Consider the following 54,874-nt stretch of genomic DNA (forward strand, 5'->3'; position numbering starts at 1 on the left):
CAAACATCCGGCAGCTTGCCCTTCTCCCGTCGCAACGCGATGGGAGAAGGTGGCCGAAGGCCGGATGAGGGCCCTGCCGGATTCCCTTGATGGCGTCACCCCGGCGAAGGCCGGGGCCCAGCTTCGGACGCCCATAGCTGGATCCCGGCCTTCGCCGGGATGACGGGTTTATGGGTGCCAGTGCTTCATCTGCCCGCGCCACCAGGTGCTCTGGCGTTTGATGTATTGGCGGGTGGCGGCTTTGGCGCGGGTGATGGCGTCTTCCAGCGTGATTTCGCCTTTCAGATGGGCAATCAGTTCGGGGAGGCCGATGGCTTTCATCACGGGCAGCATGGGATCGAGGTGCATGAGCGCGCGGGCTTCTTCCAGGGCGCCGGCGGCGATCATGGCGTCGAAGCGGGCGCCGGCGCGGGTGTGGAGGTCGGTGCGGGGGATGTCGAGGAAGATGCGCTCAACCTCGGCACCTTCGAGGGCGGCGCCCTCCTGGCCGTCGCGCTGCCAGTCGAGGAGCGAGCGGCCGGTGGCGTCGATGACTTCGAGGGCGCGGGTGATGCGCTGGCGGTCGGCGGGCTGGAGCCTGGCGGCCATGGCGGGGTCTCGGCGGGCGAGTTCGGCGTGGTGATCGCCCGTGAAGCTGCGCCAGTGTGTGCGCAGCTCCTCCGGGATTGGAGGGACTGGAGCGAGGCCCTGTTCGAGGGCGCGGAAATAGAGGCCGGTGCCGCCGGTGACGATGGGGAGAAGCCCCCTGCTCCATGCCGCCTCGATCTCCCGGTGTGCTTCGGCGGCCCAGGTGGCAACGGAATAGGGCTGTTCTGACGCGACATGGCCATAGAGGCGGTGGGGGACGCGGGCTTCATCTTCGGCTGATGGCCTGGCTGACAGGATGCGGAGGCCGCGGTAGACCTGCAGCGCATCGGCATTGATGATGATGCCGCCCTGCTCCGCGCCAATCTTCAGCGCCAGGGCGGACTTGCCGCTGGCGGTGGGGCCTGCAATAAGCAGCGCGCGTTTCTGGGGCTCAGCCATCATATGGATTCCGTTCTCGTCCTCATAGCAGCACCAGGCTCGGGCGCAATCGGCGCCCGTGTGGTGGAGATGCTGCGCGACTTAGGGGGCGAGGCGCCGCACTGGCTGTTTCCGGCTGAGGCCTGCGAGGTGCCGGATTTCGAGCGGCTGGCGGAATTCATGGTCGACATCCGCACGCTTCCCATCGATGCCGTCGTGGTCTCGATCCACAACCGGCGCAAGCGGCTGCTGATTGCCGACATGGATTCCACCATGATCGAGCAGGAATGCATCGACGAGCTAGGCGACATGGCGGGGGTGGGCGAGCGCATCAAGGCCATTACGCTCAGCGCCATGCGGGGCGAGCTCGACTTCGAAGGGGCACTGACCGAGCGGGTGCGGCTGCTGGAGGGGCTCGATGCGTCGATCATCGACCGGATCATCCGTGAGCGGATCACCTATATGGCCGGTGGCCGCACGCTGATTGCCACCATGAAGGCGCATGGGGCCTATGCCGCACTCGTCTCCGGCGGCTTCACGCCCTTCACGGAGCGCGTGGGGCGCTATCTGGGTTTTGATGAGAACCAGGCCAATGAGCTGATCATTGCGGATGGAAAGCTCACCGGCGAGGTGGGCTATCCGATCCTCGGGCAGCAGGCAAAGGTGGAGGCGCTGAAGCGGATCACCCGGCGGCTGGGGCTGGAGCCTGCGGATGCCATAGCGGTGGGCGACGGGGCGAATGACCTCTCGATGCTGTCAGAGGCGGGCCTCGGCGTGGCGCTGCACGCCAAGCCCCATGTGCAGGAAGGCTCGCTGATCCGCATCAACCACGGCGACCTGACGGCCCTGCTCTATCTGCAGGGTTATACGCGGGCGCAGTTCAGCACCTGAGACGCCCAATGCCTGCGCGTTTTGCGCCTTCTGCTAACGCGGGCGGACCGCGATGCGCCGGCGAATGCGTGAGAGACTTTCGGGCGTGAGGCCAAGATAGCTTGCGATCAGGTATTGCGGGACGCGGCGGGCGACTTCGGGGCGGGTTTCGACGAAGATACGATACCGCTCCTCGGGTTGGAGAACCAGCAGGCGGCTGACACGGCGCTGCGACCCGATGAGGGCCTCTTCCAGCATCAGGCGGCCAAATCTTTCGATCGCGTGATCATGATCGTAACCCGCATTCAACACCGCGCGTGGCAGCGCAACGATGGAGCTTGTCTCGAGCGCCTCGAAATTCTGCTGTGCTGGAATGCGCTGCAGATAGCTTTCAGCATCCGTCGCGACGATGCCGTCGTCGAAGAACTGTCCGGTGCGTTCCTGGCCGCCATCGGCGGGGTCATTGATATAATAGCGCAGCAGGCCCTGATGAACGAAGAACACCTCATCGGCGACCGTGCCGGCGCGCAGGATGTGTTCACCCTTTTTCACGATGCGATGGCGCGCCCCGCCCTGCAGCCGCGCCAGGGCTGCGGCTCCCGGAACAAGGGGCGCCACGGCCTTGTGCAAGCGGCGGGAAAAGGCCGCCAACGCAGCCTCCCGGTCTGTCATGCTGCCTCTTGCATCCGCCTGTTCCACCACGCCACGGTTTCCGTCAGGGCCTTGTCCCAGCCCTGACGACCAGCGCCGATCTTTTCATCGAACGCGGAATGGTCAATCACGAAAGGCTGGTCGAACATATATCGCATCTCGACCAGTTCGCCAGCTGCCGGCTGAAACAGGCCTATGGCGCGCAACAGCCAGGACGGCGTTTGCCGGATGCGGGTGGGTGCTGCGCCATCGGGCAATGCCATGTCGCAGATCTCACGCAGCGTGACGGGCGGCAGGGCTGGCATGTGCCAGGCTTTGCCCCAGGCGGACGGTTGCTCTGCCAGTGCGGCATAGGCTGCGGCAAGGTCCGGCAGAAAGGCAAAGCTGTGCGGCGCGTCCGGGTTGCCGGCCCAGTCGACGGTCTTGCCCGACAAAAGCGCGGGCCAGAACCGCTCGCCCAGGGCGCTGACCAATACGCCGGGACCGAAGAAATCAGTGGCCCGTCCGGCCACACATCTGGCCCGGCCCGCTGCGTGGGCTGACAGAAGCTCTTCTGATAGCCGGGCCCTGAGCGCTCCCTTCCGGGTCGTGGCCGCCAGCGGCAGACCCTCGTGAAGGGTGCCGGCGACACCGTAACCATAGAGGTTTTCGACCACGATCAGCACCGCCCCCGTGGCATGCGCAGCAGCAAGGGCCGCCTCCTGCAAGGCCGGGAAGGCGGAAACCCATTGGTGATAGGGCGGAGCCGCGCATTGGTAGATGGCCCCGGCCCCCTGGCACGCCGCAATCGTCTGGTCCGCGTTCGACAGGTCGGCCTTTCGGGTTGCGATGCCCGGCCCGATGCCGCGCCCATCACGGGTGACGACCGTGACGGCCTTGCCCCTGGAAGCGAGAGTGTTGGCGATGGCGCGGCCCATTGGGCCTGCACCGAGAATGACGGAATGTGTCTCTTCGGTCATCATCGCCTCCCTCACGCCTTGCGCCAGATCGTGATGGCCAGGGCTAGCGTCCAGAACTGCCACAGGATGCCGGAGAGCGTGAGCATGACCGGCGACTCGATGCCGACCACCGACAGAAGCGTGGACAGGAGAAGGACTGCAGCGCCAAGCCCGGCATAGCCGATCACGGTCCAGCCCTGCCGCAAGACCGCAACCGAGATCACGATGGTCCAGATTCCGGCGAACAGGCCGACGCCCAGCAGTTCACCAACACCACCGGCATAGGCGTTGAACGCCTCGTAGACGACGGCGATGGCATCCTTCGTGGCGGGTGTGGCGGCAGGGTCGGTATAGGCCGCCGCCAGACCCGGCATCAGGAACAGCCACCGGACAATGCCAAGCGCCTTGGCAAAGCCTGCCAGGACGCCGAGCGTTACGACGGCCCGCCCCATGGCCCCATCCAGGCGCAGCGCATCGCGCAGCAGGATCGCCAGCGGGATCAGCGCCAGTGCGTGGATCAGATAGCTCAAGTAGCCCGCAAAGACGGCCCCGGATTGATCGAGGATCAGCGGCAGGATGACCGCGGGCGGTTCATCAAGCGAGGCAGGCCAGTTGATTGCCGGGGCAAGGATAAAGAAAGCCGCCCACATGGTGACGAACTGAATGAGGAGGAGTGCTGCCGTCCGGCGGCGGGCATGTGAGGGAGAGGCGGCGGGTGCAGTGGTCATTGATCTGGTCCTTTTTGACGAGTGTTTGGATCCAGACGAAAATGCCCCCGGGGCGCATGCCAGTCATTGATCCTGGGTAAGTCCGTGAAGTCTCGCTCTTGCGCCGTGGCCGGTCTTTTGCGAGCATTCCGGCAAACATGACCGGGAGGGCACAATGGCCGCACAACACCGCAAGATCGTTCTGGACGAAGAGCGCATTCCGAAAAGCTGGTACAATATCGCAGCGGACCTTCCCGCCATGCCGCCGCCGCCCTTGCACCCCGGTACGCTGCAGCCGGTGGGGCCGGACGATCTTGCCCCCCTCTTCCCCATGGACCTCATCATGCAGGAGGTGAGCGGCGAGCGTGAGATCGCGATCCCCGAGCCGGTGCGTGACATTTACCGCATGTGGCGGCCGACACCGCTTTACCGCGCCTACGGGCTCGAGAAGGCGCTGGGGACGACGGCGAAGATTTACTACAAGTATGAGGGCGTGAGCCCTGCCGGCTCGCACAAGCCCAATACCGCCGTGCCGCAGGCCTTCTACAACAAGCAGGCAGGCGTGAAGAAGCTGGTGACCGAGACGGGTGCGGGGCAATGGGGTTCGTCGCTGTCGTTTGCGGGCGCGCTCTTCGATATCGACGTCAAGGTCTACATGGTGAGGATCTCCTTTAATCAGAAGCCCTATCGCCGGGCGCTGATGGAGGCCTATGGTGGGACCTGCGTTGCCAGCCCGTCGCTCGAGACCAATGCAGGGCGGCAGATTCTTGCCGCCAATCCGGACTCCAACGGCAGCCTCGGCATTGCGATTTCGGAAGCCGTCGAGGTCGCCGCGACCAATCCCGATACCAAATATGCGCTGGGCAGCGTGCTGAACCACGTGCTGCTGCACCAGACGGTGATCGGCATCGAGGCAATCGAGCAGATGGAAGAGGCGGGCAGCCAGCCCGACATCATCGTCGGCTGCACGGGTGGTGGTTCCAACTTCGCCGGTCTCACCTTCCCCTTCATCGGGCAGCAGCTTCGGGGTGGCAAGAAGGTGAAGGTGATCGCGGCGGAACCCGCGGCCTGCCCGTCGCTGACGCGCGGCAGATATGCCTATGACTTCGGCGACACCTCGCACATGACGCCGCTGGTCAAGATGCACACGCTGGGTTCCACCTTCATGCCGCCGGGCTTCCATGCGGGGGGCCTGCGCTACCATGGCATGGCGCCGATGGTCTCGCACCTCAAGGAACTGGGGCTGATCGAGGCCGAGGCCTATACGCAGAACGCCTGCTTCGAGGCGGGCGTGCTGTTCGCCAGGACGGAAGGCATCCTGCCCGCGCCGGAAGCCAACCACGCGGTGCGCGGCGCCATCAACGCCGCCATCAAGGCGAAGGAAGCGGGCACCTCGCCCGTCATCCTGTTCGGGCTGTGCGGGCATGGCCACTTCGACATGCAGGCTTACATGGACTACCAGTCCGGCAAGCTCGAAGACCGGATGTATGACCAGTCGGCCCTTGACGCATCCCTCGAAGGCCTGCCGAAGATCGCGGCGGAGTGAGCGGCTACGGCACCTGCAGGCTCGCCATCGCGCAGCTGAAACCCACCGAGGAGGTCGATGCTGCGCATGTCCGGGCGGTTGCCGCTGACATGGAGCGGGACGGCGTGCAGCGCTGTCCCATCCTCGTCGAGCGGCAGACGATGGCGATCCTCGACGGACACCACCGCTTCCGGGCGGCGCAGATGCTGGGACTCGCGGCGATCAACGCCGTGCTGATCGGCTATGACGATCCGCGCCTGACGCTCGCCTCATGGCGTGAGGTGTCCTACAGCCGCGATGACGTGCTGCAGGCCGCGGCAAGCGGCGCGCTGCTTCCGGCGAAATCGACACGGCATATCCTGAACCCGGCCGTTCAGGATATGCCTGTGCCGCTTGGCGACTTGTCCCGCGCGCCGGGCGGCGGCCGGCCTATTCCTTGAGTTTCAGCGCGATGAAGCGCATCTCGGCTGCCTTGCCGCCCTTGGCGACCAGCAGCAGGAGCGAGTTGCGGTTGGCCTTGCGCGCCTCCTCGATGCGGGCTGTGATGTCAGCAGCACCTTGAACGTCCTGCTCGCCCGCCTCAGTAATCACGTCACCGGGCTCGAGGCGCTTGTCGGCGGCGGGGCCTTCCTTCGCCACTTCGGTGATGACAGCACCCTTGAGGTCCTTGTCGATGCTGAACTGGGTGCGCAGCTCTTCGCTCATCGAGGAGAGCGTCATGCCGAGTGCACTGACAACGGCAGGAGCGGCCGTGCCCGGCTGGCTTTCCGGCGTGCCGGCAGCCACCAGCTTCTCGCCATCCTCCAGGCGGCCGACCTCGGCGGTGACCATTACCTCCTCGCCCTTGCGCAGCAGCTTCACCGGCACCTTGCTGCCGATGGGCGTTTCGGCCACGATCTTGGGCAGGTCGCGCATGGAGTTCACCGGGCGGCCGTTGAACTCCACCACCACGTCACCCGCCTGGATCCCGGCCTTTTCAGCGGGACCTGTGGCGGTGACGTCTGCGATCAGCGCGCCACGCGCGCCGTCGAGATTGAGCGATTCCGCGATTTCGTCGGTCACCGCCTGGATCTTGACGCCGAGCCATCCGCGCCGCGTCTCGCCGAACTCGACGAGCTGGCTGATCACGTTCTTCGCCGTATTGGAGGGCACCGAGAAGCCGATGCCAACCGATCCGCCCGAGGGCGAGAAGATCGCTGTGTTGATGCCCATCACCTCGCCACGCAGGTTGAACAGCGGGCCGCCGGAATTACCCTTGTTGATGGCGGCGTCCGTCTGGATGAAATCATCATAGGGACCGGCGTTGATGTCGCGGTTGCGGGCCGACACGATGCCGAGGGAGACCGAGCCACCGAGGCCGAAGGGGTTGCCGATGGCCATCACCCACTCACCGATGCGCAGCCTGTCGCTGTCGCCGAAGGAGACCACGGGCAATGGCTTCCCGGGCTTCACCCGGATGACGGCGAGATCCGTCTTGGGGTCGCGGCCCACGAGTTCGGCCTTGAGCACGGTATCGTCGCTGAACCGCACCTCGATGGTGTCCGCGCCCTCGACCACGTGGTTGTTGGTCACGATGACGCCCGACGCATCGATCACGAAACCGGAGCCCATGGACGTCATGCGCTGTTGCGGTTCGGCGCCAGGGCCTCGGCGCAGGAAGTCCTCGAAGAAGTCGCGGAACGGGTTGTTGGGATCATCCGGCGCGGGCTGGCCCTGCCCGCCCTCCGGTGCCTCGGGCGAGGCGCCGGGAGTGGTGGGGCTGCCGTTCCCGGCCTCGATGGTGATCTCGACCACCGCAGGAAGCAGCCGGTCTGCCAGATCGGCGACCGAGGGCAGTTCCTGAAGTAGCGGCTGGGCGGGCGTCTGGTTGATCGCGGGAGAGTCCGCCGCGGTCTGCGCATTGGCCGGCGCAAGGCAGAGAAGGCCAATGCCGGCCGCCGCCATGAACCGCGCACTCATTGTCTTTCCGATCATCATCACCCTCTCCGGCTCGCTGTCTAGACATACCATACGCAGCCTGCAGCTGAATAGTTTCGGCGCCGCCGGCATGATTGTTGTGAGGTGAGCCGGAACCTAGGCATAAAGAAGGCTGCGAGCCGCCGGCAAGCCACTGAACTCGATTGCGGAATCCCCTTCTCCCGACGGTATCGTCTTGGTGTTCGGCTTTCCGCTGACGCAGGCCAGTAGTGCGGATCGGGCTCCTGGTGCGGCGCAAGCCCTGCCCGGCCAATTGCAGGCGATCTCTCACCGCTTGCCCTGTTTTAAACCGCTTCGTTCACGCCAATCTCCCGGGCACAACACTTTCGCTGGGGTGACGGCAATGATGATGAGGTGTCGAGGGTGGCGGCCGGTGGTTTAGGACAGCACCGCGCGCACCAGCCAGACGATTGCTACGCCTGCCGCCATCGCGGCGACGCCGCCGATGCGCAACTGATCGTCGGAGAGTTGCTGCATCATCTGCATCATGGCCCTGAGGCGGGACGGGGCCAGCGCATAAAGAAGGCCCTCGATCACGAAAACGAGACCGAGGGCCGTCAGAAGGCCGGAGATCATTGCGCCGGCTGGGCGGGGGCCGGCTCTGCCTGCGGCGAGGGGTTCTGCGCATTGGGCGGCGCAAAGTCCTGGGTGCCGAGCTTGCCCTGGCCGCCGAAGTACTTGAAGAACTCGGAGTCAGGGTTCAGCACCATGGTCGTTCCCTGGGTGCCGAGGCTCTTCGCATAGGCCTGCATGGAGCGGTAGAAGCTGAAGAACTCCGGATCCTGCTCGAAGGCCTCGGCGAAGACGCGGTTGCGCTCGGCGTCGCCGACACCGCGGACGATTTCCGCTTCCTTCTTGGCAAGCGCCAGCTTTTCGGTGGTGCTGCGATCGGTCTCGGCGTTCATGCGGGTCTTGGTGGCTTCACCCTGCGAGCGGATGTCCTGGGCCAGCGCCTTGCGCTCGGATTCCATCCGGCGGTAGGTCTGCTCCAGCACGTTCTCCGACAGGTCGGTGCGGCGCACGCGCACGTCAACGATCTCGATGCCCAGCGTGTCGGCCTCCTCGCGCAGCGCATCGCGGATCTCGCGCATCATGACGGCGCGGTCAGACGAGAGTGCGGCATCGAAGGAGCGGCGGCCATAGGTCTGGCGCAGCGCCGCATCAAGGCGGGCAGCAACGCGGGCTTCGGCCTGCAGCAGGTCGGCGCCGAGCGTTTCACGGAACAGGCGCGCGTCCTTGATGCGGGCGAGCGTGATCGCGTCCACGATATAGACCTGCGAGGCCACGTCCTGCACCGGGCGGTCGTTGTTCTCCCAGATGATGATGCGGTCTTCGATATTGGTCACCCTGTCGACGAAGGGCAGCTTGAAATAGAGGCCCGGCTCTTCGACCACGCGGTTGATATCGCCGAAGCGCAGGACCAGCGCCTTGTGCTTCTCATCAACCACGAAGTACGAGAGGTAAACCAGCAGAGCGATCGCGCCGGCCAGAAATCCGAGAATGGTCTTCAACATGATGTTCTTCCTTTCCCGGTCAGTTCTGCGCCGCGGGGGCGGGCTGGCGGCCCTGCAATGCAGGCAGCGGCAGGTAGGGCACAACGCCCTGGCCATTCCCGCCTGATTCCATGATGACCTTGTTGGTCTGGCCGAGGATCTGCTCCATCGTCTCGAGGAAGATACGCTCACGCGTCACGCCGCGGGCGTTCTTGTATTCCTCATAGACCGAGAGGAAGCGCGCCGATTCACCTTCGGCCTGCGCCACGACGCTGGCCTTGTAGGCGTTGGCGTCCTCGATCAGCTTGGCGGCTTCACCGTCGGCCAGGCGGAACTGCTGGTTGCGGTACTGCTCGGCCTCGTTGATGAGCTGCTGCTGGTTCTGGCCGGCGCGCACCACTTCGGCGAAGGCATCGGCCACCTCGCGCGGCGGCTGCACGTCACCTAGGTTGATGGATGTGATGGTGACGCCCGCCTTGTATTCGTCGAGCAGGGTCTGGGTGATTTCCATCACCTGCGCCTCGACCGTGTTCTTGCCGGTCGTCAGGATGGCCTGGGCGCGGGTCTGGCCCACCACCTCACGCATCGCGGACTGCGACACGGAGCGGATGGTGCGCTCCTGGTCGGCGACGTTGAACAGGAAGCTCTGCGCGTCATTGATGCGCCAGAACACCGAGAAGGGCACGCTGATGATGTTCTTGTCGGAGGTCAGCATCTGGGCCTCGCCGCCATCGTTGCCGATGTTGATCTGGCGCACCGCGCCGACGCGCGGCTTCTCCATGGTCTCCACCGGCCACAGCGCGAAGTGCAGGCCGGGCTCGGCCACGCGGTCGAAGGTGCCGAAGCGCAGGACGACGCCGCGCTCGTCAGGCTGAACCTGATAGATCGAGTTGTAGATGACGAAGAGCGCGATCAGCGCGACGGGGAGGATCCATGTGAAGCGGCCACCGCCGCCCTGCGGCAGCACCTGCTTCAGCCGGTCCTGGCCCTTGCGGATCAGCTCATCAAGATCCGGCGGATTGGGGCCGCGGCCCCCGCCCTGGTTCGGCCGGCGCGGACCGCCGCCACCACCGCCTTGGCCACCCTGTCCCCAGGGCCCCTGGCCCCACGGACCCTGGTTACCGCCACCGCCTTCGGAATTCCACGGCATTCAAGTCACCCCTGTTGTTCTGGTCTCGGTGATACGTATCTCGCGCCACGATATAGGTACGCTGCGGCGCAATGTCCACGGCATTGGAATGCCTTACATTTTTGTCATGCGGTCGAGCGTGCGCAAGGTGAAGGCGGCGGAATCCCGCTCTCCCCTGGGGTGCACTTCGCGGGCCACCTCGCGCCATTGGCCGGGTGCGAGGTCTGGAAAATGCGTATCGCCGTCAACCTCGAGATCGACCTCGGTGAGGTAGATGCGGTCCACCATGGGCCAGAACAGGCGGTAGATCTCGCCGCCGCCGATCACGGCGACTTCCTTTTCGCCTGCGCAAAGCGCCAGCGCCTGCTCCGGCGTTGCCACCACCTCCGCACCTTCCGCGGTGAACCCCGGTTGCCGGGTGATCACGATGTTGCGGCGGCCGGGCAAGGGTTTCCTCGGCAGGCTGTCCCAGGTCTTGCGGCCCATCACCACCGGCTTTCCCATGGTGATTTCCTTGAAGCGCTTGAGATCGGAGGAAATATGCCAGGGAAGGCCGCCCTCCCGCCCGATCACCCCATTGCGCGAAACGGCGACGACGTAGGAAATCATGATCCGAGCCTTTCCAGTGCTTCCCCCGAAAGCCTGCAATAGCACGTCCCGCCCTCGATTTCGGCCCCTGCCGCCTCGTAGAGCCGCCGCGCACCAGCGTTCCAGTCCATCATAAGCCAGGAGATGGCGGGAAGCCCGCGTGATTGCGCCAGGCGCGCCACCGCCCGGAGCAGTTCATTGCCGATGCCGCGGCGCCGGTGGCCGGGCAGGACCGAGAGATCCTCAAGGTAGAGCGTTTCGCGCCCGCGGAAGGTGGAAAAGCTCCGGTGCCAGATGGCCGAGCCCGCAGGCTCACCCGCCCAGAAGGCGATGAAGGCCCCACCCACGGGGGAAGGATCGGCCAGGAAACGCTCAAAATCCTCCGGAACGGCCGTGAAGTCCTGCCCATGACCATGGTTGGTTGCAAGTTCCAGCGCCATGGCATGAAGTGTCGAGCCATCCCCCACCCCCGCCTGCCGGATCGTGATGCTCACCGCGCCAGCGCCGAAAGTTCGGCGCCTGATACGCGGTAGACGGTCCACTCATCCATGGGCTTTGCGCCCATCGCCTTGTAGGCGGCAATCGAGGGCTCGTTCCAGTCCAGCACCCACCATTGCAGCCGCGGCAGGCCCTCCGCGACACAGCGCTTTGCGAGGTGCTTCAGCAGCGCCTTGCCGATGCCGCGGCCCCTGAGATGCGGCTCGACGTAGAGGTCCTCGAGATAGATCCCGGCCTTTCCGGCAAAGGTCGAGAAATTATAGAACCACAGCGCGAAGCCCGCGGGTTCTCCCGCCCAGAAGGCCAGTTCGCAGTGGCAGCGCGGGCTGGCGCCGAACAGCGCCTCGCGGATGTCGTCCTCGCTGGCCGTCACGTCGTGAAGCAGCTTCTCGTAATCCGCCAGCTTGCGGATGAAGGCCAAGACCTGCGCCTCCTCGCCGGGCTCCGCCTGCCTGATCTCCAGCATCACAGGGCAGCCCCCTGCCCGCCAAAGACGATGAGCGCATAGATGCCGTTCCAGGCGCCGTGGCAGATGACCGGCACCCACAGGCTGCCGAAGCGGTACATCATCCAGCCGAAGGCCAGCCCCATGATGAAGATGAGCCCGATCGAGAGCCACGGCTCTGACGCGTGCAGCAGCGCCCAGCCGGCAGAGGTGACCACGCTGGTGCCGGAGACGCCGAGCCGCGTCTGCGACAGGGCGGCGAACAGCTGCCCGCGGAAGATCAGCTCCTCCACCAGCGGCGCACCGATGGCGATCGAGGGAAAGACCAGCAGGAACAGCAGCGGCTCATTGGCGATATCGAACATCGCCTCCTTGACGAGGCCTGCCGACCCCGTCACGGGCGACTGGCCGTCAGGCCCCGGCGTGTACTGCGAAAGGTCAATTCCGAGCGCCAGCACCAGCAGCGTGATGGTCACATACATCCCCAGCATGAAGCCGCCGATGAGCATGAACCAGCCCATGGGCGTTAGCCTGGGCCGGTGCAGGCTCAGCACCTCCCGCCGGTTGCCGCCGCGCAGCCCGGCCAGCCACCAAGCCGCTGCCGCCACGGCGAGCGCAGAGGGAAAGATCACGATCAGCCCGGCCTTCACCAGACTGCGCGTTCCGGAAGGGTCATCGGTGAAAAAGCCCGCCAGCACGGCCATCGCCAGGACCGACTGCAGGAACATGTAGAGCAGGATGAGGCTCACGCCTGCGGCCAGCGCGAAGGCGAGGCCTGCCGGATTGACGGGCCGGTAGAGCCTGCGGAAAAGCCCGCCGGCAAAATCCTCTCCCCCGGCGCTCATACCGCGACCGGTGCTGCGATGTGGGGGTGCGACTGGTATCCGGCGATCTCGATATCCTCGAAGCGGAAGTCGGTGATCTCCTTCACCTGCCGCCTGAAGATGAGGCGCGGCAGCGGCAGGAGTTCCCGCGCCAGCTGCTCGTCCGCCTGGTCGAGGTGGTTGAGATAGAGGTGCGCATCGCCCAGTGTATGGATGAATTCGCCGGGCTTCAGGCCTGTCACCTCCGCCACCATGTGGGTGAGCAGCGCGTAGGACGCGATGTTGAAAGGCACGCCGAGGAAGATATCCGCCGAGCGCTGGTAGAGCTGGCAGGACAGCCTGCCATCCGCCACGTAGAACTGGAACAGGCAGTGGCAGGGCGGCAGCGCCATGCGGTCCACATCCGCCGGGTTCCAGGCGGTCACGATCAGCCGGCGCGAATCCGGGCTCTTGCGTATTCGCGCGATCACGTCCGAGAGCTGGTCGATGGCCGAACCGTCACGCGCGGGCCAGGAGCGCCACTGCGCGCCATAGACCGGCCCCAGCTCGCCCTTCTCATCCGCCCACTCGTCCCAGATCGTGACCTTGTTGTCGCGCAGGTAACCGATGTTGGTTTCGCCCCGGATGAACCACAAAAGCTCATGGATAATGGAGCGGAGATGCAGCTTCTTGGTCGTCACCAGCGGAAAGCCCTGGGCCAGATCAAAGCGCATCTGCCAGCCGAAGACGGAGAGCGTGCCGGTGCCCGTCCGGTCGTCCTTGCGGTGGCCATGCGCCCGCACATGCCGCATGAGGTGGTGATATTGTTCCATGGCGCACAGGTTAGACGATTCCGGCGCGCGGGACAAAGCCCCGGCGGGAAAGCCCCAAGTTTCCCTTCCCTTCCCCGGCCAGGCTTCCTATATTCCACCCGTCACGCCCACAAGGCATGACTATGGCGATAAACGGTGATCGTAATAAACCTTTCGGACCCGGGGGCAGTACCCGGCGCCTCCACCACCGGCTGCTGCAGGCCGGCAGCCGGTGATGGGGGCGAACCAGGATCGACGAGGGTGTAAAGGGTTGCTTTTTGCCCGTGATGGTACCGACGTTATCGGGCTAAACATATAGTTGCCAACGACAACTATGCTCCGGTCGCAGTGGCTGCTTAACGCAGTCTGAGCACCGAAATCAAAGTCCTTGGGCTTAGCCGCTTAAGGCGGGGTTCGCCGGCACCTGGCAACAGAAGCCGGCACTTCCATTCATTCCGGGCCCTCCACAGGCCGCCACAAAACAGGGGGTGACTTTGCTTCCGGCGGCTCGCTATGGTACGTGGCAGTTCCTCAACTGAGAAACACCCGGATTCGGCATGCCAGAAGACTTGATGCGCTATGATCTGCTCGCCCAGAACGCCCTGAAGGGTGTGGTGCGGGAGGCGCTCCGCATAGCCGAAAGCACTGGGCTGCCCGGCGAACATCACTTCTATATCGCCTTCAACACCCGCCATCCGGGGGTGCTGCTGTCGGAGAAGATCGCCCAGCGCTATCCGCGCGAGATGACGATCGTGCTGCAGCACCAGTACTGGAACCTGAGCGTCCAGGAAGACCGCTTCGAGGTCGAACTCTCCTTCGACAACGTGCCGGAGCACCTCTCCATTCCCTTCGACGCGGTGAAGGGCTTCCTCGATCCGGCCGTGCAGTTCGGGCTGCAGTTCGAGACAGCCAATGCCGAGCGCCGCCCGCGCGAGGTGGAGGCGCCAAAGCCAGCGCCCGCCCAGGCCGAGCCAGAGGCCGCCGTTCCCGCAAAGGCGCCAGAGGAGCAGCCCGCACCGGAAGAGGCCGCCAAGGTCGTCTCGCTCGACCAGTTCCGCAAGAAGTGACCACGATGCCGGACAGCCGCTGGCTCTTCGCTCTCCTGCTCCTGGTGCTCGCCGTGGCGAGCGGGGCGGCATTCGCCCAGTCGACGGCGGATGCGGAGGCGCTCGCCGCCAAGGCTTCCGGATTGAACGACAAGGAGCTCAGGAAGCTTCCTGCCAAGAAGGTGTTCGGCGGCCAGAAGGGGCCGACCACCAGCCTGAAGGCGCGCGCCATCGGATCCTACGCCATGGGCTGCATGGCGGGCGGCAAGGCGCTGGAGGTGGACGGCCCGGCCTGGCAGGTCATGCGCCTGTCACGCAACCGCAACTGGGGCCACCCGGAGCTCATCTCCCTGGTCGAGCGGCTCGCCGCCGAGGCCAAGAACAAGGACGGCTGGAACGGGCTTCTGGTGGGCGATCTCGCCCAGCCGCGCGGCGGACCCATGCTTTCCGGTCATGCCAGCCACCAGATCGGCCTCGACGTGGACATCTGGCTGACGCCGATGCCCGAGCGCACCCTGACCCGCAAGGAGCGCGAGGAGATCAAGGGCAAGCTGGTGGTGAAGGACCGCAAGCGGATCGACCCCGATGTGTGGACGGAGGCGCATGCGCGGCTGTTGAAGCGCGCCGCGTCCTACCCGGAAGTGGCCCGCATCTTCGTGCATCCGCCGATCAAGGCGGAAATGTGCAAGTGGGCCAAGGGCAAGGGCGAATGGCTTGCCAAGATCCGCCCCTACTTCGGGCATAACTGGCACTTCCACATCCGCATCAAATGCCCGGCGGATTCGCCCAACTGCAAGAACCAGCCGGAGGCCCGCCCCAAGGACGGCACCGGCTGCGGCGACGAGCTTGCCCACTGGCTGGGCGAGAAGCCGTGGCCAAAGCCGCCGAAGCAAGAGGCTGCACCGAAGAAACCGGCGAAACCCGCCCCGCCCTTGACTCTCTCGGCGCTTCCTGCTGAATGCCGCGCCATTGTGACGGCTGAGTAGCCGGCGCTGAACAGACAGGGGGAGCGGCGCCATTGGCGCCTTGCCCATGCAACACGAAAACGCCCAGCAGCACGGCCCCAGCAAGACCACGTTGAAGCTGGCATTCGCCTCGATCGGCGTCGTCTTCGGCGACATCGGCACGAGCCCGCTTTATGCGATGCGCGAAGCCCTTGATCCCGTCGTCGCCGCGGGCGGCGACCTGCGCGCCGCCGTGCTTGGCGTCGCGTCGCTGCTGATCTGGGCGCTCATCCTCATCGTGACGCTGAAATACGTGGTCTTCCTGATGCGTGCCGACAACAAGGGCGAAGGCGGCATCCTGTCGCTCGTCGTGCTGGTTGAAACGCTGCTGCGCAAGAAGGGTGGAATCGTGCTGGCGCTCGGCATGATCGGCGCGGCCTTCTTCTTCGGCGATGCGATGATCACGCCCGCCATGTCCGTCCTGTCGGCGGTCGAGGGCCTGAAGGTGGTGAACGAGGGCTTTGCCCCCTACATCGTGCCGCTGACGCTTGGCATTCTGGTGACGCTCTTCCTGTTCCAGTACAAGGGCACGGCGGGCGTGGCGCAGCTTTTCGCGCCCATCACCTTCGTCTGGTTCCTCACGCTGGGCGTGATGGGTGGCGTGCACATCTTCGACGATCTCGAGATCCTCTACGCCTTCAACCCGGCCTATGGGCTTTCCATGCTGATCGATCGCCCGGGGCTGGCGCTCCTCGTGTTCGGCGGCGTGTTCCTGGCGGTGACCGGCGGCGAGGCGCTCTACGCCGACATGGGCCACTTCGGCCCGAAGCCCATGCGGATCGCGTGGCTTTCGGTGGTGTTCCCCGGCCTGATCCTCAACTACCTGGGCCAGGGCGCCTTCATCATCTCGCATCCTCACGCGGTCGAAAATCCGTTCTTCCTGATGGTGAGCGGCTGGCTGGTCGTTCCGCTCGTCATCCTCGCCATGGTGGTCACGGTGATCGCCTCTCAGGCCGTCATCACCGGCGCCTTCTCGATCGCCCAGCAGGCGATGTCGCTCGGCCTGTTTCCGCGCATGAACATCACCCACACCAGCGAGACCGAGCACGGACAGATCTATGTGGCGCAGATCAACTGGATGCTGCTTGTGGGCGTGGTGATCCTGGTTCTGGTGTTCAAGTCGTCGAACAACCTCGCCTCCGCCTATGGCATCGCCGTCAACACCTCGATGGTGGTGGATTCGATTCTCGCCGTCATCTTCTTCTGGAAGTCGCGCACCCTGCCGCGCTGGTTCGTGATCCCGTCAATCATGCTGATCCTGGCGATCGAACTCGTGTTCCTGGCGGCCAACGGCCTCAAACTGGCCAATGGCGGCTATATGCCCGTCCTGCTCGGCGCGACCATCATCATGTTGATGTTCACCTGGATGCGCGGCCGCCAGGCGCTGGCGGCCAAGCTCAGGAAGGAATCGGTTGAGCTCCTGCCGCTGCTGGAGAGCCTCGAGCGCCGCCAGCCCACGCGCGTCGCGGGTGCGGCCGTCTTCCTGCAGACCGACCCCGTCTATGCGCCCAGCGCGCTGATGCACAATCTGAAGCACAACCGCGTGCTGCACGACAGGCTGGTCTTCGTGACCGCCGAAACGACGAGCGAACCGAGGATCGACAACGAGAACCGGGTGCGCGTCAAGCAGCTGCCGCTCGGCGCCTGGCTGGTGGAGGCGCGCTTTGGCTACATGGAGCAGCCAGACGTGCCGAAGGCTTTGCGCGCCTGTGCGCCCTTCGGCCTCGAAATTGACCCGCGCCAGGCGTCATATTTCCTTGGTAGACGGGTGATACGCATGTCAGCACGGTCGTCGCTGCCGTTCTGGCAGCAGCGGCTGTTCATCATGATGGCCAACCATTCGGCACGCGCCATCGAGTTCTTCCGCATCCCGCCCGACCGCGTGGTCGAGCTGGGCATGCAGATGAGCGTCTGAACACCAGCACAGGAAAACGGCATGGCCCTCATCGCTCCCTTCTCCGCCCCGGGACGCTTCTGGCGCGGCAACCTTCACACGCACTCGAACCTCTCCGACGGCGCGCTGGAGCCCCGGGCCGTCATCGACGCCTACAAACACGCGGGCTACGACTTCATGCAGCTCTCGGAACATTTCATCGGCAATTTCGATTTTCCCATCGCCGACACGCGGAGCTTCCGCTCCAACAGCTTCACCACGCTGATCGGCGCCGAACTCCACGCGCCCGAGACCGCCGTGGGCGAGCTCTGGCACATCGTGGCGGCCGGCCTGCCGCTGGACTTTCCGCGAAATCTCGACGGCGAGACGGGAGCCCAGGTGGCGCGCCGCGCGCATGAGGCTGGCGCCTTCATCGGCATTGCGCACCCTGCCTGGTCGCAGCTCACCATGGAAGACGGACGCGCCATCGACTGCGCCCATGCGGTGGAGATCTACAACCACGGCTGCGCCATCGAGAATGACCGCGGCGACGGCTGGTACTTGCTCGACCAGATGCTGACCGAGGGCCACCGCCTTTCAGCCTTCGCCACCGATGACGCGCATTTCAAGACGCCCGACCATTTTGGCGGCTGGGTGCATGTGAAGGCGGAAAGCCTCAATCCCGATGCGCTGCTCGAAAGCCTTAAGCAGGGTCTCTATTATTCGAGCATGGGGCCGCAGATTCATGCGATCGAGATGAACGGCAAGGAGATCTCGATTGCCTGCTCGCCGGTGGACACCATCACCGTGCTGTGCGGCACCTCGCGCACCATGGTGCGCAACGGCCGCGCCATCACCGAGGCGAGCTTCGACCTCGCCAAGCTCGAGAAAGGCTGGCTTCTGAAGAAGCAGAGCGCCTGGTTCCGCGTGGTGGTGATCGACAATGGCGGAAAGCGCGCCTGGAGCAATCCGATCTGGTGGGACGAAATCGGCTGAAACCCATGCCGCTCTGGATCGTCATCTGCGGGCTGGGCGTGACCCAGATCATCGGCTGGGGCACCACCTATTATGCGCTGGGCGCCCTCTCGCAGGATATCGCCGCCAGCACCGGATGGTCCACGGCGCTGATCTTCGGGGCCTTCTCCGGCGCACTGCTGGTGAGCGGCATGATCTCGCCCTGGGCCGGGCGGCTGGTCGACCGCAAGGGCGGGCGGCGCGTGATGGTGGCGGGCTCGCTGCTGTCTGCCGCGGGCCTGGCCATCATCGGCGCCTTTCCCCATCCCGTGACCTATGTTGCAGGCTGGCTGGTGCTGGGGCTTGCCATGCGGCTTGCCACCTATGACGCGGCTTTCGCCAGCCTCACACAGATCACAGGCACGGGCGCACGGCGCGCCATCTCCTATCTCACATTGTTCGGGGGGCTCGCCTCCACCGTGTTCTGGCCGGCGAGCCACTACCTGTCGCAGGGCATCGGCTGGCCGAACACGCTGCTGGCCTATGCGGCGCTGCACCTGGTGCTGTGCCTTCCCATCCACGCCGTGGTGCTCGGCGCGGCGCGGGGCGAAGGCGAAAGCATGGAGGCGCCAACCACCACGGCGGTGGCCACCCTGGCCGATGGTGCGCGGCGCAAGGCGATGGCGCTCTTCGCCGCGGCCGTGGCCCTCAATGGCCTCGTCTTTTCCGCAATCTCCGCGCATGCCGTGCCGCTCTTTGCCGCCCTGGGCTTCCGGGGGGAGGAGGCCGTGTTCATGGCCGCGCTGATAGGCCCCGCACAGGTGGCAAGCCGCGTGGGCGAGATCCTGATGGGCGGAAGGCTCCGCGCCCTCGATCTCGGCCTCATCGCATTCGGGCTGCTGCCCGTGGCGATCGCCATCTTCGCCGGGCTTGGCTTCTCATGGCCAGCGGCCATCGCCTTCGCGCTTCTCTATGGCGCATCGAACGGGCTCGTCACCATCGCCAAGGGTGCGGTGCCGCTTGCACTCTTTGGCCCCCGGGGCTTTGGCGAGGTGCTGGGCGTGATCTCGGCGCCAAATCTCGTGCTCAACGCGGCAGCCCCCCTGCTCTTCGCGCTGCTGCTGACGGCCGCTTCGGCCCAGACGGCAATCATGGTTGCAGGCGCCTCAGCGCTCGCCTCCTGCCTGTTCATGCTGTGGCTCACGCGGCTTCACCGGCATGCGGGGCAAACTTCCGTCTGACTGGCGGGAGGGATTGCAAAATGATAATCAGCCCGCCGAAACCAATCCGCAAGCCATAAGCTTTCGAGGACGGACATGAGCAAGACACGCACCGAGACAGACACCTTCGGCCCCATCGAGGTCGATGCCACGAAATACTGGGGTGCGCAGGCGCAGCGCTCGATCGGCAATTTCAGGATCGGCTGGGAAAAGCAGCCCAAGCCCGTGGTGCGCGCACTCGGCATCGTCAAGCGCGCGGCGGCGGAAAGCAACATGGCGCTGGGCCGCCTAGACAAGACGGTCGGTGAAACCGTAGTCAAGGCCGCGCAGGAAGTGATCGACGGCAAGCTCGATGAGCACTTCCCGCTCGTCGTCTGGCAGACGGGTTCGGGCACGCAGTCCAACATGAATGCCAATGAGGTGATCTCGAACCGCGCCATCGAGATGATGGGCGGCGTCATGGGCTCCAAGAAGCCCGTGCACCCCAATGACCACGTGAACATGAGTCAGTCGTCGAACGACACCTACCCGACGGCCATGCACATCGCCTGCGCCGAGCAGATCCAGCACGAGCTGCTGCCTGCGCTGCGCCACCTGCACAAGGCGCTGGATGGCAAGGCCAAGGCGTGGGCCCACATCATCAAGATCGGCCGCACCCATACGCAGGATGCAACGCCCTTGACGCTCGGCCAGGAATTCTCGGGCTATGCAGCACAGGTGGAAAACGGCATCAGGCGCATCGAGATGACGATGCCGATGCTGATGGAGCTGGCCCAGGGCGGCACGGCCGTCGGCACCGGCCTCAACGCGCCCGTGGGCTTTGCGGAGATGGTGGCGGAGCGCATCGCCGCCATCACCGGCATGGCCTTCACATCGGCTCCCAACAAGTTCGAGGCGCTGGCCGCACATGACGCGATGGTGATGAGCCATGGCGCCATCAACACGGTTGCCGCCTCGCTGTTCAAGATCGCCAACGACATCCGCTTCCTTGGTTCGGGCCCGCGTTCGGGGCTGGGCGAACTCTCGCTGCCGGAGAACGAGCCGGGCTCCTCCATCATGCCGGGCAAGGTGAACCCCACGCAGTGCGAAGCGCTGACCATGGTGTGCGTGCAGGTGTTCGGCAACCACGCGGCCCTCACCTTCGCGGGCAGCCAGGGCCACTTCGAACTCAACGTCTTCAACCCGGTGATGGCCTACAACTTCCTGCAGTCGGTGCGCCTCCTCGCCGATGCGGCGGTGAGCTTCACCGACAACTGCGTAACCGGCATCGAGGCGCGTGAGGACAACATCCGCCAGGCGCTGGACCGCTCGCTGATGCTGGTGACGGCGCTCGCCCCCAAATATGGCTATGACCGCGCGGCCAAGATCGCCAAGACCGCGCACAAGAATGGCACGACCCTGCGCGAGGAAGCGGTGAAGGACGGGATCGACGCCGCCGACTTCGACCTGATCGTCAGGCCGGAAGACATGATCGGGCCGAAGTGATGGGCGATATCGTCAGCCTCAAGCTGCACCGGAAGCGCAAGGCCCGCGCCGAACAGGAGGCCGAGGCCGGGCAGAACCGCATCGCGTTCGGCCGCAGCCGGGAGGAACGGCAGCTGACAGAAGCGCTGAACGGCAAGGCCCGCAAGGATCACGACGCCATGAAGCGTGAGGAGTGACGAGGAAGCGAGACCTCGCCAGTCACCCATGCCAAAGGACCTCAAGCGCTCGCTCTCCATCTCGGGCCACCGCACGTCGCTGTCGCTCGAGCCGGAATTCTGGGAGGCACTGCGCAAGGCCGCCGAGGCGCGCGGCCTGTCTCCGGCCGGATTGGTCTCCGAGATCGACCAGACGCGCGGCAGCCGCAACCTGTCGAGCGCGGTGCGCGTGTGGCTTCTCGCGGACATGGAGCGCCGGTCAGCCAATTGAGGTCACTGGAGGATTGACGTTCCAATCATGCCATGACCCCAGCGCAAGTTGAGGTTCCGCTGTCTGTCAGCATGTGCTGCACCAATAGCGGGATGCCAGCTTTCGCTGGCATGACGCTACGCGCGAGAGAGCTGCTACTGCGAGGGTGATGAGTTTGGCGGTTCTGAGATGATGATCGGCGCCTCGGGCGGTTTGGCCAGGATGACCGGGGCAATGGGGTCTTTCCGCGGCTCCGGCCTTGGCTTGGCGGGCGCTTGCGCTGCAGGCCTGGCCGGGCTTTCAGGGGCCGCCTCCGAAAGCCTGGCCATGCGCCGCCAGACGCGCAGCTCGCGCTGGCGCTGGCGGGTCTCGGCCTTGTTGATGTCGGCATTGGCGGCGCGCTCAGCCTCGATCTGGCGGCGCAACCGGTCGGCGGCGGCGACCTGCATTTCCCCATGCACCCTGAGTTCACGCCGCCTGACGAGCAGCTCGTCGCGCTGGGCGTAGTGGGCCTGAAGCCGCGCCTCGTCCTCCAGCCGTTGCTTCTCCTCGATCGCGGCGAGGCGCAGCTGCTCCTGCTGCAGCCGTTCCAGCTCATCGATGCCCTGCTGCATGATGGTGACGCCGAGCGCGGTGGAGAGCTCGGACTTGTTCTCGCCCCGCGCCAGCATGTCTACGGGGCCGGCATAGGACACGCTCATCGGCGGCAGGCCCTCGCGCTGCTTGAGGCGCAGGCCGATGTCGATGTCGATCTCGCCCAGCGCCAGCTCAGCCAGGGTTTTCACCTCGATGTCGGCCAAAGCATCCTGGCGGAGGATGGGATCAAAGCGCACCTGGCCCTCAGCCACATTGATGCCGCCTGAGACGGCGCCGAAGGTGACACCCTCCCCGCCGCGCAGCCGGTCGAAGGCCTGGGTGATGCCATCGGCGTCCTTGGCCTGTTCCAGTGCTGCCGAAAAGTCCTGGGGCGTGATGGTGAGCAGGCGGAAATCGTCGAACCGGTAGCTGCCCTCGCCCTTCACCGACGCCAGGGCCCCGGCGGGGCTCCGGCCCTCGCTTTCGAAACGCAGGTCGATGACGCCATTGCCCTGTGCCACTGGCGCGCCGCCGATCATCGCCAGCTGCCGGCCCAGATCCACCGGAAGGCTGATGAGGCCGGAAACCCGGCGGCTCTCCTCCGGCCCGGCGGAGGTTATCTCCAGCTTCGCGCTGCGGCTCTCCTTGTCCTTCGCATACATCGACAGATCGATCTTGCCGGGTGCGGCCACGATGCCGATCTCAGCATTTACAGCCATGAGATGCGGATGAACCTCGAGCGCGGACGGCGTGATCCAGACCTCGCCGGTCATGCCGAGAGGCAGGGACGCGGCAAAACCCGTCTCGAAATCCGGCTGCGGCCCTTCCCATTTCAGGAAGGTGGCGGCGATGACATCGGCCAAGCGGAGCGGACCGGTCTCGATCCGCGCCTCAGCCACGAGCGACGGCGTGAGGCTGGCGGTGCCGCCAAAGGACGCGCTGCCGTAGCGGCCTGCGGCATCAGACAGCGTCCACTTGCCGCCGCTCCAGAGCAGCCGCGCCTCGCCCGAAAGGCCACCCGGCGCCAGCGTGGCGGGAAGGCCAGTCACCTTGGCAAGAACCGCTGCCTCGGTGGCCTTCAGCGAGAGCTGCCCGTCAAGCCCGAAACCCTCCGCCCACGGATGAGCCTTGCCACGATAGTCGAAGCGGGCGCCATGCGCCTGGAGGGTGGTAGTCGTCATGAAGCCCTCCACCATGGTTCCCTCAGCCTCGATCCTGAGGGCTCCTGGCTCACTGTCTTTCAGGGCGGATGGCAGCCCGATGAGCGAGAGAATGCGCGCTGAACTCGGCGCCGTCACGGCAAGGTTGCCGGACAAGGCTCCATCGGGCGAGGCGGTGCCCTGGCCCGCGATGTTCAATTCCCCGGCATTGCCCGAGGCCCTGAAGTGGAACTCGCTGCCATTCTCCTGAGGCTTCACCGCCAGCGAAGCGCGCACCTCCGTTGCCCCCAGGCCGGACGCCCAGGGCGGAAGCACGCCGCCACTGTTGCCGGCAAGACCCAGAAGCCTGATCAGCCCGGCCGGGTCATCCGCCTCGATCTCCATACCGACGGTGCCGTCGGCGCCCTTGCCGGCATCGAGGATCAGGCCCGTGGCCACCACCCGCGCGCCACCCACCTCGCCAATCTCGAGGCCGCGCAGGTCAAGTCCATTGGCCCCGGATTCGAGGTCGACCGCCACATCGCGCGCGGTGACGGCGTTGAGCAGCAACTCGCCCGCGTTAAGGCGCAGCTTGAGGTCAGGTGCGTCCGGCCGCGGCATGGCCAGCGCCAGCAGGCTCGCGGCCGCGCCCTCACGCGCCACCGCCAAGGCAGGAATGCCCTGCGGCGCATAGGAATCGAGGTCGAAGCGGTTACCATCGAGCATCAGGTCGATTGCGCCGCGCCCGGCGGTCGTCAACGAAAGGGAGCCATTGCCGCGCTCGCCGTCCAGTTCGAAGCCGGCATTGCTCAGCCTCATCTGTGACTGGGTGAGGGTAAGGTCAGTTTCCAGCTTGAGGCGGCCGCGGCTGCCACTCCACAGGCCGCCGATGCGCTCTGGCCCCTCCGGCCAGAGCCAGAAGGTGAAGTCACGCAGGTCGTTGGTCTCAAGCGCCAGCTTGCCGTTCAGCTCCGGCCCGCTCCGGCCGGGCGCGAAGATGCCGGTGAACAGCGTCCTGGAACGGCCGGGCAGCCCCGCCGCGAAACGGGCGATGCGGAGCTGGCCCTGTTCCGCCGCGAGTTCGGCCTCCACATTATCGAGGTTCTGGCCGCCGGTGCGCAGCGCCGTCACGTCCAGCTTGCCAGACAGGCTCATGTCGGCGGGCAGCAGGGCCAACAGGCTCGAGACCACCCCGAGGCTTCCGCCCTGGCGCAGCACGCCGCGCGACTGGGCGCCGGCGATGGCGTCAAGGTCGAGCATGGAGGCCTTGAGATCGACCGACGCGTCGATGTGCTGGCCCAGGCGCAGCGAGGCCGTGCCCGTGGTGATGGGGCCGTTTTGCCCCGGCTCCAGCCGTGAGACCTCGACGTCGGTGAAATCGATCCGCTCAAAGTCGCCCGTGGCCTTGGCCGTGAACAAGAGCGGCCGGATGCGGCCCTCCTGGTCGGACTTGCCCTCACCAACCGAAGCGGGCTCGATGCGGATCTCGCCTTCCGCCTTTCCGCCGCTCGCCGCGCCGTCAAAGCCGAAGGCATAGCCCGAGCCGTCGGCGGCGGCAGCCGTGACGCTGAACCGGAACGGCTCATTCTCGGCATAGCTTGCCGTATTGATCGCGATGTCGAGCGGGCGGTCGTTGTAGAGCGCCTGCATGCGCAGCCGCCAGGGTCCGGCCACGCCGGGGGACGCGATCTCCGCGTTGACGTCGTCGAGCCGCAGCGTCTCGCCGCGCCGCCGGTCGCTGAAGGAGATGTTGCCACCCGCCAGGCTGACCTGATCGAGCTTCACACGGGAGAGAATATCGCTGTTGACGAGGCCGGCCGAGGGCGTGAACACCCAGTTCCCCTCGCCCGTCGCCCGCCGCTCCAGCATCACGGCAGGTTGTTCGACCTCGATGCTCTCGACGTCGATCCCGCCCTGCACCAGGCCCGCCAGCGTCATGCGGATGGTGATGCGCTCAGCAGTGGCGAAATGGGGTTCCGCAAGGCCCGGCGGGTTGGCGATGGTCACCTTCTCCGCCGTCAGCCGCGGCCAGGGAAAGAGCCGCACCGAAATATCGCCCTCGACGGTGACGGCACGGCCCGTCAGCTTCCGGCCATAGGATTCAAGATCGGAGCGGTAGCCGTTCCAATCGACGACGACGGGCGCCAGCAGCAGGCCGACAACGGCCACGACCAGCAGCACCCCGAAATAGAGAACGGGTGATCTCCAAACCTTCATTGATCCCGGATTTTGCAGCTTCATTGCGTCAATCAAATGGCCACGTTCTTGCCGGGGTTCATGATGTTGTCTGGGTCGAGCGCGCGCTTGATGGCGCGCATGAAGGACAGGGCGGGCCCATGCTCCTTCTCCAGATAGTCGCGCTTGCCGGAACCGATGCCGTGCTCGCCGGTCGAGGTGCCGCCCATGGCGATGGCGCGGTCGATCATGCGGGCATAGACATCCTTCACCTTTGCATATTCCTGCGCATCATTGCGGTCGCAATAGAGAACGACGTGGAAGTTGCCGTCGCCCACATGGCCGACGATGGGGCCGTAAAGGCCATTCGCCGCGAGGTCGGCCTGGGTCTCCGTCACGCATTCAGCGAGCCTGGAGATCGGCACGCAGACGTCGGTTGCAAAAGAGTCCTTGCCCGGCATCAGCGACTTGGTGGCCCAGAACGCGTCATGGCGTGCCTGCCAGAGCTTCTGGCGGTCCTCTTCCTTCGTGGCCATGCTGTAAGGCCCGCCGCCAAGGTCTTCCGCGATTGCCGCGAAGGTTTCCGCCTGCTCGCGGGCCGAGGCCTCGGTGCCGTGGAATTCGAGGAACAGCGTCGGCGAGACCTTCAGGTCGAGCTTCGAATAGGCGTTGAAGGCCTTCACATGCTCGGCATCAACGAGTTCGATGCGGGCCACCGGCAGGCCCATCTGGATCGCAGTGATGGTGGCGGTGCAGCAGGCCTCCACGCTGGGGAACGGGCAGACGGCGGAGACGATCGATTCCGGAATGCCATAGAGCTTCAGCGCCACCTCGGTGATGACGCCGAGCGTTCCCTCGGAGCCGACGAGCAGCCGGGTGAGGTCGTAGCCCGCGGAGGATTTGCGCGCGCGGCTGCCGGTGCGGATGATCTCGCCATTGGCCATCACGGCGGTGACGTTAAGCACGTTTTCCCGCATCGTGCCGTAGCGCACGGCGTTGGTGCCGGAGGCCCGCGTCGCCGTCATGCCGCCCAGGCTGGCGTCCGCGCCGGGGTCGACGGGGAAGAACAGCCCCTGGTCGCGCAGATGCGTGTTGAGCTGCTTGCGGGTGACGCCCGCCTCGACCCGGCAATCAAGGTCCCCCGCATTGACCTCCAGCACGCGGTTCATCTGCGAGAGATCGATGGAAATGCCGCCGAAGGGCGCGGAGAAATGCCCCTCGAGCGAGGTTCCGGTGCCATAGGGGATGACGGGTGTGCGGTATTTCGCGCAAGTAGCGAGGATGCGCTGCACCTCCTCCGTGCTCCGGACAAAGGCCACGGCATCGGGCGCTGCGCCGGGGTTCCACGTCTGGTCCTTGCCGTGCTGCTCACGCACGGCGGGCGCGGTTGAGAGCCTGTCTCCCAGCCACTGGCGGATCTCGGCCATGGTCTGAGTTGTGCTGGTCTTGGCGGTCGGGTTATCCATGGTGCCGAAACTAGCAAGAAGCCGGAGAATTTGCGATGGGTTATCCTGCCCCTTTCGTGGGCCACGTCCAGCAGGTCGAAGACAAGTGGATCGACTACAACGGCCACTTCAACATGGCCTATTACAACGTCCTGTTCGACCGCGCGGGCGACGAGGCCTTCGCGGTCATGGGGCTTGGACCCGACTATGTGACCGAGCGGAACGCCTCCTTCTTCACCCTGGAATGCCACAACACCTATGTGCGTGAGCTGCATGCCGGGGATTCGGTCAGGATCGAGACCCAGATCCTCGACTGCGATTCGAAGCGGGTGCACTATGTGCAGCAGATGTTCCATGCAGCCGAGGGCTGGCTGTCCTGCGTGACCGAGATCATCGTCATGCATATCGACATGGCGCTGAAGAAATCCGCCCCCTTCCCTGCCGATGTCATGGAAAAGATTGCGGCCATGCGGGAGGCGCACAAGCATCTCCCCGTGCCGCCGCAGGTCGGCCACCGGATCGGCATCCCGAAAAAGGCCTGAAGCACGCCGGGTTTCCTCCCCCTCTCCCCCGCAGGGGGAGAGGGTGGGGTGAGGGGGTGATTCAGCGTGCGTCATGGTTGATAGCGGACTCGCGGACGCACCCCCTCACCCCGGCCCTCTCCCCCTGCGGGGGCGAGGGGGATTGCAAAATCAGCATCCAAATCTGCAGCTTCTGCGCCGCCAACCGCCATCCGTTTCGGAATTGCGCGATTCACATCAGATGAAATGCGTTGCGGGAGCGGACTGATCCAACTTCGTCATACTCGCGCAACATTCATCAAGCATTTACCATGCCAGTCTGGGAGATGAACTTGACGAAGGAGGCGAGAATCATGAACACTGGTCTGAACCTGTTCGCGGAAGCGCTTGTTTTCGTTCACGGAAAGAGCGCCGAATCAGAAGCGGCCAAGCATGCCCTGCTGTGTGAGCGGATGGGCGACATGGACACCGCCGAAACCTGGCGCCAGCTTCAGGGCGCGGTGCGCGGCCTGAAGGCGCCTGCCGGCTGCCCGCCACGTAAAGCCGCCTGACGCCGGTAGGTTTCGCTTTTCGTTCTCCCGGTTGCTATAGTGGTCCGCGAGGAATCGGACCTGATGAGCAACAAGAACTTCGACCTGAACGACTTTGGCGACGATGAGCCTGCCCCCGCGGTGAAGCCCGGAGGGCTGGCAGCGCGCGCCTTGGGCCAGCAGGGCGAGCCCCCCTATCTCAAGGGCCTGAACCCGGAACAGCGGGCCGCGGTGGAAACGACCGACGGCCCCCTGCTCGTGCTGGCAGGTGCCGGCACCGGCAAGACGCGGGTGCTGACCACCAGGCTGGCCCACATCCTCGCCACCGGCAGGGCCTGGCCGGGGCAGCTCCTCGCGGTGACCTTCACCAACAAGGCGGCGCGCGAGATGCGCGACCGCATCGGCGCGCTGATCGGCGGGGCGGTCGAGGGCATGACCTGGCTCGGCACCTTCCACTCGATCGGTGTCAAGATCCTGCGCAACCATGCGGAGCTTGCGGGCCTCAGGTCCGGCTTCTCCATCCTCGACACGGATGACCAGATCCGCCTGCTGAAGCAGCTGCTCGAAGCCCATGACATTGACGAGAAGCGCTGGCCCGCCCGCCAGCTCGCCTCCCTCATCGACGGCTGGAAGAACCGCGGGCTGACGCCGGATCGCATTCCGGCGGGCGAAGCCTCGAGCTTCGCCAATGGCCTCGGCGGGCAGCTCTACACGGAATACCAGCAGCGGCTGAAGGTGGTGAACGCCGCCGACTTCGGCGACCTGCTGCTGGAGGTGCTGCGCATCTTCCAGGAACACCCGGACGTGCTGAAAGAGTATCAGCGCCGCTTCAAATACATGCTGGTGGACGAATATCAGGACACCAACGTGGCGCAGTACCTCTGGCTGAGGCTGCTGGCCCAGGGCCACAAGAACATCTGCTGCGTGGGTGACGACGACCAGTCAATCTATGGCTGGCGGGGTGCCGAGGTGGACAACATCCTGCGCTTTGAGAAAGATTTCCCGGGCGCGCGTGTCATCCGCCTCGAGCGCAACTACCGCTCGACGCCGCAGATTCTGGGCGCGGCCTCTGGCCTGATCGAGAAGAACGAGAGCCGGCTGGGCAAGACGCTGCGCACTGACCGCGAGGATGGTGACACGGTGACGGTGCGCGCCCATTGGGACGGCGACGAGGAAGCCCGCGTCATCGGCGAGGACATCGAGAACCTGCAGCGCAAGGGCGAGAAGCTGAACGACATGGCGATCCTGGTGCGCGCCTCCTTCCAGATGCGCGCCTTCGAAGAGCGTTTCATCACGCTGGGTGTGCCCTATCGCGTCATCGGTGGCCCACGCTTCTATGAGCGCGCGGAAGTGCGCGATGCGCTGGCCTATCTCAAGATCGTGGCCGCGCCCGACAATGACCTGGCCTTCGAGCGCATTATCAACACGCCCAAGCGCGGCATCGGCGATACGTCAGTCAAGCGCATGCATGCCATTGCGCGGGCTCAAGGCGTGTCGCTCTACCGCGCGGCGGAGGCCATGTCCCTGACGGATGAGCTGCCCGCCAAGACGCGCACGGCGCTGCGCAAGCTGGTCGAAAGCTTCGGCCGCTGGCGGCAGATGGCGGACGGCCTGCCGCATACGGAGCTTGCCGAGATCGTGCTGGACGAGTCGGGCTATACCGAGATGTGGCAGAACGACAAGAGCCCGGAGGCGCAAGGCCGCCTCGACAACCTCAAGGAACTCGTGCGCTCCATGGGCGACTTCGAGAACCTTGCGGGCTTCCTCGAGCACATATCGCTGGTGATGGACGTCGAGCAGTCGGCGGAGGAAGACAAGGTCAACATCATGACCATGCATGGCGCCAAGGGGCTGGAATTCGGCACCGTGTTCCTGCCCGGCTGGGAGGAAGGCCTGTTCCCCTCGCAGCGCTCGCTGGATGAGAAGGGCCGCAGCGGCCTGGAGGAAGAGCGCCGCCTGGCCTATGTCGGCATCACACGGGCCAAGCGCCGCGCCACCATCTCTTTTGCGCAGAACCGCCGCGTGCATAATCTCTGGCAGAACGCGCTGCCCTCACGCTTCATCGATGAGCTGCCCGAGATGCATGTCGAGGTCGCCCCGATGGCCACAAGCTATGGCGGCTTCGGGCTTGGCACCTATGGCAAGAGCCGCTTCGACGACCAGACCAAGCCCTTCGGCAACACCTACGCCACCCCCGGCTGGCAGCGCGCGCAACAGCGCTGGGCAGACGGCAAGGCCACCCGCTCCACCCCCCATTTCATCGAGGGCGAAATGGTGGCGCGCGAAACAGATACCGTGAAATACGCGCGCGGCGAGCGCGTGTTCCATGAGAAGTTCGGCTATGGCGTGATCAGTTCTGTTGATGGCAACAAGCTCACCATCGACTTCGACAAGGCTGGCGAGAAGCGCGTGATCGACAGTTTCGTCTCACGGGGGTGAACTCTAAACTTCCGTCATCCCGGCGAAGGCCGGGATCCCGCTTTCTTGCACCGCGCGCACGGCATCAAAGCTGGATCCCGGCCTTCGCCGGGATGACGGGGTGAGGGTATTGTGGACCACCACGGGTGGCGGCCGCTTCAGTCACCTTTCATTCCGCTCAGCGCCTCCACTGCCTGGGGCGACAGCGCGAAGAACCGGAGGACGGACATGGCCGAGACGCCGGCCACCACTGCGCGCTATCGATGTCGGAATAGGCCATGGCATTGAGCACGGATACCGTGAACTACGTGCGCGGGCGAGCGCGTGATCGACAGCTTCGTCTCACGGGGGTGAACTCTCAACTTCCGTCATCCCGGCGAAGGCCGGGATCCCGCTTTCTTGCACCGCGCGCATGGCATCAAAGCTGGATCCCGGCCTTCGCCGGGATGACGGGGTGAGGGTATTGTGGACCACCATGGGTGGCGGCCGCTTCAGTCACCTTTCATTCCGCTCACCGCCTCCCCTGCCCGGGGCGACTGCGCGATGAACTGCAGGACAGACATTGCCAAGTTGGCCGCCACCACTGCGCGCCCTCGAGCACGTATGCCGTGAACTACGTGCGCGGGCGAGAAGCGCGTAATCGACAGCTTCGTCTCACGGGGGTGAACTCTAAACGTCCGTCATCCCGGCGAAGGCCGGGATCCAGCTTTCTTGCACCGCGCGCATGGCGTCAAAGCTGGATCCCGGCCTTCGCCGGGATGACGGAATTGTGGGCCACCACGGGTGGCGGCCGCTTCAGTCATTTTTCATTCCGCTCACCGCCTCCCCCGCCCGGGGCGAGAGCGTGATGAATTGGAGGACGGACATGGCCGAGACGGCCGCCACCACGCAGAAGGCGATGGTGAAGTCGGCGCCCGTCAGCGTCTCGTCTGCACGCCACCACTGCGCGCCCTCGAGCACGAAGGCGGCGAGCACGACGCCCATGGACAGGGAGAGCTGTTGCACCACGGTGTAGAGGCTCGTCGCATGGCTTGCCTGCGCGTTATCGATGTCGGAATAGGCCATGGCGTTGAGCGCGGTGAACTGCAGCGAGCGCAGGAAGCCGCCGATGAAGAGCACGGCAGCCGCGGCAAGCCAGGGCGTGGCCGATGACAGGAAGCCCATGGCAAGGATCGAGACGCAGGCGAGAAGCCCATTGACCATGAGCAGCCTCCGGAAGCCGAAGCGGCGGATGAGGCGCGCGGCGCCGAACTTCATCGAGATGGCGCCCGCCGCGGCGACGAAGGTGATGAGGCCGGACTGGAAGGCGCTCATGCCATAGGCGAGCTGGAACATCAGCGGCAGCAGGAAAGGCACGGCCCCTACCCCGATACGGAACATGCTGCCCGCGGCGACGCCGACGCGGAAGGTTTCGATGCGGAGCAGCCGCAGGTCGAGGATCGGATTTTCCGCCGCCATCGCGTGGCGCACATAGAGTGCGCACAGCACGAGCCCGATACAGATCAGAGCCGTAGGGCTCCAGCCCGGCAGGAGATCGCGCCCCATGACGGTGAAGCCGAAGACCAGGGCGGAAAGCCCGGCGCCAGAGAGGAAGAAGCCCCTGACGTCGAGCGGCGGCGCCTGCTCTGCCCGCGTATCCGGCATGTAGAGGCTGGCGAGCAGGATGGCGAGGATGCCGAAGGGCAGGTTCATCCAGAAGATCCAGCGCCAGCCGGCCGTGTCGGTGATGAAGCCACCGGCGGGCGGGCCAACGAGCGGCCCCAGCAGTGCCGGAATGGTGAGCCAGGCCAGCGCATCGACCAGTTCCGCCTTTGGCACCGAGCGGAGCAGGATGAGGCGGCCCACCGGCACCATCATCGCGCCGCCCACCCCCTGCAGCCCGCGCGCCGCCACCAGCTCACCCAGCGTTGTCGCTGACCCGCAGGCGAGCGAGCCCAGCGTGAAGATGGCAATCGCCACGCGAAACACATGGCGCGCCCCGAAGCGGTCCGCCAGCCAGCCGCTCACCGGAATGAAGACCGTGAGGCTCAGGAGATAGGTGGTGAAGGCGAGCTTCAGCACAACCGCATCCGTGCCGAGGTCACGCGCCATGGCGGGCAGCGCCGTGGCGATGATCGTCCCGTCCATGTTCTCCATGAACAGGGCGGAGGCGATGATGAGCGGAATCAGCCGGGAGGAGGTCATCAAGGTTTGGATACCATACCGAGACAGATGGCGCCCGGGGTTCCCCCCTCCCCCTTCGTGGGGGGCTGGCAGGGCACCGGTTTGGCCCCTTTCCCGCCCGAATTCACAGGTCTATAAGCGCCTCAAACTGCCCAATGCGGCACAGTTGGCGCGTGCGCTGCGCCCGGAGCAATTTCGTGATCGAACGTTTCTTCCGCTGGCTCGAGCAGCTGGTGAACCCTTTTCCGCCTGGACAGCCCGGCATGCCGCCTAAGGGGCTGCTGGCCTTCGCCTGGCATTACACCAGGCCGTTCTGGCCGCTGCTGGTCATCTCGATGATGTTCTCGGCCGTGATCGCGCTGCTTGAGGTGTGGCTCTTCGCCTTCCTGGGCGACCTCGTGGACCTTTTGACCTCTGCCGAACGGGCGACCTTCTGGGAGAACCACGGCACCAAGCTGATGGTCATGGGGGCAATCGTGCTGGTGGTGCTGCCGGTTCTCAACTTCTTTTCGGAGGCGGTCTCGCACCAGGGGCTGCGCGGCAACTACGCCATGCGCATCCGCTGGACGGCGCACCGCTACGTGCTGCGCCAGAGCATGGACTTCTTCCACAACGACTTTGCCGGCCGCGTGGCCACCAAGGTGATGCAGACCGCACTCGGCGTGCGCGATGCGGTGATGAAGCTCACCGAAGTCATCATCTATGTTTCCGTCTATTTCACCGGCGCCCTCATCCTGGTTGCAACGAGTGACCTGTGGCTGATGGCGCCGCTGCTGATCTGGTTCGCAGGCTATGTGGCAGCCTGCTGGTATTTCGTGCCGAAGCTGGGAAAGCTCTCCGCCGACCAGGCGGACATGCGCTCCCTCGTCACCGGCCGCGTCGTGGACAGCTACACCAACATCCCGACGGTGAAGCTCTTCGCCCATGCCGACCGCGAGGATGCCTATGCGAAGGAAGGCATGGGCCTGATGCTGGAGACGGTGAACCGCTCCATGCGCATGTCGACGCTGATGACGTCCACGCTGCAGCTGCTCTCCGGCGTGCTGATCTTCACCATGTCGGCCATGTCGATCTGGCTGTGGCACCAGGGCGCCATCACCACCGGCGCCATCGCCTTCGCCATCGGGCTGACGCTGCGCATCAAGGCCATGTCGCAATGGATCATCTGGGAGGTGGCGGGCCTGTTCGAGGATGTGGGCGTGATCCAGGACGGGATCGAGACCATCGCCCGCGACCGCACCATCAAGGATGCAGAAGGCGCGAAGCCGCTCGCCGTTTCCCAGGGCGCCATCGCCTTCGAGAACGTGACCTTCAACTACGGCAAGGCCATTGAGCCGAATGACAAGCCGGTGCTGGCCAAGCTGTCGCTGTCGATCGCACCGGGCGAGAAGGTCGGGCTGGTCGGGCGCTCAGGGGCTGGCAAGTCGACGCTCACCAACCTGCTGCTGCGCTTCTATGACATCGAGAAGGGCCGCATCCTGATCGATGGGCAGGACATCTCGCAGGTCACGCAGGATTCGCTGCGCGCCGCGATCGGCGTCGTGACGCAGGATACCTCCCTCCTCCACCGCTCGGTGATCGACAACATCCGCTACGGCAAGCCCGATGCCTCCATGGCCGAGATCGAGGCGGCAGCGCGCAAGGCCCATGCCGACGAGTTCATCGCCTCCCTCGTCGACCCCAAGGGGCGGCGCGGCTACGAGGCGCATGTGGGCGAGCGCGGTGTCAAGCTTTCGGGCGGGCAGCGCCAGAGGATCGCCATTGCCCGCGTGCTGCTCAAGAACGCGCCCATCCTGGTGCTCGACGAGGCAACAAGCGCGCTCGATTCGGAGGTCGAACAGGCGATCCAGGAAAACCTCTATGCGCTGATGGAAGGCAAGACGGTGATCGCTGTCGCGCACCGCCTCTCCACCATCGCCGCGATGGACCGCCTCGTGATCATGGACAGGGGCGTCATCGTCGAGGACGGAAGCCACCGCGAATTGTTGCAGCGCGGCGGCCTCTATGCCTCGCTGTGGCAGCGCCAGTCCGGCGGGTTCCTGGTGGACGAGGAAGATCTGGCCGCCGCCGAGTAAACATTTCTTTACCTTATTGCCGCCACAACGGCGGGTGATTTGGCCTCGGAGCAGAGGGAAGAACATGTTTCGCAAAGTGATATTGCTTGCCGCCGCGGGTGCCGTGGTCGCCGCCTGTACGACGGATCCTTTCACCGGCGAACAGAAGATATCGAACACCGCGATCGGTGCTGGCACCGGCGCGCTGCTGGGCACCGCGACGGGCCTCATCATCGGCAAGAACACGAGCGCCTCCTCGCGCAAGGCCATGCTGATCGGCGCGGGCATCGGCGCGCTCGCGGGCGGCGGCGTGGGCCTCTACATGGACAATCAGGAGGCCAAGCTGCGCCAGCGGCTGCAGGGCTCAGGAATATCCGTCACGCGCGCCGGGCAGGACATCATCCTGAACATGCCTTCGAACGTCACCTTCGCCACCGACAGCGCAGACCTGAAGCCGCAGTTCTTCGAGACGCTGAACGCCGTGGCGATCGTGCTCAGCGAATTCAACCGCACCCTCGTCGACGTGACGGGCCATACCGATTCGACCGGATCGGCGGCGCACAACCAGCGCCTGTCCGAGCGCCGCGCAGGCACGGTTGCGGAGTATCTGGTGGCCCAGGGCAACAATCCGCAGCGCTTCCAGGTCCTCGGCATGGGCCAGAACGAGCCCATCGCATCTAATGCGACGGCCGAGGGCCGCGCCCAGAACCGCCGCGTCGAGATCCGCATCGTACCGCTGACCTGAGGCGCGAACGGGGCCACTTCTCTCATCCGCCAAAACCCCGTAAAGCGCGCGTCATGACCGAAGCGCGCTTTACCCTTACCATTCCAGCCCTCTCCCATGATGCCGCCCAGGCCCTGGCCGCGGCGCTGGAGGAGAACATCTTCATCGATCCCCTGGCCGTCACCATCAACGAGACGGACGAGGCCAAGGCCCTGTGGGAACTCGCGCTCTATTTCGGCAGCGAGGCGGACGCCGAGGCGGCGCGCGCCATCGGCGCGCTGGCTGAGGGGCGGGTGGCCCCGATGCCGCAGCAGGATTGGGTGCGCCAGTCGCTTGAGGGGCTGGCCCCGGTCAGTGCAGGACGGTTCTTCCTCCACGGCGCCCATGACCGCCCGCGGCGGCGGGCCGGCGGCGTTTCATTGGAAATCGACGCCGGCACCGCCTTCGGCACCGGCCACCACGGCACGACGGAAGGCTGCCTGCTGGCGCTCGACGGCATCCTGAAGCGCCGTGCGCCGGCCCGCATCCTGGACGTGGGCTGCGGAACGGGCGTTCTCGCCATCGCCGCCGCAAAAGCCACGCGCCGCGCCGCCCTGGCGGGCGACATCGACCCAGAAGCGGTGCGCGTCACCCGCGCCAACGCCACGCTGAACGGGGTGAAGACTGAGGTCACGAGCATCACCGCTGCAGGCCTCAACCACCCGCTGATCGCTGCGGGCGGTCCCTATGACCTGATCTTCGCAAACATACTGGCGCGCCCCCTCGTGGCGCTGGCAACCGGCCTTGCGCGCGCGCTGGCGCCGGGCGGAGACCTGATTCTCTCCGGCCTCACAGCGGAGCAGATGCGCTGGATCGAGGCCACCTACCGAAGCCGCGGACTGGCCATGGCCTGCCGCATCCGTCGCGGCAACTGGGCCACCCTCGTCTTCACCCGCCCCAAACGGAAAAAGCGCCCGGGAGGGAGGACACCCGGGCGCTTTCTTGCTGCCGGCCCGAGAGGGGCCGGCTGGGAGTTCGATTGCTAGAACTTAAGAGCCCCAGACCATGCGGGAAATCTCCGAACGCTTCACGCCGATGTCAGCGAGGAGCCGGTCATCAAGCTGGGCGAGCTGGCGCTCGGCCCGGCTGCGGGCGAGATAGGACCTCACCCGGCCGATGAGGCCCGGACCCATGGTGAAACCTTCGTTGCGGACAGCCTGGCGGCCATAATTGATCGTGGTCATGTTCATTCTCCTGTTCATCTCTCAAAATCCAGGCCCGGATGGTGGGCGCCGTGATCCCTCGAGGGTTTGTTGTGCGGTGCACTGTTGCAATGCGATATAGTGAGCAACTGCACGCCAAGCTACAGCCAGCTTCGCGTTTCTGATATGCGCTTTGTGCATGATCTGAATCACTGCTGATTTTCCCTCGACGACCGCCACTACGGAAAGAAAATAACCTTGGATTACGACAGTATTGTTGCGGAATCTGCCTTATTTCGGACCCAGAAATTAACAGCCGTTCATTTGTCTGAATCGCTCAGAATAGTGTCGCATTTCGACGTTTTGCATGTTCCAGGCGCATGGATGGAGGCGATTATTCATGCTGCGCCGCACTATACCAAAAACAAAATGCCCGGCCTGGCGGCCGGGCATCACAGGTGAAAATCGTTCGTCCGGAGATCAGGCGGCGACGAGGTTGCCGGCAGAACTGCGGCCGGTGCGCTTGTCAGTCACGACTTCGAAGGAGACCTTCTGGCCTTCCTTGAGGGTGCGCAGACCGGCGCGCTCGACAGCGGAGATGTGGACGAAAATGTCCTTCGAACCGTTGTCGGGCTGGATGAAGCCATAGCCCTTCTGCTCGTTGAACCACTTCACAATACCCGTATTCATGGGCTTTTCCTTACGTTGGGTTGGTCGTCGGCCCTGACGTGGCAGTTGATGTCACGGCAGGCCATTCTCGAGAATTGGAGGAGTCTTGCGTGCGCAGCCCAACGGGGAAGCGAAGCGGCCAATCGTCCGGCCCAAGTATCGATAAGGAATATATGTCGCAGTTGGACCAGTCTTGCAAGGTGAATTGGACTCAAGTTCAGCCATCCGGCTGTTGCGGAGCGGATGGATGTGCTTGAAGTTGCCGCCTGCAAACCATTCCGCACGGAGGCCCCATGCACCTGCTCCGACACCCGTTGATTGCTGCCTTTATCATCGCTGCAACCTTGATTTTGCCCGCGCGTGCGGAAACGGTGAGCTTTACGCTGATCCTTGCCAATGACATCTACGGGATCGAAGCCGGGGCCGAGCGCGGCGGGTTCGCCCGGCTCAACGCCCTTGTCAAGGCAGAGCGCGCAAGCGGCAAGACGGTGATCTACGCCCATGCGGGCGACGTGATCTCGCCGTCCCTGCTCTCGGCTCTCGACAAGGGCGAGCACACCATTGCCCTCACAAACCTTGCGCCTCCCGATATCTTCGCGCCCGGGAACCATGAATTCGACTTCGGACCCGAAACCTTCCGCGCCCGCATGGCAGAGGCCCGCTTCCCCGTTTTCGCCGCCAACCTGCGGACCGCTGACGGCAAACCCCTCGACGGCTTCCGGGACGTAGAGATCAAGGAGATCTCGGGCCTGAAGCTCGGCATCATCGGCCTCGCCGCGGACGACAGCCCGGAGCGCTCCAGCCCGGGGGATGGCCTCACCTTCCTTCCGATTTTCGACACAGCACTGGCGCGCGCGGCGGAACTGCGGGCTCAAGGCGCCGACATGATCATCGTTGTGGCCCACGCCAACCGCGCGGCGGACCTCCGGCTGTTCAACAGCGGCGCCATCGACATCATCCTCTCGGGCGACGACCATGACCTCACCCTCTTCTACGACGGCCGCTCCGTGCTGGCAGAATCGCGCGCGGAGGCCGATTATCTGGTCGCGATCGACATCACTGCCGAGGTCGCCGAAAAGGATGGCAAGCGCAGCGTGAGCTGGGTTCCCGGTTTCCGGGCCATCGACACCGCCACGGTGACGCCCGACCCCGAGACCCAGGCAAAGATCGATGCCTACAATGCCGAACTCGACCGGGAACTGAACGTGGCGATCGGCGCCACCTCGGAACCGCTCGACAGCCAAAGGTCCACGGTGCGTGGCGGCGAGGCGGCCATCGGAAACCTCATCGCGGATGCCTTGCGCGAGGCCGTGAAGGCCGACATCGCCATCGTCAACGGCGGGAGCATCCGCGGCAACCGGGAATATCCGGCGGGAACGCAGATCACCCGGCGCGACGTGCTGAAAGAATTTCCCTTCAGCAACAACACGGTGAAGCTCGAGGTCACGGGCGAAACCGTGTGGGCGGCACTGGAGAACGGCGTCAGCGATGTGGAAAACAACGCTGGCCGCTTCCCGCAGGTCTCGGGCCTCTCCTTCGAGGCGGACCTCAACCAGCCGGCAGGCAAGCGCGTGATCGCCGTGACCATCGCCGGCAAGCCGCTTGACAGGACAGCCACCTACACGCTCGCCACCAGCGACTACATGTTCTCAGGCGCCGACGGCTACCAGATGCTGAAGACCGCGAAGCCCCTCCTCGGGGTGCGCGACGCAAAGCTTCTCACCAATGACGTGATGGCCTACATCGCCGCGCGCAAAACCGTCGCTGCAAAGGTCGAAGGCCGCATCTTGCTCAGGAGGTAGAAGAGGATGGCCGGGCGCGGTGGCTCACCTCCACCACCGCATGGCTGCGCGCGAGCTCGTCGATTTCCGCAGAGATGCGCTCGCGGTTGGCGGGATCGAGATTGGCATCCCATTCATCGAGGAGAATGACAGACACGCGCCCCCGTGCAGCATCGAGGGCAGACCGGAGATCCCTGAGCTTGCGCTGGCCCGTGGACAATCCGGTCTTCACCGCCGGGAACAGGAATGACTGGGCGGGAAGGTAGAAGGCCCGCTCCTTCAGCAATTCCTTGAGATGCAAGAGCAGCGAGGTCTTGCCTGAGCCATTCGGCCCGGCGATGGCATAGCGGCCCGGCTCCCGCATGAGGGATACGATGTCATCGAACCCGGCCATCGGCACGTCGTCCCATGCATGGTCACGCTTCTGCGAGAAACGGAGCAGCCCGGTGTCGAAGCGCTGGCCAAGATCGGCCTTCTCTTCAACGAGTGCTTCATTGAGCCACGACACGCGCCCGCGAATGCTCAAGTACCAGGTCACGTTCTGCAGCAGGTGAGACACCTCGAGAAGGGTCTGAACGAGCTGCGGCATCACGACGGCAAGCGCGATCACCTCCGTCGTGCTCATGCTGGGACTTCGCCACAGGATGACGGCCGTGGTCGGCACCCAAATGCACACGGCCTGCAACAGATTGAATCCCTGGTCGGCATTCATGGCCGAGAGGGCCGCACGCCGGTAGAGACTCCAGCGTCTGCCGAAGAGGCGCAGAAAGCGGCTCATGACCATGCTTTCGCCAAGCGTGTTGGCAAGCCAGCCTTCGGGGAGTGCGGCGATGAACTGATTGTAGGCCTTCTCAAAGAAGGTGGCCGTATTCGCCGGCCACTTTCCCAAACGCCAGATCAGCAAGGCGGAGAGGGCCACCGTGACGCCGTAAGCCGCGGCGAATTCCCCCATCACGAAGGTTGATATGAGCGCCACTGAAAGGACAGAGGAGAACAACAGCCCGGCGACGGCATGAACAAAGTCCACACTGTCCGATACGATCTCCTGCCCGTTGGCGGAGATCAAGGCGCCGAACTTCTTTTCCCCGTCCCGGTTGGCCGCCTGCGCCACACGGCCAGCCGTCTGCGCGAAGGCATTCTCATAAAAGGCCCGCCGTGCCCCCGTCTTCCAGAACACCAGCAGCATGTAGGCAGCATAGCTGAGCGGATAGGCGAGAAAACTGAGTAGCAGGTAGAGCCAGATTCCCTGCAGCACCTCACCCGCACCGCGGTCCGCGGATACGAGGTAGGCGAGATAGACCTGGGGCACCACGTAGCACGCCATCATCAGCATGACTGCGGCAAGGCAGGCGATGGCTGCCCCTCGAACCCTCGCAAGCTTCAGAACACTGAACATGGTCGCTCCGTGACGCATGCCGAACAGACTAATACACCCCCAAGGGTTGTACAATTCACCTGCTTGATTCTACCCGCTGTTGCCCCTCTTTAGCACCCGGGCTAATGCTTCTTCATGACCCAGAATCTTTCCCACCGCACCCGCGTCGGCCTGCTCCGGGCTGAACTGAAGAAACGCAAGCTCACCGGCTTTTTCGTGCCGCGCGCCGATGAGTTCCAGGGCGAATATGTTCCGGCCTATGCCGAGCGGCTGTGCTGGCTCACCAACTTCCGCGGCAGTGCGGGGGTGGCGATCGTGACGCTCAAGAAGGCGGCGATCTTCGTCGACGGGCGCTATGTGATCCAGGTGCGCCAGCAGGTGGACGAGAAGATCTTCCAGCCCTTCCACCTGATCGAGGAGCCACCCGCCCAGTGGATCGCGAAGAACCTGAAAAAGGGCGACAGGCTGGGATTTGACCCGTGGCTGGTGACGGTGGAACAGGCGAAGCGCCTGCGCGAGGCCTGCGCGGGCGTGGGAGCGCTCTTCGTGGCGGTGGACACGAACCCCATCGACGCCGTGTGGAAGGACCAGCCTGCGCGGCCAACCTCAGCACTTGAGACGCAACCCACCCAGTTCGCCGGCTTGACAGCTGCGCAGAAGATCAAGGACATCCGCAAGGCCATGGGCGGCAATGACGCTGTGGTGTTCACGCAGGCGGATTCCGTCGCCTGGCTGCTGAATCTCCGCGGTTTCGACGTGCCTCACACGCCGGTCGTGCCCGCCTATGCGATCCTGCCCGCCTCGGGCAAGCTCACGCTCTTCATCGATCCCGCCAAGGTCACGCCTGACGTAGCGGCGCATCTGAAGAAGATCGCCACGGTGCAGCCCATGGCCGGGATCGGCGCCGCCCTGAAGGCGCTCGGCAAGGCAAAGGCCCGCGTGCTGATCGACCCCGCCTGGTCGCCGGAGCGCATCCGCGAACTGCTGGCGCGCGCCAAGGCGGACATCGCCACCGGCCCGGACCCCGTGACGCTTCCCAAGGCGCGCAAGAACCGGATCGAGCAGGAAGGGGCGCGAAACGCCCAGCGCCGCGACGGCGTGGCGGTGAGCCGCTTCCTGCGCTGGCTCGAGCAGGCAGCGCCGAAGGGCGGCCTCACCGAACTGGATGTTGCGGCGAAGCTCAGGTCTTTCCGCGACGAGACGGGCGAACTGAAGGATCTCTCCTTCGCGACGATCGCGGCGGCGGGACCTCATGCCGCGATCCCGCACTATCACGTGACGGAGGAGTCAAACCGGCCACTTGGCCGCGGCGAGATCTTCCTTATCGATTCCGGCGGGCAATATATCGACGGCACCACCGACATCACCCGCACGGTGATCGTGGGCGAACCCACGCCCGAGATGAAGGACCGCTTCACCCGCGTGCTGAAGGGCATGATCGGCCTCTCCATGATCCGCTTTCCGAAGGGCACTTGCGGCTCGCAGATCGACGTGCTGGCCAGGCAACACCTGTGGCAGGCGGGCCTCGACTTCGACCATGGCACGGGCCATGGCGTGGGCGCCTATCTCTCGGTGCATGAGGGACCCGCGCGCATCAACAAGACGGACCGCACCACCCTTGAGCCCGGCATGATCCTGTCGAACGAGCCGGGCTATTACCGGCAAGACGAATACGGCATCCGCATCGAGAACCTCATCATGGTGCAGGAGGCGCAGGCCATCGCCGGCGGCGACCGCCCGATGCTGGGCTTCGAGACCCTGACGCTCGCGCCAATCGACCGGAGGCTCATCGCGGCGGCGCTTCTCTCCGAGGCGGAACGGAACTGGCTCAACGCCTACCACGCGCGCGTGCTGAAGGAGGTGGGCGACCATCTCGGCGGCGAGGAACTCGACTGGCTGAAGAAAGCCTGCGCGGCAGTTTGATACCCCTCACGCGAGCAGTTACCCCTCGCCCACGCGCGCAAACCACGCGTTCTCATCGATCACCTCGACGCCGTGTTTCTCGGCTTCCTTGAGCTTTGAGCCAGCGCCGGGGCCTGCCACCAGCAGGTCGGTCTTCTTCGACACGCTGCCGGATACCTTCGCACCCAGCCGCTCGGCCATGGCCTTGGCCTCGTCGCGCGTCATGCGTTCCAGCGCTCCGGTGAAGACCACCGTCTTGCCGGCCACGGGCGAGGTCGTGCTGCGCGCCTCAAGCGCGGTCACAGTCACGTGCTTCAGCAGTTCGTCGACGACGTCCCTGTTGTGCGGCTCGCCGAAGAACTGGACGAGCGCTTCGGCCACCACCTCGCCGATGCCGTCGATGGCGTTGAGTTCGGCCCAGGCGTCACCCTCCATGGGGCCTGCCGCGATCATCTGCTCGTGGAAATGCGCCACCGTGCCATAGGCGCGGGCAAGCGCGCGGGCCGTCGTTTCGCCCACGTGGCGGATGCCCAGCGCAAAGATGAAGCGGTCAAGGGCGATGCTGCGGCGCTGGTCGATCGCTTCGAACAGCTTGGCGACACTTGCCTCGCCCCAGCCCTCGCGGTTCTTCAGCCGCTTCAGCGCGCACCTGTCGCGCGCCTCCAGCGTGAAGATGTCATGCGGCCACTGGATCAGCTCATCAGCATAGAATTCAGCGATGATCTTGTCGCCCAGCCCCTCGATGTCGAAGGCGTTGCGCGAGGCGAAGTGCTTCAGCCGCTCAACGCGCTGTGCAGCACAGATGAGGCCGCCGGTGCAGCGGCGCACCGCATCGAGCTTGCCGGAGGCGCGCTCCTCCCGCACCGCGTGGGACTGGCAGACGGGGCACTCCTGCGGAAAATGGTAGGGCTTCGCATCAGCCGGGCGCTTGTCAGCCACGAAGCCGAGGATCTGCGGGATCACGTCACCCGCGCGCTGCACGATGACCATGTCGCCCTCGCGGATGTCCTTGCGGGCGATTTCGTCCTCATTGTGCAGCGTGGCATTGGTGACGACGACGCCACCGACTGTGACGGGCTTCAGCCGCGCCACGGGTGTGAGCGCGCCCGTGCGGCCGACCTGGATGTCGATCTTCTCCAGCACCGTCATCGCCTTTTCGGCGGAGAACTTGTGAGCGAGGCCCCAGCGCGGGGACCGCGAGACAAAGCCAAGGCGCTGCTGCCAGTCCAGCCGGTTCACCTTGTAGACCACGCCGTCGATGTCGTAGCCCAGCTCCGCACGCTGGCTTTCGATCAGGCGGTGATGGGCAAGAAGCTCCTCCACCGAGTAGCAGAGCTTCATCAGCGGATTGGTCGGAAGCCCCCAGGATGCGAAGGCCTCGATCACGCCCATCTGCGTATCAGCCGGCATTTCCGGCGCTTCGCCCCAGGCATAGGCGAAGAACCTGAGCGGCCGCGCGGCGGTGATTGCGGAGTCGAGCTGGCGCAGCGATCCGGCGGCGGCATTGCGCGGGTTGGCGAAGATCTTCTCGCCCGCCTGCGCCTGGCGCTCGTTGAGCGCTGCGAAATCCTCGTGCGACATGTAGATCTCGCCACGCACCTCGATCAGGTCGGGCGCATCGCCCTTCAGTCGCTTCGGCACCTGCGCAATGGTCATGACGTTGGCGGTGACGTTCTCGCCCTCGAAGCCGTCGCCGCGGGTTGCGGCCTGCACCAGCTTGCGGTTCTCATAACGCAGCGAGATCGACAGACCATCGATCTTGGGTTCCGCCGTAACCTCGACCGGCTGCGCGTCATCGAGGTTGAGGAAGCGGCGGATGCGGCCCACGAAGTCATTCGCGTCCTCTTCAGAGAATCCATTGGCGAGCGACAGCATGGGCACGCCATGGCGGATCTTGCCAAACTTCTCCGCCACGCCCGCGCCAACGCGGCGTGAGGGCGAATCCTCGCGGATAAGATCCGGAAAGCGCGCCTCGATCGCCTCATTGCGCTGGCGCAGCGCATCATAGTCAGCGTCCGAAATCACGGGCGCATCATGCTCGAAATAGGCGCGGTCATGGCGGGCGATCTCGCCTGCGAGTTCCGCCAGTTCAGCGGAGGCCTCGATGATGGTGAGGTCCGCGACGGGGGTGGGTGCCTTCCTGCGCATGCTCAGCCCTTGGCCCCCAGCAGCTCATCAGCCTGGGCCCGCGCGGCCTCCGTCACCTGCGCACCCGACAGCATGCGGGCCACCTCTTCCCTGCGGCTCGCCGCCGAGAGGGCCTGCACGCGCGTCACCATGCGCTTCGACTTCGAGGCCACCTCCTCCATCTTGGAGATCAGCATGTGCTGGCCGGCCCGGGCCGCCACCTGCGGGCTGTGGGTGACGGCCAGCACCTGCAGGTTTCCGGCAAGCCGCGAGAGCCTGGCGCCGATCGCATCCGCCACGGCGCCACCCACGCCCGTGTCGATCTCGTCGAAGATCAGCGTGGGCGCGGAACCCTTTGCGGCGAGGATCACCTTCAAGGCCAGCATGAAGCGCGCGAGTTCACCGCCCGAGGCCACCTTCATCAGCGGGCTGAGCGGCGTTCCGGGGTTGGCCGCCACCATGAACTCGATGCGGTCGATGCCATGGGCACCGGGCTTTCCGGCATCGGTCTCGATGGCCGTCTCGAAGCGCGCGCGCTCCAGCTTCAAGGGCGGCAGCTCGGCCATGACGGCCTTGTCCAGTGCCTTCGCCGTCTTGCGGCGCTTGTTCGATAGCTTCTCGGCCGCGGCATCATAGGCATCGCGCGCGGCCTTGAAGGCCTGCTCCAGCGCCTTCAGGCGGCCGCCGCCGTCGGTCAGCGCCTTCAACTCATTGTCGAAGCGCGCGCGCACATCGGCCAGCGTGTCGACGGTGCACTTGAACTTGCGCGCGGCAGCACGCAGCGCGAAGAGCCGCTCCTCCGACTTCTCAAGTTCTTTCGGATCGAAGACGAAGGCGCGCCGGGCATCGGCCAGGGCGCGCTCCGCCTCGGTGATCTCGGCCAGCACCCGGTCGAGGGCGGCGCAGACATGGTCGAGCCTGCCGCCCGCGCCCTCGCGGCGCCGTTCGAGCTTGCGCAGTGCCGCGTTGAGGCGGGCAACCGACGTGCCGTCTCCGGCCAGCGCCTCCTCGGCATCGCCAAGGGCGTCGGCATATTGCTCGGCCGACATCATCATCTGGCGGGCTTCGGCAAGCTTTGCCTCCTCACCCTCTATGGGGTTCAGCGCGCGCAATTCCTCTGTGGCATGCTCGAGATAGTCACGCTCGGCCTCGGCGCGCTCCATCAGGCGGCGGTGGGCGGCAAGCGCTGCCTCCGCCTCGGACGCTTTGGCCCAGAGAGCTGCCACCTCATTCACCTCCGCCTCATGCCCGCCGAAGGCGTCGAGCAGGCGGCGGTGGGCGGATACCTCGACGAGCGCGCGATCGGCGTGCTGGCCATGGATTTCAGCCAGCGCGAGGGCGATCTGGCGCAGCAGGTTGAGGCTGACGGGCTGGTCGTTGATGGCCGCGCGGCTCGGGCCATCGGCATTCTGGATGCGGCGGATGACGAGTTCGCCCTCGGCATCCACCCCCTGCTCCTTCAGAATGGCGAAGGCAGGGTGCGTGCGGGGCAGCGCAAAGGCCGCCGTGACGACACCGCGCTCCGCGCCTGCCCGCACCAGCGAGGAATCGCCGCGGGCGCCCAGCGCCAGGCCCAGCGCATCAAGCAGGATGGACTTTCCGGCACCCGTCTCGCCGGTGAGCACGGTGAGGCCTTTCTCGAGGGCAATGTCGAGCTTCTCGATCAGGACGATGTCGCGAATGGAAAGGGCAGTGAGCATGGCCGCAGAGTATAGCGGAGTCGGGGCCTCAGGCGAGAGGCGGATTGGGGTGGCGGGCGATCAAATGGAATCCTTGTGACGGCTGATGTCTTCTCCCGCTCCTTCAGCGGGAGAAGAAGGGACCCGTTGCGGAACGCAACGGGGAGATGAGGGAACAAGGGCGCTGCATACAATTCGGAGCGCCGCGGGAGAGGACGCTGGGCAAGCTGATCTCAGCTGACTGACCGGCGCTTTAAAGCCCTAGAAGGGATTGACCGACGCGAAGGTCTTGGAGATCCAGGACTCGTCATTCTGCACCGGTGCCTGACCGTCGCTGGAGACGAGCCGGTAGGCATCCCTGTACCAATCGGAGTCCGGGTAGTTGTGGCCGAGCACGGCGGCGGCCGTCTGGGCTTCTGATACGATGCCGAGCGCCATGTAGCCCTCGGCGAGGCGGTAGAGCGCCTCTGGCGTCTGGCTGGTGTTGCGGTACTCCGTCACCACGCGCTTGAAGCGGTTGATGCCCGCCAGATAGCTGCGTTCACGGAAGTAAAAGCGGCCAACTTCCATTTCCTTGCCGGCCAGGTGGTCGCGCGCCACCACCACCTTCTGTGCGGCATCGGCGGCATAGGCGGTGCCGGGATAGCGCTGCGCCACCTCTTCCAGCGCTGCCAGTGCCTGTTTGGTGGCCGTCTGGTCGCGCTTGGTGTCGGCGATCTTGTTGTAGTTCGAAACCGCGATGAGGTAGTAGGCGTAGCCCGCGTCCCGGTGGCCGGGGTGCAGGGTCACGAAGCGGTTGGCGGCAATCACCGCGTCATCCCAGCGAAACGCCTTGTAGCTGGCATAGGCCTGCATGAGGATCGACTTGGTTGCGAAGCTCGAATAGGGATATTTGCGTTCGACTTCAGAGAACTTGGTGATCGCCGACTTGGATTGGCCCTTTTCCAGCTGGGCAAGGCCCTCGTTGTAGAGCTTAGCCACTTCCGCATTCTCGGTCGCCATGGACATGTCGGGCGACAGTCCGGCAGACAGGGCCTGCGAGGAGGAGGACGAGGCAGAGGCTCCCTCGCTGTCGCCCATCAGACCGTCCATCAGGCTCGAGGAGCAGCCCGCGAGCAAAACGGCGATGAGCGCCACCCCGGCTCCTTGCGAAATCTTTCCCGCTACCCGCACTTGAACCCCGCCAGCAAACCGACTTCCGCCCATTTGAACCAATTGGGTCCGGGAAGCACGTTCAATTTTTCAGCCCGGCGAAAGAACCGTGCACAATCCTTTTAGATGCGCCAAACCCGGCGGAAGTGTGACCGCCGGGCTGCGCAAATTCAGCAGTTAATTCAATCAGTTCGCTTGCCGGCGCAGGAAGGCCGGAATCTCCAGCTGATCATCGTCGAGGTTGGGATCGGCGGGCGGCTGGGGCTGCGGCTGCTGGCGCTGCTGCAGAAGCGGACGCTGCTGCGGCTGCGGAGCAATCGACGGCTCACGCGGGGCCGGGGCGGCTGGCGGATCATCCTTGCGGCCCAGCCCGACGTTGGCCAGCCGCTGGAACAGGCCGGGCTTCTTCTTCTGGGCATGCTCGGCAATCGACTCGATGCGGTTCTGCTGGGCCTCGATCTGGCGCCTCACCTGAGGCGGGAACTCCTCGATCGCCGGGATGCGCGACTGACGCATCGCGGGCTGGGGCGCGCGCTCGGGCATCAGCGGCAGCGGCGGCTGCTCGGCGGCACCGGCATGATGCGCATCCTCCTCGACATAGGACCGCGCCACGGGTGCCGGAGGCGGCGCGGCGGGAACAGCGGCAGCAGGCATGGCGGGGGTGAACGCCGGAGCCGCCGGGCGGGTGGCCATCGGGGCCGGCTGCACCGGCTTCTTGGCCGGGACCGGATGCTTGCCGACGAAGCCGAACACCGACGGCTTGTCGGCACTCTCTTCATCCGCCTGGGGCTTGGCGCCCTTGAGCGCCTCGGCCGCAAGGCCCGTGGCGACCACTGACACCCGCATGATGCCTTCGAGCGATTCATCGAAGGTGGCGCCGAGGATGATGTTCGCCTCGGGATCCACCTCTTCGCGGATGCGGGTCGCGGCCTCGTCGACCTCGTAGAGCGTCAGGTCGGGGCCGCCGGTGATGGAGATCAACAGGCCACGCGCGCCACGCATCGACACATCGTCAAGCAGCGGGTTGGAGATCGCGGCTTCCGCCGCCTCGATGGCGCGCTTCTCGCCGGAGGCTTCGCCCGTGCCCATCATGGCGCGGCCCATCTCGCTCATGATGGCGCGCACGTCGGCGAAGTCGAGGTTGATGAGGCCTTCCTTGGTCATCAGCTCGGTGATGGAGGCAACACCGGAATAGAGCACCTGGTCGGCCATGGCGAAGGCGGCTGCGAAAGTGGTCTTCTCGTTGGCGACGCGGAACAGGTTCTGGTTGGGAATGACGATCAGCGTGTCGACATGCTTGGCGAGCTGCTCGATGCCGCGCTCGGCCGTCTGCTGGCGGCGGATGCCCTCGAAGTGGAAGGGCTTGGTCACCACGCCGACGGTGAGAATGCCCTGCTCCTTCGCCGCGCGGGCGATCACTGGCGCGGCTCCGGTTCCCGTGCCACCGCCCATGCCGGCGGTGATGAATGCCATGTGCGAGCCCGCGAGATGGTCGAGAATTTCGGGCAGCGCCTCCTCGGCGGCAGCAGCACCGATCTGCGGCTGCGATCCGGCACCCAGGCCCTGGGTCAGGGCCGTGCCCATTTGAATGCGGCGCTGTGCGGCGTTCTGGATCAGCGCCTGCGCGTCTGTATTGGCGACGACGAACTCGACCCCCTCCAGCCGGCTCTCGATCATGTTGTTGACGGCATTGCCGCCGGCGCCACCAACGCCAAACACGGTGATGCGCGGCTTGAGATCGGAGAAGTTCGGCACGGTAAGGTTGATTGTCATGGTCATTGGCGCCCGGATGTGATTTGCCACATCCTTATTTCTTACCAAATTCATAACAAATGGTTAACGCGCGCTAACCATTCCGGCGAAACCCCACTTGTTATGGAGCACAATGAATCGGCGGCGTAACGGATGGTTCAGTTTGTGCCGCCGCGGCTCGCCTGACGGTGAAGTTCTGCAACCCGGCTCGCCAGCACCTTGTCCACCCGCCTGCCGTCAAGGTCGACGACCTCGAACAGCCAGCTGCCGACCTTGATGGACTGGCCGAGCGAAGGCAGGTGCTTGAACGCATCGACGACCAGGCCCGCCACCGTCTCGTAGCGGCGCTTTGGCGGCAGCACGAAACCGGTGAGCTCCGCCATCTCGTCCACCGGCATGTCGCCGGGCAGCAGCCAGGAGCCGTCCTCGCGCTGGATGGCGCCTTCGGCCCCCTCGCCCACGGGCTCCATGCTGCCAGCGATGGCGTTGAGCAGGTCCGCCGCGGTCACGATGCCCAGCATGCGGCCATATTCCTCCTGCACGAAGGCAAGATGGGTGGCGGAGCCGCGGAACAGTTCCATCGCCTCAAGCGCCGGCATTGATTCCGGAATGACCGGCACCTTCTGCACGAGGGCTGCGATGTCCAGCTTGCGGCGCGACAGCAGAAGATCCGCCACGTCCTTGATGACGATGATGCCGATGATGTCTTCCGGATCCCCGCCATGCACCGGGATGCGCGAGTGCGGCGTGGCGAGGATGGCCTTGCGGACGTCGGCTACATCATCATCAACGCCGATGACGTCGATCTCGGTCATGGGCGTCATCAGCGCGCGCACCGGCCTGTCGCCAAGGCGCATCACCCCCGCGATCATGTCGCGCTCGCCGCTTTCGATGACGCCGGCGGACTGGGCCTCGGCGATGAGCGACTTGATCTCCTCGTCGGTGACGTTGGCCTCAGTCGAGCTCTTCGAGCCGAGCAACCCGATCAGCAGGCGGCTCGAGCCGTCGAGCAGCCAGACGAAGGGGGCCGCGGCCCGCGAGAGAAGGTTCATCGGGGCGGCAACGCGGCAGGCGATGGCCTCCGGGTTCTTCAGGGCAATCTGCTTGGGAACCAGCTCACCAACGATGAGCGACACATAGGTGATCGCTGCAACCACCAATATGAAGCCAACGGGCTGCGCATATTCGGCCGCCATGCCGGCCTCCTGCAACGTGCTGGACAGCCGCGCGCCCAGCGTGGCGCCGGAAACAGCACCGGCCAGCACGCCCACCAGCGTGATGCCCACCTGCACCGTCGACAGGAAGCGCCCGGGGTGTTCCGACAGCAGCAGTGCTGCGCGCGCGCCGGACACGCCCCTGTCCCGCATGGCCCTGAGGCGGCCGGGCCGCGAGGAAACGACGGCCAGCTCCGACATGGCGAGCACACCATTCAGCAGCACAAGGCCGAGCAGCACAAGAAGTTCGATCGCCAACATGGAGGCCGCGCGTATAGCGCACGGGCCCGCCGCATGCAAATCCGGGGCTGCCCCGTCAGAAGCTCTCGGCGATCCAGCGGCCCATGCGGCGGACATAGCCGGACTGGGCGCGCTCCACGGCCTCCGCCTTGGACTTCGGCAGCGCCCAATGGACATCAGGCTTCAGCGCATGGTTCAGAAGGCCCGCGCACACCGCGAAACCCGGGGAATGGGCGCTCTCCGGCATGCCCTGCACATGGGCGGGCGCACCCATGCGGACCTGCCGGTCCAGCCACTGCGCGGCGACCTCACGCACCCCGTTGAGCTGGCTGGCGCCGCCGGTGATGACAAGGCGGCGGCCTGCCAGATGCAGCGCGCCCGAGGCCTCGAGCCTGGCACGCAGCAGCTCGAAGGTCTCCTCGAGCCGCGGCCTGATAATGCCGGTGAGCATCGACTTCGGCACCTGCTGCACGGTATCGACACCGCGTTCGCCCAGCAGCGGCACGGAAATCATCTCGCGCTCGTCCACGGCGCTCGCCAGTGCGGAGCCCCACAGCGTCTTCATGCGCTCGGCATGGGCGATGGTGGTGGAAAGCCCGCGCGCGATGTCGTTGGTGATGTGCTGGCCGCCGAGCGGCAGAACATCGGCGGTCACCAGCCTGCCGTCATGGAAGATGGCGAAGCTCGTCGTAGCGCCCCCCATGTCAACGACCGTGACGCCCAGCGCCTTCTCATCCTCGGCCAGAACGGCCCGGGCTGCGGCATAGGGCGCGATCACGAAGCCGGCGATCGAGAGATGGGCGCGTTCGACGGCGAGAGCGAGGTTCTTGAGGTGCGGCGGCTCGACCGTCACGACGCCGAGCTCAAGCGACAGGCTTTCGCCGAACATTCCCGCCGGATCCTTGATGCCCCTGGCGTCATCGAGCTGGTACTGCAGCGGCGAGAGATGAAGGATGTTGCGGCGGCCGGGATCGACCTGCGCCAGCGCGGCATCGCGCACCCGGTCCACGTCCGCGGGCTCAACCTGGCCGGACGCGACAGCCGCCGTGCCCGTATAGAGGCGCGACTGCGGCCGGCCGCCGGAGACGTTCACATAAATGTCGTTGATGCTGCGCTGTGCCATGCGCTCGGCGGCATCGACCGCGAGCCGGATCGCGCGCTCTGCCTCGTCCACGTTGATGATTGCACCGGAGCGCACCCCGCGTGAGAGCTGGTGGCCGACACCCAAGACCTTCAGGCTAAATTTCTCGTCCGCATCAGCGCTGCGGTGCTTGGCGGGCATGGCCTCGGCAATGAGGCAGCTGATCTTGGTCGAGCCGATGTCGAGCGCGGCGATCAGGCCACCCTTGGACACGGCTTGCGGCTTGGCGCCGCCCTTGCCCTGAAACTGCACCACCGTCATCTGCGACCCAATCCCCAAAAACCCCGGCGGGCGGATCCGCTCTACTCGGTCCCCACCGCCGTCTTCATGCCCCCGGCCTCGATCTCGGCCGGATCGAGCTCCGCCACCTCGACGATCACCCGCCCGGCGAGACGCAGGTCGACCGACCTGATGCCCCGCGAGAGCAGCTGCTGAGTGCTGTTCAGCTCGTCGGCCATGCGGAGCGCGTCCTGCCAGTCCCGTTCCGGCAGCTGCACGGTAATGCCGCTGTCCAGATAGAGCGTCCAACGGCGTTTCCCCACGCGCGCGGCCGCCTTCATCTGCAACATTATGCTCGGATAGGCTGAAAGTTGGTTAACAAGATCGGCCACCGCGGTATTGGCCCCCTCGCCGGTGACCAGCGGCAGCTGCACGAGCTTGGCCGCGGCCAGCCCGCTCATCGCCGCGCCGTTGCGGTCAATCACGTAATAGGATTCGCCGCGCTGCCAGATGGCGAAGGGCTGGCGCTCCTTCACCTCCACCGCGAGCTGGTTCGGAAACAGCCGCTGCACCTTGGCGCGCTCGATCCAGTCGAGGCCTTCGAGAATGCGCCGGGCATGGCCCGCGTCGAAGCCCATCAGCGAGCCTCCCGGCTGCACGCCGATCGCCGCCAGCAGTGCTTCCGGCTCATGATGCTCCAGCCCGGTGATGGAGATGTCCTCCGCCGCCATGCCGATGAGGCTCGCCACCTTGCCAGGCAACATCAGCCATTTGCTGCCTTCATAGTCGAGGTGGCCACCGCGCAGCAGGCCCGCCGCAATCACCACGCCGAGCACCGCCACCGCGCCCGCGCGCAGCGCCAGGCGGAAGCGGAAGGCGGAAAGCCCGTCCAGCCATGTGGACGAGCGCTTGCGCACATAAACGCCGTAACCGCCGCTCATCGGTCCACCGACGCATCGTTCACCATCCAGGTGACGAGCGCTTCATAGCTGTGCCCGGCATGTGCCGCGAGTTCGGGCACCAGCGAGGTGCCCGTCATGCCCGGCTGGGTATTGACCTCGAGCAGGATCAGTTCGCCCGTGCCCCCCTGATCATAACGGAAATCGGCACGCGACACGCCGCGGCAGCCCAGCGCCCTGTGGGCGCGAAGCGCCAGCTCCTGGCAGTGGTTGTAAACGGCCCCGGGGATTTCGGCCGGAAGAATATGCTGGGAGCCGCCCGGCGCATATTTGGCCGTATAGTCATACCAGCTCGAACTCTTCGACACGATGTCGATGACCCCGAGCGGCGTCTCGCCGATCACCGCGCAGGTCAGCTCCTTGCCGGGCACGAAGCGCTCGACCATGGCGTGGGAACCGAAAATGTGCCGCTCGTCCAGCACGGCGCGCGCCGGGCCGTTGGCGGTTTCGAGCACGATGTGCACGCCCACGCTGGAGCCCTCGTTCACCGGCTTCACGACATAGGGCGGAGCCATGGGGTGGCCCGCGGCAACCTCCTCCAGCGGCACGAGCAGGCTCTCGGCCACCGGAATGCCCGCCGCAGCGAAGATCACCTTCGATTTTTCCTTATGCATGGCGAGCGAGGAGGCCAGCACGCCCGAATGGGTATAGGGGATCTGCAAGGTCTCGAGGATCGCCGCGCAGCAGCCGTCCTCGCCCCACTTGCCGTGGAGCGCATTGAAGGCGACGTCGGGTTTCAATTCCTGCAGCACCGGCACGATGCTATCGCGCTGGACATCGACCGGCACGGTCCTGAAGCCTGCGCGCGTCAGCGCGGCAAGGCAGGACTTGCCCGATGACAGGCTCACCTCGCGCTCGGCCGACCAGCCGCCCATGAGCACGGCGACCGTCGTTTCCGGGGGAACACGGCTCATGCGGCAGCGTCCTTCGGCAGGCCGATGCGCTTGATCTCCCAGTCGAGGTCGATGCCGGAGCTTTCCTTCACCCTGGCGCGGACGGTTTCGCCAAGTTCCTCGATCTGGGCTGCGGTGGCGCCGCCCTCGTTGATGAGGAAGTTGCAGTGAAGCTCGGACACCTTCGCAGGGCCCACGGCGAAGCCGCGCATGCCGGCCTTGTCGATCAGCTGCCAGGACTTGTTGCCCGGCGGGTTCTTGAAGGTCGAGCCACCCGTGCGGCTCTTGATCGGCTGGGTCGCCTCGCGGCTCTCGGTGATCTTGTCCATGGCGGCCGCAATGTCGGCGGGGTTGCCCGGACGGCCCTGGAACAGCGCCTGCGTGAAGACAAGGTCCCCGGGCGCGCCGCAGTGCCGATAACTGTAGTTCATGTCAGCGTTGCTGAGCACGTGGATGTTCCCCGACCGGTCGACGGCGCGCGCCTCGATGAGAATGTCCTTCGTCTCGCCCCCATAGGCTCCGGCATTCATGCGCAACGCACCGCCGATCGTGCCCGGTATACCTCTCAGAAAGGTTAACGCATCGATACTTTTCTCCTGCGCGAAGCGGGCGACGCGCACATCGAGCGCCGCCGTCCCGGCCCTGACGCGGTGGCCCTCTTCCTCCGTCACATCTGCAAAACCGCGTCCGAGGCGGATGACGACACCCTCGACACCCCCGTCCCGCACCAGCAGGTTGGAGCCAACGCCGATCACATAGACCGGAATGTCCTGCGGGGTGGCTTTGAGGAACTGGGCGAGGTCCGCTTCGTCAGCAGGCGTGAACAGCACCTCGGCTGATCCTCCGGCGCGGAACCAGGTGAGATCCGCCAACGGCGCATCGGGCTCCAGCCGGCCACGCACCTCTGGCAGGCGTTTCAAGAGAGCCTGTCCGTCGAGCCGCGCCATCACGCACCCGCCTTGTCGAAGGCTTCGAGCTGGCCGGGCAGCGCATAGGCCCATTGCGTGATCGTGCCAGCACCGAGGCACATCACGATGTCGCCGGGCTGAGCCAGCTTGCGGACCAGCGGCGCGAGCTGCTCCGGCTTGTCGATCGCGTGCACCGCGCGGTGGCCGCGCGACTTGAGGCCATCCACCAGTGCGGCGTGGGATGCCCCGTCAATCGGCGCCTCGCCCGCCGCATAGACGGGCGCCACGATGACCGTATCGGCATCGTTGAAGCAGGTGCAGAACTCGTTGAACAGCGAATGCAGCCGCGTGTAGCGGTGCGGCTGCATGACGGCGAGCACCCTGCCCTTGGCGACGCCGCGCGCCGCCTTCAGCACGGCGGCGATCTCCACCGGGTGGTGGCCATAATCATCATAGACGGTGATGCCATTATGCGCGCCCGTGCGCGTGAAGCGGCGCTTGACGCCGGT

Annotated in this window: 49 protein-coding genes and 1 other RNA gene; 21 read left to right on the forward strand and 29 right to left on the reverse strand. The window is 65.4% G+C overall.

Annotated features, from left to right (window positions below; translation table 11 throughout):
• Window positions 1–168 precede the first annotated feature (168 nt).
• Complete coding sequence (gene miaA, locus ACILRA_RS00005; RefSeq protein ID WP_395660029.1) at window positions 169–1,029, reverse strand: tRNA (adenosine(37)-N6)-dimethylallyltransferase MiaA; 861 nt, start codon at window positions 1,027–1,029, stop codon at window positions 169–171.
• Here miaA and serB point away from each other — a divergent pair, their 5' ends adjacent.
• Window positions 1,030–1,896 (forward strand): phosphoserine phosphatase SerB, encoded by an 867-nt coding sequence (serB, locus tag ACILRA_RS00010; RefSeq protein WP_395660030.1) that lies wholly within the window; start codon window positions 1,030–1,032, stop codon window positions 1,894–1,896.
• 33 nt (window positions 1,897–1,929) lie between these two features.
• Here the strand turns inward: serB and ACILRA_RS00015 are convergent, their stop codons facing one another.
• The 3 genes from ACILRA_RS00015 to ACILRA_RS00025 are packed head-to-tail and all read right to left on the reverse strand — an operon-like array spanning window position 1,930 to window position 4,192.
• The gene (locus tag ACILRA_RS00015; RefSeq protein ID WP_395660031.1) at window positions 1,930–2,547 is read right to left on the reverse strand and encodes a Crp/Fnr family transcriptional regulator; all 618 of its coding nucleotides are present in this window, start codon (window positions 2,545–2,547) and stop codon (window positions 1,930–1,932) included.
• Window positions 2,544–3,485, reverse strand: a complete 942-nt coding sequence (locus ACILRA_RS00020) for an NAD-dependent epimerase/dehydratase family protein (protein ID WP_395660032.1) — start codon at window positions 3,483–3,485, stop codon at window positions 2,544–2,546. The genes ACILRA_RS00015 and ACILRA_RS00020 overlap by 4 nt, the downstream gene beginning before the upstream one ends.
• An 11-nt stretch (window positions 3,486–3,496) precedes the next feature.
• Window positions 3,497–4,192, reverse strand: a complete 696-nt coding sequence (locus tag ACILRA_RS00025; RefSeq protein ID WP_395660033.1) for a hypothetical protein — start codon at window positions 4,190–4,192, stop codon at window positions 3,497–3,499.
• A gap of 154 nt (window positions 4,193–4,346) precedes the next feature.
• Between ACILRA_RS00025 and ACILRA_RS00030 the strand changes: the two genes are divergently transcribed.
• On the forward strand, window positions 4,347–5,717 hold the full coding sequence (locus tag ACILRA_RS00030; protein WP_395660034.1) for a TrpB-like pyridoxal phosphate-dependent enzyme: 1,371 nt from the start codon (window positions 4,347–4,349) through the stop codon (window positions 5,715–5,717).
• On the forward strand, window positions 5,714–6,136 hold the full coding sequence (locus ACILRA_RS00035; RefSeq protein WP_395660035.1) for a ParB N-terminal domain-containing protein: 423 nt from the start codon (window positions 5,714–5,716) through the stop codon (window positions 6,134–6,136). Before ACILRA_RS00030 ends, ACILRA_RS00035 begins: the two co-directional genes overlap by 4 nt.
• Here the strand turns inward: ACILRA_RS00035 and ACILRA_RS00040 are convergent.
• The 9 genes from ACILRA_RS00040 to ACILRA_RS00080 all read right to left on the reverse strand — a co-directional run bounded on the left by ACILRA_RS00040 (window position 6,126) and on the right by ACILRA_RS00080 (window position 13,462).
• The gene (locus ACILRA_RS00040; protein ID WP_395660076.1) at window positions 6,126–7,670 is read right to left on the reverse strand and encodes a DegQ family serine endoprotease; all 1,545 of its coding nucleotides are present in this window, start codon (window positions 7,668–7,670) and stop codon (window positions 6,126–6,128) included. The two genes, ACILRA_RS00035 and ACILRA_RS00040, sit on opposite strands and share 11 nt — an antisense overlap.
• Before the next feature lie 381 nt (window positions 7,671–8,051).
• Window positions 8,052–8,249 (reverse strand): DUF2065 domain-containing protein, encoded by a 198-nt coding sequence (locus ACILRA_RS00045; RefSeq protein WP_395660036.1) that lies wholly within the window; start codon window positions 8,247–8,249, stop codon window positions 8,052–8,054.
• Window positions 8,246–9,187, reverse strand: a complete 942-nt coding sequence (hflC, locus tag ACILRA_RS00050; RefSeq protein ID WP_395660037.1) for a protease modulator HflC — start codon at window positions 9,185–9,187, stop codon at window positions 8,246–8,248. The genes ACILRA_RS00045 and hflC overlap by 4 nt, the downstream gene beginning before the upstream one ends.
• 19 nt (window positions 9,188–9,206) lie before the next feature.
• Complete coding sequence (gene hflK / locus ACILRA_RS00055; protein ID WP_395660038.1) at window positions 9,207–10,316, reverse strand: FtsH protease activity modulator HflK; 1,110 nt, start codon at window positions 10,314–10,316, stop codon at window positions 9,207–9,209.
• 93 nt (window positions 10,317–10,409) lie between these two features.
• A complete protein-coding gene (locus tag ACILRA_RS00060; RefSeq protein WP_395660039.1) occupies window positions 10,410–10,904 on the reverse strand; it encodes a dihydrofolate reductase in 495 nt (164 codons plus the stop codon).
• Window positions 10,901–11,377, reverse strand: a complete 477-nt coding sequence (locus ACILRA_RS00065; protein ID WP_395660040.1) for a GNAT family N-acetyltransferase — start codon at window positions 11,375–11,377, stop codon at window positions 10,901–10,903. Before ACILRA_RS00065 ends, ACILRA_RS00060 begins: the two co-directional genes overlap by 4 nt.
• Window positions 11,374–11,847 carry a GNAT family N-acetyltransferase gene (locus ACILRA_RS00070; protein WP_395660041.1) on the reverse strand — a complete coding sequence of 158 codons (474 nt, stop codon included), beginning with the start codon at window positions 11,845–11,847 and terminating at the stop codon, window positions 11,374–11,376. Before ACILRA_RS00070 ends, ACILRA_RS00065 begins: the two co-directional genes overlap by 4 nt.
• The gene (locus ACILRA_RS00075) at window positions 11,847–12,671 is read right to left on the reverse strand and encodes a lysostaphin resistance A-like protein (protein ID WP_395660042.1); all 825 of its coding nucleotides are present in this window, start codon (window positions 12,669–12,671) and stop codon (window positions 11,847–11,849) included. Before ACILRA_RS00075 ends, ACILRA_RS00070 begins: the two co-directional genes overlap by 1 nt.
• Window positions 12,668–13,462 carry a thymidylate synthase gene (locus tag ACILRA_RS00080; protein ID WP_395660043.1) on the reverse strand — a complete coding sequence of 265 codons (795 nt, stop codon included), beginning with the start codon at window positions 13,460–13,462 and terminating at the stop codon, window positions 12,668–12,670. The genes ACILRA_RS00075 and ACILRA_RS00080 overlap by 4 nt, the downstream gene beginning before the upstream one ends.
• A 61-nt stretch (window positions 13,463–13,523) precedes the next feature.
• Between ACILRA_RS00080 and ssrA the strand changes: the two genes are divergently transcribed.
• From ssrA to ACILRA_RS00125, 9 genes are all read left to right on the forward strand, one after another.
• Window positions 13,524–13,886, forward strand: a transfer-messenger RNA (tmRNA) gene (gene ssrA / locus ACILRA_RS00085).
• Between the two features lie 112 nt (window positions 13,887–13,998).
• Complete coding sequence (locus ACILRA_RS00090; RefSeq protein ID WP_395660044.1) at window positions 13,999–14,508, forward strand: SspB family protein; 510 nt, start codon at window positions 13,999–14,001, stop codon at window positions 14,506–14,508.
• A 5-nt stretch (window positions 14,509–14,513) separates the two neighbouring features.
• A complete protein-coding gene (gene mepA, locus ACILRA_RS00095; protein WP_395660045.1) occupies window positions 14,514–15,473 on the forward strand; it encodes a penicillin-insensitive murein endopeptidase in 960 nt (319 codons plus the stop codon).
• A 46-nt stretch (window positions 15,474–15,519) separates the two neighbouring features.
• Window positions 15,520–17,406 carry a potassium transporter Kup gene (locus ACILRA_RS00100; RefSeq protein WP_395660046.1) on the forward strand — a complete coding sequence of 629 codons (1,887 nt, stop codon included), beginning with the start codon at window positions 15,520–15,522 and terminating at the stop codon, window positions 17,404–17,406.
• Between the two features lie 21 nt (window positions 17,407–17,427).
• Window positions 17,428–18,360, forward strand: coding sequence for a CehA/McbA family metallohydrolase (locus ACILRA_RS00105; RefSeq protein WP_395660047.1), 933 nt, complete (start codon window positions 17,428–17,430; stop codon window positions 18,358–18,360).
• A 5-nt stretch (window positions 18,361–18,365) separates the two neighbouring features.
• Window positions 18,366–19,559 (forward strand): MFS transporter, encoded by a 1,194-nt coding sequence (locus ACILRA_RS00110; protein WP_395660048.1) that lies wholly within the window; start codon window positions 18,366–18,368, stop codon window positions 19,557–19,559.
• Between the two features lie 75 nt (window positions 19,560–19,634).
• The gene (gene fumC, locus ACILRA_RS00115; RefSeq protein WP_395660049.1) at window positions 19,635–21,023 is read left to right on the forward strand and encodes a class II fumarate hydratase; all 1,389 of its coding nucleotides are present in this window, start codon (window positions 19,635–19,637) and stop codon (window positions 21,021–21,023) included.
• Window positions 21,023–21,199, forward strand: a complete 177-nt coding sequence (locus tag ACILRA_RS00120; RefSeq protein ID WP_395660050.1) for a DUF4169 family protein — start codon at window positions 21,023–21,025, stop codon at window positions 21,197–21,199. The genes fumC and ACILRA_RS00120 overlap by 1 nt, the downstream gene beginning before the upstream one ends.
• 28 nt (window positions 21,200–21,227) lie before the next feature.
• Complete coding sequence (locus ACILRA_RS00125) at window positions 21,228–21,449, forward strand: ribbon-helix-helix domain-containing protein (RefSeq protein WP_395660051.1); 222 nt, start codon at window positions 21,228–21,230, stop codon at window positions 21,447–21,449.
• Window positions 21,450–21,583: 134 nt separating this feature from the next.
• Here ACILRA_RS00125 and ACILRA_RS00130 read toward each other — a convergent pair whose 3' ends face one another.
• Both ACILRA_RS00130 and ACILRA_RS00135 read right to left on the reverse strand, forming a co-directional pair.
• Window positions 21,584–25,360, reverse strand: coding sequence for an AsmA family protein (locus ACILRA_RS00130; protein ID WP_395660052.1), 3,777 nt, complete (start codon window positions 25,358–25,360; stop codon window positions 21,584–21,586).
• A 32-nt stretch (window positions 25,361–25,392) separates the two neighbouring features.
• Window positions 25,393–26,784: an FAD-binding oxidoreductase gene (locus tag ACILRA_RS00135; RefSeq protein WP_395660053.1), complete on the reverse strand. Its 1,392-nt coding sequence runs from the start codon at window positions 26,782–26,784 to the stop codon at window positions 25,393–25,395.
• Window positions 26,785–26,819: 35 nt separating this feature from the next.
• Between ACILRA_RS00135 and ACILRA_RS00140 the strand changes: the two genes are divergently transcribed.
• The 3 genes from ACILRA_RS00140 (at window position 26,820) to ACILRA_RS00150 (ending at window position 30,253) form a co-directional block, all read left to right on the forward strand.
• A complete protein-coding gene (locus ACILRA_RS00140; RefSeq protein WP_395660054.1) occupies window positions 26,820–27,305 on the forward strand; it encodes a thioesterase family protein in 486 nt (161 codons plus the stop codon).
• A 332-nt stretch (window positions 27,306–27,637) separates the two neighbouring features.
• Window positions 27,638–27,835, forward strand: a complete 198-nt coding sequence (locus tag ACILRA_RS00145; RefSeq protein ID WP_395660055.1) for a hypothetical protein — start codon at window positions 27,638–27,640, stop codon at window positions 27,833–27,835.
• 63 nt (window positions 27,836–27,898) lie between these two features.
• Window positions 27,899–30,253 (forward strand): ATP-dependent helicase, encoded by a 2,355-nt coding sequence (locus ACILRA_RS00150; protein ID WP_395660056.1) that lies wholly within the window; start codon window positions 27,899–27,901, stop codon window positions 30,251–30,253.
• 774 nt (window positions 30,254–31,027) lie between these two features.
• Here the strand turns inward: ACILRA_RS00150 and ACILRA_RS00155 are convergent.
• Window positions 31,028–32,416: a DHA2 family efflux MFS transporter permease subunit gene (locus tag ACILRA_RS00155; protein ID WP_395660077.1), complete on the reverse strand. Its 1,389-nt coding sequence runs from the start codon at window positions 32,414–32,416 to the stop codon at window positions 31,028–31,030.
• Between the two features lie 134 nt (window positions 32,417–32,550).
• Between ACILRA_RS00155 and ACILRA_RS00160 the strand changes: the two genes are divergently transcribed.
• From ACILRA_RS00160 to ACILRA_RS00170, 3 genes are all read left to right on the forward strand, one after another.
• Entirely contained in the window at window positions 32,551–34,470 is a 1,920-nt protein-coding gene (locus tag ACILRA_RS00160; RefSeq protein WP_395660057.1) for an ABC transporter ATP-binding protein, read from the forward strand.
• Window positions 34,471–34,534: 64 nt separating this feature from the next.
• On the forward strand, window positions 34,535–35,194 hold the full coding sequence (locus ACILRA_RS00165; RefSeq protein WP_395660058.1) for an OmpA family protein: 660 nt from the start codon (window positions 34,535–34,537) through the stop codon (window positions 35,192–35,194).
• Between the two features lie 53 nt (window positions 35,195–35,247).
• Window positions 35,248–36,198: a 50S ribosomal protein L11 methyltransferase gene (locus tag ACILRA_RS00170; RefSeq protein ID WP_395660059.1), complete on the forward strand. Its 951-nt coding sequence runs from the start codon at window positions 35,248–35,250 to the stop codon at window positions 36,196–36,198.
• 3 nt (window positions 36,199–36,201) lie between these two features.
• Here the strand turns inward: ACILRA_RS00170 and ACILRA_RS00175 are convergent, their stop codons facing one another.
• The gene (locus tag ACILRA_RS00175) at window positions 36,202–36,396 is read right to left on the reverse strand and encodes a DUF1127 domain-containing protein (RefSeq protein ID WP_395660060.1); all 195 of its coding nucleotides are present in this window, start codon (window positions 36,394–36,396) and stop codon (window positions 36,202–36,204) included.
• A gap of 216 nt (window positions 36,397–36,612) precedes the next feature.
• Between ACILRA_RS00175 and ACILRA_RS00180 the strand changes: the two genes are divergently transcribed.
• Window positions 36,613–36,816: a hypothetical protein gene (locus ACILRA_RS00180; RefSeq protein ID WP_395660061.1), complete on the forward strand. Its 204-nt coding sequence runs from the start codon at window positions 36,613–36,615 to the stop codon at window positions 36,814–36,816.
• An 18-nt stretch (window positions 36,817–36,834) separates the two neighbouring features.
• On the opposite strand, the gene ACILRA_RS00185 is transcribed toward ACILRA_RS00180, so the two are convergent.
• Window positions 36,835–37,044, reverse strand: a complete 210-nt coding sequence (locus tag ACILRA_RS00185) for a cold-shock protein (RefSeq protein ID WP_395660062.1) — start codon at window positions 37,042–37,044, stop codon at window positions 36,835–36,837.
• 272 nt (window positions 37,045–37,316) lie between these two features.
• Here ACILRA_RS00185 and ACILRA_RS00190 point away from each other — a divergent pair, with 272 nt between their 5' ends.
• Window positions 37,317–38,825 carry a bifunctional metallophosphatase/5'-nucleotidase gene (locus ACILRA_RS00190; protein ID WP_395660063.1) on the forward strand — a complete coding sequence of 503 codons (1,509 nt, stop codon included), beginning with the start codon at window positions 37,317–37,319 and terminating at the stop codon, window positions 38,823–38,825.
• Here ACILRA_RS00190 and ACILRA_RS00195 read toward each other — a convergent pair.
• A complete protein-coding gene (locus tag ACILRA_RS00195) occupies window positions 38,815–40,200 on the reverse strand; it encodes a hypothetical protein (RefSeq protein WP_395660064.1) in 1,386 nt (461 codons plus the stop codon). The genes ACILRA_RS00190 and ACILRA_RS00195 overlap by 11 nt on opposite strands.
• A 114-nt stretch (window positions 40,201–40,314) precedes the next feature.
• On the opposite strand from ACILRA_RS00195, the gene ACILRA_RS00200 reads away from it, so the two are divergent.
• The gene (locus ACILRA_RS00200) at window positions 40,315–42,102 is read left to right on the forward strand and encodes an aminopeptidase P family protein (RefSeq protein ID WP_395660065.1); all 1,788 of its coding nucleotides are present in this window, start codon (window positions 40,315–40,317) and stop codon (window positions 42,100–42,102) included.
• A gap of 18 nt (window positions 42,103–42,120) precedes the next feature.
• Here the strand turns inward: ACILRA_RS00200 and ligA are convergent, their stop codons facing one another.
• The 10 genes from ligA to ACILRA_RS00250 form a co-directional block, all read right to left on the reverse strand.
• Window positions 42,121–44,229 (reverse strand): NAD-dependent DNA ligase LigA, encoded by a 2,109-nt coding sequence (ligA, locus tag ACILRA_RS00205; protein ID WP_395660066.1) that lies wholly within the window; start codon window positions 44,227–44,229, stop codon window positions 42,121–42,123.
• Between the two features lie 2 nt (window positions 44,230–44,231).
• On the reverse strand, window positions 44,232–45,908 hold the full coding sequence (recN, locus tag ACILRA_RS00210) for a DNA repair protein RecN (protein WP_395660067.1): 1,677 nt from the start codon (window positions 45,906–45,908) through the stop codon (window positions 44,232–44,234).
• A 240-nt stretch (window positions 45,909–46,148) separates the two neighbouring features.
• The gene (locus ACILRA_RS00215) at window positions 46,149–47,024 is read right to left on the reverse strand and encodes an outer membrane protein assembly factor BamD (RefSeq protein WP_395660068.1); all 876 of its coding nucleotides are present in this window, start codon (window positions 47,022–47,024) and stop codon (window positions 46,149–46,151) included.
• A gap of 201 nt (window positions 47,025–47,225) precedes the next feature.
• Window positions 47,226–48,812: a cell division protein FtsZ gene (ftsZ, locus tag ACILRA_RS00220; RefSeq protein WP_395660069.1), complete on the reverse strand. Its 1,587-nt coding sequence runs from the start codon at window positions 48,810–48,812 to the stop codon at window positions 47,226–47,228.
• A 137-nt stretch (window positions 48,813–48,949) separates the two neighbouring features.
• Window positions 48,950–50,266 carry a hemolysin family protein gene (locus tag ACILRA_RS00225; protein ID WP_395660070.1) on the reverse strand — a complete coding sequence of 439 codons (1,317 nt, stop codon included), beginning with the start codon at window positions 50,264–50,266 and terminating at the stop codon, window positions 48,950–48,952.
• A 55-nt stretch (window positions 50,267–50,321) separates the two neighbouring features.
• Window positions 50,322–51,647 carry a cell division protein FtsA gene (gene ftsA / locus ACILRA_RS00230; RefSeq protein ID WP_395660071.1) on the reverse strand — a complete coding sequence of 442 codons (1,326 nt, stop codon included), beginning with the start codon at window positions 51,645–51,647 and terminating at the stop codon, window positions 50,322–50,324.
• Between the two features lie 41 nt (window positions 51,648–51,688).
• Window positions 51,689–52,546 (reverse strand): cell division protein FtsQ/DivIB, encoded by an 858-nt coding sequence (locus ACILRA_RS00235; protein ID WP_395660072.1) that lies wholly within the window; start codon window positions 52,544–52,546, stop codon window positions 51,689–51,691.
• The gene (locus ACILRA_RS00240) at window positions 52,543–53,478 is read right to left on the reverse strand and encodes a D-alanine--D-alanine ligase (RefSeq protein WP_395660073.1); all 936 of its coding nucleotides are present in this window, start codon (window positions 53,476–53,478) and stop codon (window positions 52,543–52,545) included. The genes ACILRA_RS00235 and ACILRA_RS00240 overlap by 4 nt, the downstream gene beginning before the upstream one ends.
• Complete coding sequence (gene murB, locus ACILRA_RS00245) at window positions 53,475–54,404, reverse strand: UDP-N-acetylmuramate dehydrogenase (RefSeq protein ID WP_395660074.1); 930 nt, start codon at window positions 54,402–54,404, stop codon at window positions 53,475–53,477. Before murB ends, ACILRA_RS00240 begins: the two co-directional genes overlap by 4 nt.
• The coding region (locus ACILRA_RS00250) for a glutamate ligase domain-containing protein (RefSeq protein ID WP_395660075.1) at window positions 54,404–54,874 on the reverse strand (471 nt) is incomplete at its 5' end. The genes murB and ACILRA_RS00250, both read right to left, overlap by 1 nt.

Origin of the sequence: Aestuariivirga sp., from assembly GCF_044239095.1 — a bacterium.
In the GTDB taxonomy this organism is placed as follows: Bacteria; Pseudomonadota; Alphaproteobacteria; order Rhizobiales; family Aestuariivirgaceae; genus Aestuariivirga.

Excerpts from the sequence above, each read along its gene's own strand:
- ACILRA_RS00160 (WP_395660057.1), top strand. The coding sequence starts at position 32,551 with ATGCGGCACAGTTGGCGCGTGCGCTGCGCCCGGAGCAATTTCGTGATC.
- ACILRA_RS00100 (WP_395660046.1), top strand. The coding sequence starts at position 15,520 with ATGCAACACGAAAACGCCCAGCAGCACGGCCCCAGCAAGACCACGTTG.
- ACILRA_RS00235 (WP_395660072.1), bottom strand. The coding sequence starts at position 52,546 with ATGAGCGGCGGTTACGGCGTTTATGTGCGCAAGCGCTCGTCCACATGG.
- ACILRA_RS00080 (WP_395660043.1), bottom strand. The coding sequence starts at position 13,462 with ATGGAACAATATCACCACCTCATGCGGCATGTGCGGGCGCATGGCCAC.
- ACILRA_RS00190 (WP_395660063.1), top strand. The coding sequence starts at position 37,317 with ATGCACCTGCTCCGACACCCGTTGATTGCTGCCTTTATCATCGCTGCA.
- ACILRA_RS00020 (WP_395660032.1), bottom strand. The coding sequence starts at position 3,485 with ATGACCGAAGAGACACATTCCGTCATTCTCGGTGCAGGCCCAATGGGC.
- ACILRA_RS00225 (WP_395660070.1), bottom strand. The coding sequence starts at position 50,266 with ATGTTGGCGATCGAACTTCTTGTGCTGCTCGGCCTTGTGCTGCTGAAT.
- ftsZ (WP_395660069.1), bottom strand. The coding sequence starts at position 48,812 with ATGACAATCAACCTTACCGTGCCGAACTTCTCCGATCTCAAGCCGCGC.
- ACILRA_RS00240 (WP_395660073.1), bottom strand. The coding sequence starts at position 53,478 with ATGAGCCGTGTTCCCCCGGAAACGACGGTCGCCGTGCTCATGGGCGGC.
- ACILRA_RS00145 (WP_395660055.1), top strand. The coding sequence starts at position 27,638 with ATGAACACTGGTCTGAACCTGTTCGCGGAAGCGCTTGTTTTCGTTCAC.
- ACILRA_RS00090 (WP_395660044.1), top strand. The coding sequence starts at position 13,999 with ATGCCAGAAGACTTGATGCGCTATGATCTGCTCGCCCAGAACGCCCTG.
- recN (WP_395660067.1), bottom strand. The coding sequence starts at position 45,908 with ATGCTCACTGCCCTTTCCATTCGCGACATCGTCCTGATCGAGAAGCTC.
- ACILRA_RS00170 (WP_395660059.1), top strand. The coding sequence starts at position 35,248 with ATGACCGAAGCGCGCTTTACCCTTACCATTCCAGCCCTCTCCCATGAT.
- ACILRA_RS00200 (WP_395660065.1), top strand. The coding sequence starts at position 40,315 with ATGACCCAGAATCTTTCCCACCGCACCCGCGTCGGCCTGCTCCGGGCT.
- ACILRA_RS00060 (WP_395660039.1), bottom strand. The coding sequence starts at position 10,904 with ATGATTTCCTACGTCGTCGCCGTTTCGCGCAATGGGGTGATCGGGCGG.
- ACILRA_RS00070 (WP_395660041.1), bottom strand. The coding sequence starts at position 11,847 with ATGCTGGAGATCAGGCAGGCGGAGCCCGGCGAGGAGGCGCAGGTCTTG.
- ACILRA_RS00130 (WP_395660052.1), bottom strand. The coding sequence starts at position 25,360 with ATGAAGGTTTGGAGATCACCCGTTCTCTATTTCGGGGTGCTGCTGGTC.
- ACILRA_RS00025 (WP_395660033.1), bottom strand. The coding sequence starts at position 4,192 with ATGACCACTGCACCCGCCGCCTCTCCCTCACATGCCCGCCGCCGGACG.
- serB (WP_395660030.1), top strand. The coding sequence starts at position 1,030 with ATGGATTCCGTTCTCGTCCTCATAGCAGCACCAGGCTCGGGCGCAATC.
- ligA (WP_395660066.1), bottom strand. The coding sequence starts at position 44,229 with ATGCGCAGGAAGGCACCCACCCCCGTCGCGGACCTCACCATCATCGAG.
- ACILRA_RS00155 (WP_395660077.1), bottom strand. The coding sequence starts at position 32,416 with ATGACCTCCTCCCGGCTGATTCCGCTCATCATCGCCTCCGCCCTGTTC.
- ACILRA_RS00030 (WP_395660034.1), top strand. The coding sequence starts at position 4,347 with ATGGCCGCACAACACCGCAAGATCGTTCTGGACGAAGAGCGCATTCCG.
- murB (WP_395660074.1), bottom strand. The coding sequence starts at position 54,404 with ATGGCGCGGCTCGACGGACAGGCTCTCTTGAAACGCCTGCCAGAGGTG.
- ACILRA_RS00040 (WP_395660076.1), bottom strand. The coding sequence starts at position 7,670 with ATGATCGGAAAGACAATGAGTGCGCGGTTCATGGCGGCGGCCGGCATT.
- ACILRA_RS00045 (WP_395660036.1), bottom strand. The coding sequence starts at position 8,249 with ATGATCTCCGGCCTTCTGACGGCCCTCGGTCTCGTTTTCGTGATCGAG.
- ACILRA_RS00175 (WP_395660060.1), bottom strand. The coding sequence starts at position 36,396 with ATGACCACGATCAATTATGGCCGCCAGGCTGTCCGCAACGAAGGTTTC.
- ftsA (WP_395660071.1), bottom strand. The coding sequence starts at position 51,647 with ATGACGGTGGTGCAGTTTCAGGGCAAGGGCGGCGCCAAGCCGCAAGCC.
- ACILRA_RS00185 (WP_395660062.1), bottom strand. The coding sequence starts at position 37,044 with ATGAATACGGGTATTGTGAAGTGGTTCAACGAGCAGAAGGGCTATGGC.
- ACILRA_RS00015 (WP_395660031.1), bottom strand. The coding sequence starts at position 2,547 with ATGACAGACCGGGAGGCTGCGTTGGCGGCCTTTTCCCGCCGCTTGCAC.
- mepA (WP_395660045.1), top strand. The coding sequence starts at position 14,514 with ATGCCGGACAGCCGCTGGCTCTTCGCTCTCCTGCTCCTGGTGCTCGCC.
- ACILRA_RS00165 (WP_395660058.1), top strand. The coding sequence starts at position 34,535 with ATGTTTCGCAAAGTGATATTGCTTGCCGCCGCGGGTGCCGTGGTCGCC.
- ACILRA_RS00135 (WP_395660053.1), bottom strand. The coding sequence starts at position 26,784 with ATGGATAACCCGACCGCCAAGACCAGCACAACTCAGACCATGGCCGAG.
- ACILRA_RS00195 (WP_395660064.1), bottom strand. The coding sequence starts at position 40,200 with ATGTTCAGTGTTCTGAAGCTTGCGAGGGTTCGAGGGGCAGCCATCGCC.
- ACILRA_RS00075 (WP_395660042.1), bottom strand. The coding sequence starts at position 12,671 with ATGAGCGCCGGGGGAGAGGATTTTGCCGGCGGGCTTTTCCGCAGGCTC.
- ACILRA_RS00120 (WP_395660050.1), top strand. The coding sequence starts at position 21,023 with ATGGGCGATATCGTCAGCCTCAAGCTGCACCGGAAGCGCAAGGCCCGC.
- ACILRA_RS00110 (WP_395660048.1), top strand. The coding sequence starts at position 18,366 with ATGCCGCTCTGGATCGTCATCTGCGGGCTGGGCGTGACCCAGATCATC.
- hflK (WP_395660038.1), bottom strand. The coding sequence starts at position 10,316 with ATGCCGTGGAATTCCGAAGGCGGTGGCGGTAACCAGGGTCCGTGGGGC.
- ACILRA_RS00125 (WP_395660051.1), top strand. The coding sequence starts at position 21,228 with ATGCCAAAGGACCTCAAGCGCTCGCTCTCCATCTCGGGCCACCGCACG.
- ACILRA_RS00150 (WP_395660056.1), top strand. The coding sequence starts at position 27,899 with ATGAGCAACAAGAACTTCGACCTGAACGACTTTGGCGACGATGAGCCT.
- fumC (WP_395660049.1), top strand. The coding sequence starts at position 19,635 with ATGAGCAAGACACGCACCGAGACAGACACCTTCGGCCCCATCGAGGTC.
- miaA (WP_395660029.1), bottom strand. The coding sequence starts at position 1,029 with ATGATGGCTGAGCCCCAGAAACGCGCGCTGCTTATTGCAGGCCCCACC.
- hflC (WP_395660037.1), bottom strand. The coding sequence starts at position 9,187 with ATGTTGAAGACCATTCTCGGATTTCTGGCCGGCGCGATCGCTCTGCTG.
- ACILRA_RS00105 (WP_395660047.1), top strand. The coding sequence starts at position 17,428 with ATGGCCCTCATCGCTCCCTTCTCCGCCCCGGGACGCTTCTGGCGCGGC.
- ACILRA_RS00140 (WP_395660054.1), top strand. The coding sequence starts at position 26,820 with ATGGGTTATCCTGCCCCTTTCGTGGGCCACGTCCAGCAGGTCGAAGAC.